This window comes from Rhodococcus sp. YH1, from assembly GCF_009939605.1.
Classification (GTDB): domain Bacteria; phylum Actinomycetota; class Actinomycetes; order Mycobacteriales; family Mycobacteriaceae; genus Rhodococcus; species Rhodococcus aetherivorans.
The window spans coordinates 1-44,140 of sequence record NZ_WVTE01000230.1; the positions used below are offsets into that span (position 1 = coordinate 1).

A 44,140-nucleotide genomic window follows, 5' to 3' on the forward strand; every position below is an offset into this window, starting at 1 on the left:
GAGTGGGCCGGCCCGACCCGAACGTGTCGAGGCTCGTCCGGGCAGCCGACAACAGCCGCGGCGAGCTGAGCAGGTGCAGTCGCAGTTCCGACTCCGCGGCGGCGACCGTGGCCCGCACGAGCTGCAACACCTCCGGCGCGGCGACGCGGAGCCCACCGGTGATGTCGATGGCGCCGAGGATCCGGCCGGTGCTCGGGTCGTGCACCGGCGCGGCCGAGCAGCTCCATTCGTGCACGGTGCGGTTGAAGTGCTCGGCGGCGACGATCTGGACCGAGTGGTCGACAGCGAGAGCGGTGCCGGGCGCGTTGGTGCCCACCCGCTCCTCACTCCAGTCGGCGCCCTCGACGAAGCTCATCGACAGCGCCCGGTCACGGGCGGCGTGATCACCCTCGACCCACAGCAGCCGGCCCTGTTCGTCGCTGATCGCGACGAGCAGCCCGCTGTCGGCGGCGTCCTCCACCAGCAGCTTGCGCACGACGGGGCGGATCAGCGCCATCGGGTGCCCGGCCCGGTACCGCTCGAGGTCCAGTCCCGTGAGCAGGCTCGGCTGTTCGACGGCGTCGGGACTGATGCCGTTCCTGCGGCTGCGCAGCCAGGATTCGCGGACCACCGAGCGCACGGAGGCAGGTACGACCGACGTGTCGGCCGCGTCGAGGAACGAACTGTGCGCCGAGGACGCGCGTTGCGCCAGCTGCGACGGGTCGTCGCCGGGCCGCAGCGCCACCCAGGGGTTGGCCGAGCCGGATCGTTCGTCGGTCATGCGCTGCTGCTCATCTGCCGGTTCCTCCTCCGAACAACTGTAACCCGAGTCACAAGCACGTCCGGGTGCCCACCCGTTCGGCCAGCATCACGGCCGTCGCGTGCGGCCCACGGCTGGGCACCTGCGGGAACACGGACGTGTCCACGACGCTCAGCCCCTCGGCGGCGTGCACCCGGCACCGCTCGTCGACGACGGCCGAGGCGTCGCCGCCCATCCGGCAGCTTCCGGACAGGTGCAGCGACGTCCCGAGGTGCCGCTCGAGCCACGCGTCGCCGGGGTCGAACGCGTCCGGGTCGAGGCCGGTGCGGTCGACGACGTCCGGCATCGCCGCGAGCAGGTGCGCGGCGCGCGCCACCCCCTCGCGCAGGTCGGCACGGTCGGCCGGGTCGTCGAGGTAGCGGTAGTCCAGCAGCGGCGGCCGGAACGAGTCGGCCGGGTCGAGCCGGATCGCGCCGCGGCTGCGGGGCCTCGTGAGCACCACCCCCAGGACCGGGTCGGCGACGCCGCTACCGGGGACGGACGCGGCGAACGGTGCGGTGTAGGGGCGCAGCTCGAGGTTGCCGGCGTGCAGGACGACCTGCAGCACGGGGGCCGGCCCGGGCAGCGCCACGCGGTACCGGTAGGGGACGGCGACCTCCGGATGGTCGGTGTAACCCGTACCCACACCGGGGATCTCGATCCGGGGGGTGATGCCGTGACGGGTGAGCTCGGCGCCGTCGCCGATGCCGGAGAGCATGAGCAGCTGCGGGGAGCCGATCGCACCGGCGGCGAGCACGACGTGGCCGGCACCGACGGTCTCGCCGTCCTCGGTCTCGACGCCGACTGCGCGCGCGCCCGAGAGCACGACCCGTCGCACGCGCGTTCCCGTGCGCACGGTCAGGTTCGGCCGGGCCAGCGCCGGCAACAGGTACGCGTGGGCGGGACCGACGCGCATCCCGTCGCGGATGTTGAGCGGGACGGGGCCCACCCCGTCCGGGCCGGGCGCGTTGAGGTCGTCCACACGGCGATGGCCGGCGGCGAGCGCCGCGTCGTGGAACGCGGCGCTGGCCGGGTGCAGCCGCTCCCGGGGCGTGCGGGCGACGGGCACGGGGCCGGCCGCGCCGTGCCATCGCCGGCTCACTCCGGTCTCCGCGGCGTCCGCCGCGTCGGCATCGGTCTCGGTGGCGCGGAAGTGCGGCACCACCCGATCGAACGACCAGGACGGCGGCCAGGCCTCGAAGTCGTCCGGGCGGGCCCGCACGAAATACGCGCCGTTCACTGCGCCGGAGCCGCCCAGCAACCGGCCGCGGGCGACGACGGAGCGACGACGTCCGGTCAGCCGGGCCGGGTAGGCGCAGGTCCACGGGCTGTCCGGACCGACGGGCAGGACGGTCGCGTCGAGCACCGCGGGCGGGGTGTCGGCGGTCGTGCGGTAGCCGGGGCCGGCCTCGAGCAGCAGGACCGTCCGGTCGGGGTCCTCGCTGAGCCGGGCGGCCAGCACGCAGCCGCAACTGCCGCCGCCGACCACGACCACGTCGGCGTGCACCGGATCGGCCATGGATGCGGGCGCCCCGGCTCAGCCCCGGATGCGGGGCGCGAGCGCCGCCGGATCCCGGGCCTCGACCGCGCCCCACCACAGTCCGGCGCCGTAGGCGATGTCGTCGAGGCGCTTGTAGAACACGTAACGCAGGGGGTCGAGGCCGCCCTCCTCGCGGTGGCCGTACCAGTCCCACAGCCCCTCGGCGACGGCGAAGCCGAGGACCGCGCGACGCACCTTCGGCGAGACCACGGCGGCGACGAGCGTGACCGGCCAGTAGTGCCGGCACAGCGCGGAGGCGACCTGCCACATCCCGCCGACGAACCCCTGCGCGGTGAGCACCGCCGCGATGCGGGTCGGCTGGTCGAGTTCGGTGAACATCCGCCGCAGCCGGAGCATCGTCACCGACAGCGACGCGACCGAACCGACGACGCCGAGGCGGGTGCGGCTCGCGGCGGCCACACACGCGAACAGCATCGACCCCGACATCGACATGGTGGGCACCGAGCCGGGGTGCCGGCTCGCGAGGGGCGCCGCACCCGTGCCGTAGAAGGCCTTGCGGGTGAACCACTTCCGGAATCCGACGCGGTGGTCGTGGGCCACGTGCGCCACCGGTTCGTAGCGCAGCCGCCAGCCGGCCTCCTGCAGCCGCCAGCACAGGTCCACGTCCTCGGCGACGTGCATGGCCTCGTCGAAGCCGCCGGTCGCGGTGAGCACGTCGCGGCGGACGATGATCGCGGCGCTCGGTACGTACGAGACCGGGCTGCCGGACTTGACGGCGGCCTCGCGGCGGCCGAGATCCAGCGACGAGCGCGCGTGTTCGTAGCGCCCCAGGGCGCCCTTGTCGGGCTCGAGCGCGACGACGCGCGGGGCCACCAGGGCCACCGCAGGGTCGGAGAAGTGCCCGAGCATCACCTCGAGCCATCCCTTCCGCGGCACCACGTCCGAGTCGAGGAATGCGACGAACGGCGTTGTGGCGGCGCGCAGTCCGGTGTTGCGTGCCGCGGCCGGACCACGGGATCGCTCGTGCCGCAGCACCCGGACCGACGCCCTGGCCGGGGCGTGCACCGGGACGTCGGAGCCGTCGTCGACGACGATCACCGTCAGTCCCTCGACGGCCGCCAGCAACCGCTCGAGCCCGGCCGTGTTGTTCTTGACGGGAATCACGACGGTGACGTCGGACGTGGCAGGCAGGGCCGTGGGACGGGGGTTTCCGACGCCGGAGTCGAGCAGCCGCCGCGCCACGACGGCGGTCTGCGAGTCGACGACCTTCACGTAGCCGTCGCCGATCATCGCCGCGGCCGCCGGGGCGAGCTTGAGCATGCGGGTGGGCGAGCCGCCGATGAGCACGCGGCCGTCGGAGTAGGCGCGCACCCGCGGGTCGATACGGACGCCGAATCCGTCGGGCAGTCGGGCCGTGCTCGTCAACGGAGTCTTCCTTTCCCATCCGGCTCCCACCGGGTTACCTGTGCCGTTGCTCGATCGACGAGTTCGGCGAACCATCGTGCCCCCTGCGCCGCGCTCGCGGGCGTCGGATCCCCCAGCACGCCGTTCGCGGACACGGCGACGATACCGCCCTCGCGCATCCGTGGCATCAAGTCGGCGAGGGTGCCGGTGTTGCCCATCTCGGCGCGGGCGGTGTCCACCACGCGCGGGTCGAGGTGCAGCAGCAGGCTGGTCTCGGTGACCCCGGCGTGGGCGTCGCCGCCGGGCACGGCGAACGGCAGCCACGCCACGTCGCGGCCCTCGTAGCGCAGCAGGGACACCGCCCTGGTCAGCGGGTGCACGTTGCCGCCGTGCCAGTTGACGAACAGCAGGCGCGCGGCCCACCGGCACACCGAACGACCGTATTCGACGAGGACGGTCTCCATCGCCTCCGCGCCGAGCGAGACGGTGCCGGGGAAGCCCTCGTGCTCGCCGCTGGACCCGTACTCGAGGGCCGGCGCGACGAGCACGCCCGGTAGGGCGGCCGTCAACGCGCGGGCGATGCGGGTGTCGGTGTCGAGCGGCAGGTGCGGCCCGTGCTGCTCGAGCGCGCCGACGGGAACCGCGACCGTGGCCCGGCCCGGTTCGAGGTCGGGCCAGTAGGCGGTGGCGAGTTCGCGGGTCACCGGTCCGATGGTAGGGGTGCACCCTCCGGGTCGCCGTCGGCGGTGGCGAGAGCGCGCTCGACCCGGGCCAGCGCCCCCTGCCAGTGGGCGCGCTGAGCAGCGCGTTCGCCCGGGCCGGCGAGGCGCTCCTGATGGAAGCGGAGCACGGTGCCGCGGGGCGCGGCCGAGACGGCCACCTGCACGGTACTGTCGTGGTTCCAGCCCGCGGGCCGCCAGGTCAGGCGCACCCGGTCCCCCTCGTGGCGGCTGCGCAGCTCCCCCGTGACACCGTCGTCGCTGCGCCACTCGGCACCCGGGGCGCGCGGGACCGTCGCGCCGCGGCCGAGCCACAGCTCGGGTGTGCCGACGAGCAGCCGCCACACCGCGTCGATCGGATGCGGCAGGGTCTTCGACACCCCGATCTGCCATCCGGCGTCCTTCGTCTGTCCGACCGGCATCACTTCTCCTTCTTCCGATGGGCACGAACCTTGTCACGGTTGCCGCACCGCGCCATCGAGCACCAGCGCCGCGTTCCCGCGCGGGAGGTGTCGGCGAAGACGATGGCGCAGTCGTCGGCGGCGCACCGCTTGATGCGCTCGGCGTACGGACCGGTCAGCAGGCCGATCGCGTCGCGGGCCAGCGTCGACAGCACCTGACTGCCGGTGACGGGAGTGACCACGCCGGGCGGGCGCAGCTGCGGGGCGATGTCCGGCCGGGCGGCGGCCGCGTCGAGGGCGGCACCGTCGGCGGCCGCCGGCCCGTCTCCGTCCGCAGACCGGTTCGCGGTGCGCCACAACACCTCGCGTAGTTCCTTGGCGCGGATCAGATCCTCGGCGGTGACGTCGACCGCTGCCGCGGCGACGGTCCGCCCGAGCAGGTGCGTCGCGACCCAGCGCGCGAGGTCGCCCGGGGCGTGCAGCGTCTCCCACCGGGCCCGCTCCCCCTCGCCGCCGGTGTAGAGCAGATCCAGGCACGGCGCTCCGGTGTCGACGACGAACTCGGTGCCCTCGGCGGAGCGCATGTCGATCGGACTCACGTAACCACATTAACCAGTTACACGTCCTTGCGAGGAGTTTCCGTCCGTTCGGCGGTCGGTGCGGACAGAATCGAGACACCGCGAGCGGAAGGCAGGCCGATGAGCAAGCTGCTGTACTCGGCGACGATGTCGGTCGACGGATTCATCGCCGGTCCCGGCGGCGACATGTCGTGGCTGGTGCCGTACCTCGGACCGGATCCGGCGATCGACGACCTCGTCGGCGAGATCGGCGCGCTCCTCGTCGGCAACCGCACCTTCCGCGGCGACGACCCGCACAAGGGCACACCCGCCGAGGGCGAGGCGTTCGGTGGCGGCTGGAGCGGACCGCAGTTCGTGCTCACCCACCACCCTCCGGCCGAGCCGGTCCCGGGCGTGACGTTCGTCGGTGACCTCCACGCGGCCGTGGCCGCGGCCACCACGGCCGCGGGCGGGAAATACGTCAACGTGCTCGGCGCCGACGTCGCCCGGCAGTGCCTCGAGGCCGGCCTGCTCGACGAGATCTTCGTCTGCATCGCGCCGGTCCTGCTCGGCGACGGCGTCCGGCTGTTCGACCGCCCGGGCGGAACCCCGCTCGCGCTGGAACGTCTCGTCGCGACCCGCGGGCCCGTCGCGACCGACATCCGGCTGCGGGTCGTGCGGTGAGGCCGCTATCCACCTTCGACAGGACTCTCGTCGCCGGACGGCGGAGGGAGCCGGATCCCGGCGACGAGGCCGTGATGATCGGAGCCGGGCAGCTCGATCCGTTCGAGGGCGGTCGCCGTGGCGCCCCGCGTGAGGATGTGATCGATCCCGACGAGGGCCGGGTAGCGGCGGTCCGCCGGATACGTCGGCACGAGCCCGCCGCCGACCCGGTCCGCGGCGTGCACGTACCCGTCGTCGAGCAGGTCGCGGAAGCGGGTGTGCGAGTACGTCCCGTTGAAGTCCCCGCTGACCACGACCGGGGCCGTGCCGGACACCGACTCGAGCTCCGCGTCCAGTCGTTCCAGCTCGGCCGCCCACGCCGGAGCGGGTGTCAGGTACGGCGGCGCGGGATGCACCGCGTACAGGATCAGCGGGCGTCCGGGACCGGTGTCCAGAGTCGCGGTCAGGTTCGTCGGCCCGAACCCGTCGAGCTTCCGGCCGGCCGAGACGGGAAACCTGCTGTAGATCCCGGCGCCCGCACCGCCGGTCGGCGTCGGGGCCAGGAAGCGATGCGGTAGCAGGTCGTCGAGCCCCGCGACCTGCAGCGCGGCCACCGCGCCGTCGGTCAGCTCCTGCACGGTGAGGACGTCGATCTGTCGCTCGCGCACCGTCCGGACCAGCGCATCGGAGTCGGCCTGCCCGACCATGAGATTGGCCTGCATCACGCGGATGGTGGGACCGGATGCGGCGTCCGGCCCGTCGCCCGGGACGCCGGGCAGGTACAGCGGTCCCAGGGTCCATGCGCCGGCCGCGACGACGACGCGTGCCGACGCCAGCAGTACCGGTCGCCGGGCGAGCGCGGCGGCGATCGCGCCCGCCACCGTCCCGAGCAGCAGGTACGGACCCAGCGACGCCCATGCGATCACGGCGTTGTTCTCCACGTCCGACGCGAAGGCCATGAGCGCGGTGAGCCCTGACGCCGTCGTGACGACCGCGAAGAGGACGGCGATCCGTCGCGCCGGCGGCGGCCTCACCATCATCACAACCTCGCATGCCGCAACCGCGCCGAGTTGCCGACCCCGATCCGGGACACCCGCCGGCACCGTGACCGGGCAAAGCCGGCGTTCCGCCGGCGATCCTCAGTATCGCGGGCCTCCTTCCGGGGCGGGAGTGTGCAGCGACGTCCGCGCCCCGAACACACCCGCGTCCGTGATTCCGGCGCGCGGGGGGGCCGCGTCGCCGAGGGCCTCATCGGCGGGCTCAGTTGTTCGGACCGAGGCTCGGCTGGTCGTCCGTCGTCGGAGGAACAGTCGGTTCCATGGCCGCCGGAGCGGATGCCGCAGCCTCGGTCAGCGGTACACCGGTGGCAGTGCCGGTGCCCGTACCCGAACCGCGGTGGGCCGCCTTCTTCGCCAGCGCCTCGACCCTGTGCTGCACCTGTGGCACCTTGTCTTTCGCGGTCTGCGTCGCACCGCTCACCTTCTCGTGCACCGCGGGGTTGTGCCAGAGGCCGAGGGACTGATCCCTCATCTTCTCGTAGGTCTGCCGCCCGGCACGGGTACCGAGGACGAAGCCCACGGCCGTCCCGGCGGCGAAGATCACTGCTCGGACCATGATTTCTCTCCCTTGTTGGACGAGTGCCGAGATTCGATTCGGAGGCCGCGACGAATTCCTACGGACCGGCCGCCTCTACCCGGTCGGCACCGCCACCGCCGCGGGTACGGCAACCGACGGCGTGTGTCCCGGCGCAGACCAGCACTACGACCACCGTCCACAGCAGTGATCCGAACACCCATATGCCGACGGTGATCCCGCTGCCCACCCACAGGCCGTCGAGCACGGCGATCGACAACGGCCGCAGCACCAGCGCGTCCTCGTCACCGACAGCTTTCCCCTGCATTCGACCGCTCCTCGCCCTGTCCCCCTGTGAACCGCGAGCCCCCGCCCCTTCTCAGCGCCGTCGCCTCACCCCGCAACCGCGATCGATCCCCCTGTCCCGGGAAGCCGATCCGAGGTAAGCCGGCCACCCCGTTGCCACCCGGAAACTGCTGGGGCAAGACCGAGTTCAAGACCGGAGAGGTGGCGGTACCGATGTCGCCGCACACGTGGATCGGCGGAGGCCGCCCGATTCGTCGATCCACCGCCGTATCGAACTGCTCGTGCGCGAATACAGCAGCACCATCGCAACCCTCCGGTCCCGGTCCCCTGCCAGGAACGGCCTGGCACATAGCCCTGCAACACATCCCGGAGTCGGCGACCGCCCACCCTGTCACCCGTCACAACGATAGAGCAGGCAGCGGGGCTGTCGCAGAGGAACGGAGCCCGCATGTTCTGGGCGGACCCTGGACACGCCGGTAGTCCGCGCGGCAGCACGGGCGGGCCGATGTCGCCGACAATGTCGTTGTCGGGATCGTCGTTGCCGGGATCGCCCGCACCGGCGCGTCCGGGGACACCACGGCGACGACAGGATCGGAGGGCCGGAAGTGGTTGTCACGACACTCGGCCGACGTCGGATCCTCGGCTACCGGGCCGCGGCCCAGGGACTCGACCGGACCTCCGCCGGGCGAGATCGGGTGCTTGCGCTCGGGGTCCAGGACACCCCGTACGGATCGGCCCGCGACGCGCTCGCCGCACGATCGGACGACGCTGCGGCAGAACATGATTCACTCGTCCTCGTATGGTCGTGGCGCGGGGCGCCGCACCTGCATCGGCCCGGGGATCTCGCGTTTCTCGCCGCGGCCCTCTGGCCGGTGAACGACACCGACGCCACGACACGTATCGGGACCGGGCAGATCCGCGAGGGCGCCCAGCGCGGCCTGCGCGCATTCACCGAGGCGGCCGAGGCCATGGGCGCCGCGCTCACCGGCCCGATGACCAAGGGAGAGCTGAGTGCGGCGGTCAGCGCGGCGGTTCCCGCCGACCTCACCTATCACTGCCCCTCGTGCAGAACCCGCCACATCTCCGGTGCGCTGTTCCAGCAGGTCGGCCTCGCGGCGCGCGTGCGGGTCTGCCCACAGGGCCGCAGCACCCACCTCGACGTCCTGCCCGCAGGGATCGGACCCGATGCGGTGCCCGAGCGCGCCGAGAGCACCGCTGCCGCCCTGCACCGATACGCCGACGTGCTGGCGCCGGTCACACCGGCCGGGCTGGCGGCCTTCCTGGGCACCGACATCGCAACGATTCGCGCGGTCCTGCCCGACGATCTGGTTCCGGTGAACGGCCCGGCCGGGAAGGGCCTGGTGCCGGCCTCGGCGGTCGCTGACCTCGACGGGGCCGCCGACGTGCGAGCGACCCGCCTGCTGCCGCCCGGCGATCCGTGGCTGCAGGCCCGGGACAGGGAGTTCCTGGTGCCGGACCGAGCGCGCCGGAAGGCGATCTGGCGCCCGATCGGCAGCCCCGGTGTCGTCCTCGTCGACGGGGAGATACGAGGGATCTGGCGGGCGAGGGCCACGTCACGGGACACGCTCGCGGTGTCGGTCGAGCCGTTCGAGCCGCTGTCCGTGCGGACGCGGGACGAACTCGAGGCCGAGGCGCAGCGACTGGCCCGCGCCCGGGAGCGCACCGGCGCGACCGTGGGGTATGCCGGCTGACGATCCGGCGACCGCGCCCGGACGTGCCACCGGATGTCGGGGTCGCCGTCGACAATGAACCGGTACCCCTGTCGATCCGGCCCCGTCCCGTTCGTCGTCATGTCGTACGGCAACCCTGCCGCACAGGACACTCACCCAACGAGAGGTGCTCACCATGAAGTACATGCTGCTGATCAACGCCGCATCGGCCGACGCGAGCGACCAGTGCAGCGTCGAGGAGTGGATGGTCTACGACAAGCAGATCCAGGAGACCGGAATCGTCGTTGCCTCGGAGTCGCTCGCGGACCTGACCACCGCGACGACCGTGCGGGTCGGCCCCGACGGTGCGCGTGCCGTCACCACCGACGGGCCGTTCGCCGAGACCCGCGAGGTCTTCGGGGGCTTCTACGTCGTCGACGTGCCCGACCTCGACGTCGCGCTGGACTGGGCGGCCCGCTGTCCCGGGGCGCGCGGCGGCGGATCCGTGGTGGTGCGGCCGATCGCCGACTTCGGGCAGTGACCGCGACGGACGGGCCGGGCGCCGGCACCCGGGTCGACGCCGCCGTGGAAGCGGTGTTCCGGGAGGAGCGCGGTCGGCTGCTCGCCGCGCTCGTCCACCGCTTCGGCGACCTCGACCTGGCCGAGGACGTCGCCGCCGAGGCGATCGAGGCGGCGCTGGTGCACTGGCCCGTCCGGGGCGTACCGGCCAAGCCGGGGGCCTGGCTGCTGACGACGGCGCGGCGCAAGGCCGTGGACCGGCTCCGGCGGGATCAGGTGTACGCCGCCCGGCTCGCCGTTCTGCAGGTGGATTCGGAACGGGCCGCCCCCTCCCGCACCCCGGACGCCGGCAGTGAGATGCCCGACGAACGCCTGCAGTTGTTCTTCACCTGTGCCCACCCGGCGCTGCCGGCCGAGGACCGGGTGGCACTGACCCTGCGATGCCTGGCCGGGCTCGAGACACCCGAGGTGGCGCGCGCCTTTCTCGTCCCGACCGCGACGATGGCCCAGCGGATCGTACGGGCGAAGAAGAAGATCCGGCAGGCCCGCATCCCGTTCCGGGTGCCGGATCCGGACGAGTTGCCGGAGCGACTGCCGGGCGTGCTACAGGTGCTCTACTCGGTCTTCACCGAGGGATACGTAGCCAGCTCGGGGCCGGACCTGCAGCGTCTCGACCTCGCCGAGGAGTCGATCCGGCTGGTCCGGATCCTGCGCCGACTGCTGCCCGGCGAGCGGGCGGTGACCGGGCTGCTCGCTTTGATGCTGCTGATCCATGCGCGACGCGCCGCCCGGACCGGCCCGGACGGCGAGATCGTTCTGCTCGCGGATCAGGATCGCGCACGGTGGGACCACGCCCTGATCGCCGAGGGCACCGCCCTCGTGCCCGTGGCGCTGACCGGCGGCCCGCCGGGTCCGTACGGAGTGCAGGCCGCGATCGCGGCGCTGCACGACGAGGCCCCCGACGCCGCATCCACCGACTGGCCGCAGATCGTCGCGCTCTACGACGTCCTGTCCGCCCTGGCACCGTCGCCGGTCGTCGCGGTGAACCGCGCCGTGGCGGTGGCGATGCGCGACGGTCCCGAGGCCGGCCTGGCGCTGCTCGACGCACTCGCCGACGAGCCCCGGCTGCGCGGCTACCACCCGTATTCCACCGCGCGCGGCGAACTGCTGCACCGGCTCGGCCGCGACGACGAGGCCGCCGTCGCCTACCGGCAGGCGCTCGAGCAGGCCGGAACCGAACCCGAACGGGAGCACCTGCGCCGGCGGCTGGACGAGACCGGCCCCTCGTGACCGGGACGAACCCGCGTCCACAAGGTTGGTGCTGCGGCATCGGCCGAGTGGACGGCTCCACAACCACCCCCTCGTCGCGGAAACCTCCCGCTAGCCGTCGAAGCCGCTGCGGGCGGCCCAGCCCGACGCGGCGAACGACTGTCGCAGGGCGGCGCGCAGGTCCGCTTCACCCGCAAGGGCTTTCATCGCGGACCGGTACTCGTGCGGGCATCGGCCGACGAGTGCGGCGAACCCGGCACAGTGGCGCAGGAGCGCGGCGAACAGCGCCTCCTGGGACTGCAGCGGCAGCGGCGGCGCCCCCGGCGGCGCGAGGGCGCCCCACTTCGAGACGTACACGCCGAAGGACGCCGGCCGCTGTCCGCCGTCGATCTCCAGCCGGCACTCGTCCGCGGTCACGGTGCGTCGCGTGTAGTTCGGCTCCGTCGCATCGAGGCACGCGAGCTGGTCTCGGTCGAGCAGCGACGCGAACACCGGGGTGCCGGTCCCCGGCCGCCGGAACGCGGTCGCCGCAACGTAGCCGGGCACGCTGACGTGGGCGCTGTGCCCGACGGCGATGCCCTCGACCGTCGCGCGCAGGAACGGCACGGTGGTGTCGACGTTTCCGGCCGTGAACTTGCGTCGCACGACCGCCGGGCACGCGTTCGAGCCCACCGCGACGACGAGGTGCCGGTCGCCGACGCCGGCGACGCCGGCCCGGCGCAGCGCCTCGTCGAGCGTCGAGTCCTCGCGCCCGTCCAACCGTGCCGCACCGAGGCCGGCTCCCGGCCGGGGACGTGCCCGGTGATAGCCGTCCTCCCGGAGCAGGCCACTGCCCGGCGCGGCCGTCCCGGGATAGAGCCAGGGGGCGGCCGCGAAATCACCACAGTCCGTTCCGGCGGCAGAAGCCACCTTCCCAGTATGGCGCCGCGAACGCGCGGTACCCTCCGGCCGTGCAGATCGAACCGCGTCCCATCGACGACGCCGAGGTGCGGTCCCTGATCGACGAGGTGCAGCTCGAGTACGTCCGTCGCTACGGCGGACCGGACCACACGTCGCTGCATCCGGAGGAGTTCACCCCGCCGCACGGCGTCTTCCTGCTCGCCCGCGGCGGCGGTGCGCCGGCGGGGATCGGTGGCTGGCGGGCCCGCGACTCGGCGCATCCGGGACTGCGCGACGGCGACGCCGAGATCAAGCGCATGTACGTGCGGGAAGGCGCCCGCCGCCGGGGCGTGGCCCGACGGATCCTGGCCGAACTCGAACGCACCGCCGTCGAGGCGGGCCGGCGGCGGATGGTGCTCGAGACCGGCACCGAGCAGCCCGAGGCTCTCGCCATGTATGCCGCCGCCGGATACGAGCCGCTGCCCGAACGGTTCGGCAAGTACGCGTACTCCGCATCGTCGCTGTACTTCTTCAAGGACCTCGCGCTGCCCGGCGACGACGCGCCCCGCGTCCGTCCCGCACTCGCGGCGGAGCTGCCAGTTCTTCAGGACATCGAGCGCGCGGCCGGCCGCGCGTTCGCGGACCTCGGAATGGACGCCGTCGCCGCCGACGCGCCGCCCACGCTCGAGGAGCTGCACGAGTATGTGACCGGCGGGCGCGCCTGGGTGTGCCTCGACGGCCACGACCGCCCGGTGGCATACCTGCTCGCCGATGTCGTCGACGGCACCGCCCACATCGAGCAGGTGTCGGTGCATCCGGACCATGCGCGCCGCGGGCTCGGCCGGGCCCTGATCGACCATCTCGCCGGCTGGGCGCGTGTCCGCGAACTGCCCGCCCTGACGCTGACCACCTTCGCCGACGTCCCGTGGAACGGGCCGTACTACCGGCGGCTCGGCTTCCGGTACCTGCGCGACGACGAACTCGGCCCGGGGCTTCGGCAGATCCGGCGCGACGAGGCCGCCGGGGGTCTCGACCGGTGGCCCCGCGCGGCCATGCGACGCGAACTCTGAAGTTCTGCAAGACGTCTCACGTGCGGCGCGGTACCGCGGCGGCCCAGAATCGCCGCACCAGGTCCGTCGTCTCGGCCGGCGCCTCGAGCGGTACGAGGTACGCGGCGCCGTCGACGACGGCGCAGGACCCGTCGGGTAGCAGCAGGCTCGCCGCGCGTGCCTGCTCGGGCGTCCAGCCCTTGTGATCGCTGCCGGTGACGAACAGGGTCGGGACCGACACCCGTGGGAGCCGCTCGGTGAGGTCGGGCCGGTGCAGCGAGATGGAGACGACGGCGTTGCGCAGCGCGGCCCGGTCCGCGCGGACGAAACAGTCCTCGACGAGTGCGACCGCCTCCGGGTCGCGCTCCCTCGTTGCGGCGGAGAGCAATACGTTCGTCACGCCGGACCGGATGAACCCGGCGGCGCCGAGCGTCCGGTAGGCGGCGAGGAGGAACAGCGTGCGTGCGCGCTCCGGCCGGTTCAGCGCCTGGACGGGCGTCCCCAGCGTCACCAGCGTCCGGCACCTCGACGCCGCGTCGGTCGCGAAGACGATGCCGACGTGGCCGCCCCAGGCATTGCCGACCCAGTCGACGGGTTCGTCGATACCGAGGGCGTCGAGCACGGTGACGGCCGCCGCGGCGCATTCCCCGGTGGTGTAGCGCCGGCCGGGGTCACCGCTCGCCCCGTGCCCGGGACCGGTGACCACGACGAGGCGCCGGTCGACTCCCAGCGCGTCTTCGACTCTGCTCCAGGATCTTTCGTCGACGAACAGGCTGTGCCAGAGCACCGCGGGCCGGCCCTCCCCGTGCACGCGGACGGCGAGTGGACCCACCTCGGTCGAGATCTTCTGCATCCGTGTCATGACCGCCACCACCTCCGGTGCGACTCGGGTTGACACTGTCAATTGCTATGGTCCCGCGGTAGGTTGACACTGTCAATGGGCGGAGCCGCGCACGCCGGGAAGGGCTGGTGGACGGATGACCGACACGCTCGACGAACGGCTGCTCCGAGCCGCGCTCGAACTGCTGAGGGAGCAGCCGGCCGAACGCCTCAGCCTCCGCCGGGTGGCGCAGCAGCTGGACGTGAGCCACCAGGCGCCCTACGTGCACTTCGGGAACAAGCGCCGGTTCCTCGCGGCCGTGGCGGGCACCGGGCTGCAGGGCGCCGCGGCAGAGGCGGCCGCCGCCGTCGAGGCAGCCGGATCCGATCCACGGTGCCGGCTGCACGCGCTCACCGACGCCTACCTGCGGTTCGTCCGGGAGCGCCCGCACGTGCACGACCTGGCCTACGGGCCCACGGTCGACAAGGCCGATCACCCGCGCCTGCAACAGGCGGCCGCCGACTACTGGCGTCTGTTGCGCGGCACCGTGGCGGCCTGCCAGCCCGAGGGTGTGGAGGAGGCCGAGGTGCTGCGGCGGTGCGCTGCCACGTGGGGCACCGTCTACGGCATCGCCCGGCTGACCACCCTGCACCAGATCCCCGCGTCGGTCCCCGGCGACCGCGACGGCCTGTTGCACGAGGCCGTCGACGTGCTCCACCGGGGCTGGCAGGCCGGCGACTCGGCCGGGATCCCGGGACAGGACCCGTCTTCCCCGTCGCCGCCGGGTCGCCGGTGACCGCACCGGTCCGATGCCGCCGTTAGCCGACTTGTTCTATTTCAAATAGAACAATATGCTTGTCCCGTGCTCATCAGACTGGACCCGAACTCGCCGGACCCGTTGTTCGTGCAACTGGCCGCGGCCGTGCGCGGCGCGGTGGCCCGGGGCGAGGTCCGGGCGGGCGAGCGCCTCCCCGGCGCGCGCGACCTCGCCGCATCGCTCGGCCTCAACGTCCACACCGTGTTGCGGGGGTACCAGCAACTGCGCGACGAAGGCCTGGTGGAGCTGCGCCGCGGACGCGGCGCGGTCGTCACCGACCGCGCCGAAACCGGGCATGCCGCTTTGCATTCCGCCGTCGCTCAGGCCGTCGCGCACGCCAAACGCGTCGGCCTGAGCGCCGACGATCTCGTCGACCTGATCAGAACGGAGTACCGATGACAGACGATCCCGGCACCGACCGGCGCCCCACCGGCCGCATCCTCCTCAGCTCCACGGCCGCACCCCTGGCCGTCGCCGCCGCGGGCGCACTCGTGCTCCGGAGCTGGCATGCGCAGCTACCGGATCCGATCGCAACACATTGGAACCTCGACGGCACCGCGGACGGATTCGCCGGCCTCCCGGCGACGATCGCACTGTTGCTCGGGTTCGGTGTCCTGTTCGCCGCCCTCGGTTTCGGTCTCGCCCGGGCCGCCGACACCGACCCTGCCCTCACCCGCGCGGTCGCCGCGACCGTCACGGGGACGGTCGCTTTCGTGACCGCCCTGATCGTGCTGGTCACCGGCTCTCAGCGGGGACTCGCGGACGCCGCCGCAGCCTCGCCGCCGGGGGCGTCTCTCCTGGCAGCACTCGGCATCGGCGTCGCCCTCGGGGCCGTTGCCGCCGCGGCGGTGCCCCGGTGGTCGCGCGGACCTGCCGCTCCCCCGGCCGCCGATGCACCGCGAATTCCCCTCGGCGCAGACGAACTCGTCGCGTGGACCCGATCGGTGGCCACCGGCAACGTCACAACGATCGTGCTCGTCGCGGCGATCGGTATCGTCGCCGCCCTCGGCGTGCTCACACGCCTGTGGATCCTGCTGGGCCTGGCCGTGCTGCTCGCCGTGCTGGTCGCGCTGACCTGCTCGATCCGCGTCACCGTCGACGTCCGCGGGGTCACCGTCGCGGGCCTGTTCGGGTGGCCGCACCTGCACACCCCGCTCGGTGCCATCGCCTCCGCCTCCGTCACCGACGTGGCACCGCTGAAGCACTTCGGGGGCTACGGATACCGCATGGCGGTACTGGGCCCGCTGCGCGGTGCCCGAGGGTTCGTCCTACGCGGCGGCCCCGCGCTGGTGCTGCACCGGCGCGACGGCGCACGCGCCCTGGTCGTGGTCGACGATGCCGCGACCGCCGCCGGCCTCGTCAACGCCCTCGTCGAGACAGGACCGAGGCACCCCCAGTAGATTCCCGTGGAACATCTCACCTGCGGGCGGCGGAGAGTCCGGCACCGTCGATCATCCGCCGGCCACCACGTTGAGCGATCCGAGCTGCACAACACATCAACAACCAACCGGGCGCAATTCCCGGCGCGGGACGGTGCTTCGCACCACCGAACCTCACCGCTGGAGGATTTCGGAGAGCCGCCTGATGCCTTCGGCGATCTGGGCTTCGGTTGCGGCCCCGTAGGAGAAGCGCAGGAACGGTGCGGGTGGTTCGTCCACGAAGAAGTGACTCCCGTCTCCGATGAGTACCCCGGCCGCGTACGCGGCGGTGCAGATCTCGCGGGCATCTGCGCCCTGGGGCAGCCTGGCCCACAGGTGAAGGCCACCGCGCGGGACGCACGGGATGCGGATGCCGGGCGTCGTGGCGTGGATCGCGGAGGCAAGTGCGTCGCGTCGCGTCGCGAGCTCTGCGCGCAGGCGTTTCAGGTGCCGGGGCCACGCATTCGAGGTCAGGAGACCGCAGGCGATTTCCTGCACCAGCGGCGCGACGCAGAGGTCGTCGGCGGTGCGGGAGGCCCGGAGCCGTTCACCTGCCGGGCCGCGCGCGATGACCGCGCCGAGCCTGAGACCTGGGGAGGCAGGCTTCGAAAGGGTGAGGATCGATACGACGTGTCCGTGGGGGTCTTCGGTGAAGAGGGAGGGTGGGGCCTGTCCGTCGATTCCGAGGTGTCTGGCCCAGTCGTCCTCGATGATGAACGCGCCGTGTCGGGCGGCGAGTTCGAGCACCTGCTTCCGGCGCTCTGCACCGAGGACCGCGCCGGTGGGGTTCGCGTAGTTCGGCTGGAGGTAGACCACTCGCGCTCGCGTGCGTTCGAGTTCGTCGGCGAGACGGTCGACCAGGATCCCGTCGGCGTCGGCGGGCACCGACGAGAGGTTCAGGCCCGCGCTCTGCGCAGCGAGAATCGCGCCCGGATAGCTCGGACTCTCGGTGATGACCGCCGACCCCGGCTCGGCGAGTGTGCGCATCGTGAAGACGAGGCCCTGCTGCCCGCCGGAGACCACAAGCACGTCGTTCGGGTCGGCGCGGTATTCGGAGGCGAGGATCCGCCGCAGTTCCGGCGATCCCGCTGGCGGCGTCATCATCCAGGCACGACCGCTCTTCGCCGCACGCGAGCCGATGCGATGCAGTTCCTCGTTCGGCTGTAGTTCGGGGGCGAGGTATCCCCAGGAGAGCGGGATGTGGTCGGGAGTACCGTAGCCGCCCAGGCGAGCGGCCCGGTCGGCGTCCACTCTGGCGCGGCCGAGCGCCTGAGACTGCCAGGAGAAGTCCGGTTCCGGTAGTCGTTCGCGGCCCGCCACGAACGTTCCCCGTCCGGGCTCAGCCCGGACCAGCCCGAATGCGCTCAGTTCCGAGAGAGCTGCCGAGACGGTGGCTGCACTCGCCGCGAACTCTCCGGAGAGTTCGCGGACACCCGGCAGTTTCTCCCCGATATGCATCGTCGCGATCCGCTGGCGGAGGCGTGCCGCGATTTCCGACGCTCTGTTATCATTCGACATGACGATAGTGAATAACGTTACTCAAATTTTCGCAAGATTGTTACGCCATCGAGCGGGCGCGACGTCGGCAGTCTCGGCGGCGCACCGATGAGCCGGGGTTCCTCTGTGCTGCGGGATGTCTCAGTCTCCGCGGTCGTCGCGGGCTTCCTCTCGGCGCTCATCAACTTCGCAGGCCCGTTCCTGATCGTGCTCGAAGCCACTCGCGCAGCGGGTCTGAACGAGGCGCAGACCGCGTCGTGGGTCTGGGCGGTGGCGATCGGCAACGGCGTGTGCAGCATCGCGCTGAGCCTGTTCACCCGTATCCCGGTGATCGTCGCTTGGTCGACGCCCGGAGCGGCGCTGCTGATCGCCTCGCTCGGCGGCTTCTCGTTCACCGAGGCCGTCGGCGCGTTCCTCGTCGCCTCGGTCGCCGCCGCAGTGGTCGGGTACACGGGCTGGTTCGGCCGGCTACTCGCCAGGGTGCCCGGCCCGGTGCTACAGGCTCTGCTCGCCGGGATCCTGCTGCCCTTCGTCGTGACCGCAGCGGGCGCCTTCACGAGCGCGCCGCTGATCGCGGGGAGCATCGTCGTCGCCTTCTTCCTCGGCAAGCGCTTCTTCGACCGATACGCAGTGCTCGCCGGACTCGTCGCCGGGCTCGCGGCGACCGGGGCGACCGGATCCTTCCGCGAGGTCGCGCCGTCGCTCGCGCTCGGCGGCCCTGTGTTCACGATGCCGGCATTCACCCCGGCCGCGCTCGTGAGCATCGCGCTGCCGCTGTTCATTGTCACGATGGCCTCGCAGAACGCACCCGGGCTCGCACTGCTCCACTCGCAGGGGTACGAGCCGAACGACCGCCTGCTCGTCGGTGCCATCTCGACGGTCTCGGCGATCCTCGCGCCCTTCGGCTGCCACGGCATCAACCTCGGCGCGATCACGGCGGCGATCGCGCTCGGCCCCGAGTCGCATCCGGATCGCGCACAGCGTTACATCGCGGGCCTCTCGGGCGGCCTCACCTATCTGCTCGTCGGCTCGTTCGGGGGCGTGCTCGTGGCCGGGTTCCGGGCGATCCCGAGCGAAACGGTTTCGGTTCTTGCTGCCGTCGCCCTGCTGGGCTCTGCCCTCACCGCACTGAAAGGTGCGATGGGCGGCGATACCCGCACCGGGATCGCGGCCCTGACCACGCTCGCGGTCACCATGTCGGGCGTCGTGTTCTTCAGCGTCGGTGCCGCGTTCTGGGGCCTCGTCGCGGGCAGCGCCGCGTACCTCCTGCTGGCCCCACGCCAGCCGGGAACCCGAACAGGCAAGGAAAGAAAGGAGAACGCAGTGATGACGTGACCGAAGCCTGAGCGCGGCGCATCCCGCATCGGATATTCGATCCTCGCGGGCGGAGAACGCTCGGACAGTACCTGGCAGTACCGCTCTGCCGAGACCTTCAACCACCGATAGGAGCCACCCATGGCAACGACCACCATTCCGACGATCCGGCCGCTCGCCCCTGCCGACGAGTGCCGCTGGCGTGTCCTCTTCCGCGAGTACCGCGAGTTCTACAAGCTGCCCGAGTCCGAGGACATCGTCTCCCGCGCATGGGGATGGTTCATGGATCCCCGACACGAATGCAAGGCTCTCGTTGCGGAAGCGGACGGCGAGATCCTCGGGTTTGCACACCATCGCCGGTTCTCCTCGCCCTACACCGGCACCACCGGCCTCTTCCTCGACGACCTGTTCACCGACCCCGCAGCCCGAGGCCGGGGTGTCGGACGTGCACTGATCGGCCGTCTCACCGAGATGGCCACCGCCGAGGGTCGCGCCGTGGTGCAGTGGGTGACCGCCGAAGACAACCACCAAGCCCAGGCGCTCTACAACACCCTCGCCACGCGAACGAGCTGGGTCACCTACGAGGCCGAACCTTCTGCGAAGTGAGCACTGCACCATGAAACCGCTGCCGCCGGAGACCCTCCGAGTGGTAGCACAGGGCGGCGGAAATGCGAGTTGATCCATTCGCCTGTCCTCGACGGTATTGGGGCCGGCTCCGGGCCGGCCCCAATACCGTCCAGCCGTGCCCTGCCTGCGGATCCCCGACCGGTAGATCGCCGACGATGATCAGTGCGTCGACCCGTCTCCGCGACAGACTCGAAAACCGTTGCTGCAGCACCACATCAGGCAATCTGACGGGGTGGCGGATCATCACAAGCAGTGGCGTCCACCAATCCACCTGCCGGTGTTGGTGACCGAGTTGCCGGGTGAACGGCGCGTACCGGCCCGCCCGACCCGCTGAACCGTGCGCAGAGGCTACGGGCCGGCCGGGAAAACCTCGACGAGCGAACCGGGTTCGATGACGACCGGTCCGGCCGCGGTGCGGTGCTCCCGTCGCCCGCCGCGGGCCGGCGGGTCACCAGGCCAGCCCGAGATCGACGGCGGCCAGGCCGGCCCGCGTGCGGTTGTCCACCCCGAGCTTGGCGTAGACGCGCTCGACGTGGTTGCGGGCCGTCTTCTCCGCGATGCACAGCTCGTCGGCGATCTGCCGGTTGGACCGGCCCCGGGCGACGAGCCGCAGCACCTCCACCTCGCGGGCGGTCAGCCCGGCCGGCCATGGCGCGCGCCGCACCCGCCGGTGTCCGGCCGCCGTCAGCACCGCCTCGACCGCCTCGGCGTCGAGGCGCCCGCGGTGGGCCTCCTGCCGCAGGCGGCCCGCCGCGTGTTCGGGGGTGAGCGCACCGCGATGCGGCCGGGGTTCCCCGAAGCGCTGGTACGTCTCCGCCGCGGCGAGGAGACGATCGGCGACACTCAGGTCGCGTCCGCGCACGCCGTTGGGATACCCGGAGCCGTCGAGGCGTTCGCGGTGCGTGGTTGCGACGGCGACGACGTCCTCCATGCCGGTGACGCGGCTGAGGATCCGCCCGGTCAGGTAGGGGTACAGCCGGACCCGCTCCCATTCGGCACCGGTGAGCGGACCGGGCTTCTCCCAGATCCGGTTGGACACCCCCATCCGGCCGAGACCGTGCACGAGCCCGGCCCGGTAGAGCACCTCGACGTCCGTCGCCGGCAGGCCGCGCAGGCGGCCCGCGGCCGCGGTCAGCTCGGCCACCGCCCGCGAATGCCCGAGCAGGCAGGGAACTTTCAGGTCGACGAAGTCTGCCATCGCACGAAGCAGCGTGTCGAGTTCGTCGCCGGCGAGGACGCGCGCACGGTCGGGCGCCCGATCCAGCGCCGCCGCCCACGCGTCCTGCTCGAGCAGACCGTCGGTGAGTTCGCCCGCGGCCTCCTGGAACACCCGCGCCACCCGCGGACAGAACTGGGTCCCGCTGCGCGCCCGCGCGACCTCGACGGCCCGCCCCGGTCCGCCGGCCCGCAGATGGACCTCGGAGACCTCCGCGAGGTGCACGATGTGCATCTCGAGGGGGATGTCGTCGCCGCGCACACCCGCGGGCAGCCCGGCGCCGTCCCACCGTTCGAACGCGTAGGCCAGGGCCGCGCCGACCTGCCGGTCGAGCCCGACCCGGTCGGACAGCGTCCCCGCCGAGGCGCAGTGCGAACCGATCAGCTCGGCCATGCGACGGCGGGCGGTCAGCAGGAACGCGACGACCTCGACCCCGCGACGCGCGCCTTCGAGCCCGCGCCCGACGTGGCTGGTCAGCATCCGCAGGAACGGCAGCCCCCTCATGTCGACCCCGTAGGTATCGGCGCGGAGTGCGATGTCGTCGCCGAACAGCTGCGCCAACTCGTGCGAGTCCGCGTGGCAACCGATCCAGGCGACGAGGTTCGCGTAGTAGACGACGGCCTGCTGCCGTGCGTCCAGGCCCATGCGCTCGGCGATCCGTCCGGCCAGCACGGCGGACCGCAGCATGTGCTCCATCGGCTGCCCCAGGCCCAGGTCGATCGCCAGGGACAGCGCCGCGAGCAGCTCGGCGCGCCGCGGCCCGTCCCGCGGGCCCGGAGACGACTCGCTCCTGCGCTGCACGGCCCCATTGTCCTCCGCCGCCTGAGCCGGGGCGCCCGGCCGGACGGATGCCGAAGATGAGGCATCGGCCCCATGCTTCCGGTCACGACGCGGCGCACGATCGGGAGGACCGTATTCGTACGCCGAGGGAGGACGAGATGAAGACCACACCGCAGGAAGCCGCCGAGGAGCCCCGCGCCCTGCCCCAGGTCGCCGGCGAGCGGTTCACCGGGTATGCCGTGATCGGGGCGCCGTTCGCCAGCGGGCACTGTCTGGCGCTGCGCCGGTTCACCGCCGGGTCGGTGGGCCCCGCCTTCACCGCGGTCTGGCACCGCGACCCGCAGGGCCACTGGACCGTCTACAGCGATGCCGCGCCGGAGCACGGATGCGCCCGCTACCTCGGCGCCGCCCTCACCCGGACGGTGCGCACCGACGTCGCTGCCGAGTGGACCGGCCCGTCCCGGTTGCACATCACGGCGGGCGACGACGTCGTCTGGGACGTGCGGGTGTCCTCGTCGCCGGCCACCACCCTGGCGACCCTGGCCGGCCGGCTGCTGCCGGGTGGGGCGCGGCACAACCCCGCGGTCCTGGCCGCCGTGGCGCGCGTCGCCGGCCCGGTCCTGGGCGCCGGCCGGATCCGGCTCACCGGCGACGTGCCGAACGGACAGTGGTTCCGCGCCGCACCGCGCCGGTTGTGGTCCGCCCGCACCCTCGCCGCGGTGGTGGGCGGCGTCGACCTCGGCGCCGACGGGCCGCTGCCCGAACAGGAGCGGCTCGGCGATTTCCGGATTCCTCAGCGCGCCCTGTTCGCGACCGTCGATGCCTGGTTCGAGCCGTTCGATCCGCGGCGGCACGCGCCGGCGTCCCCGGGCGGTGCGCTCACCTGCTGACCCGTGCCGGCACTTGCGCGTGCGATGATCTTGTGGACCATCGAGGGGGTGCCATTGTCTGAAAGCATCGTGCCGGTGACGGGTAGACGAACCACGCGGGGGGCGTCCGAGGACCCTGTGTACGTTCCGCTGCGCAGCATCTCCGAGGCGGCGGCGACGCTGCAGGAGTCGGTGGCGCGGCAGAACGCCACGGACTACTACGAGGTCCGCGCGGCGATGGATGCGGAGTACTACTGGCGCGCCGTGGTGCAGACCTTTCAGATCGCCGACGAGTCGTTCCTGCACGCCTCGCGCGGCACCCAGGACGGTGCCGACATCTCGGCCCACGTCATGGCCCGCGCCGCGGACTGGGTGGCGAGGACGGAACTGGCCGTGGAGGGCTCCCGGATGTACGGGGCGCTGGTCGCATTCACCCAGGGTGTGGGCGACGGGTACGCGGCGGTGGAGTCGTGGGCCGACGCCACCAAGCGAGCGAGCCGATAGGTCGCTGCGCGGCCGGTGCGTCCTTTGGGTTGCTCCTGCCGCCCAAAGGACGCACCGGGCTACAGCCCCACCGCCGCCCGCTCCCCCTCCACGATCGCGGCGTGTGCCCGTCGCGGCGTGACCGCGTCGCCGATCCGCACGACGTGGAAGGCACTGTCGCGCAGCGCTACCCAAAGATCGTCCACGGGGGCCTGATGGGTGGCCACGACCACCGCGTCCACCGTGCGGGTGTGCGCGACGGCGGTCGGGTGGTGCCACAGCGCGACGTCGAGCCTGCCGCCGGTCTCGGTGACGGCGGTGACGAGCGTGTCGGTGAGCTGCGCGATGCCCTCGGCGTGTGCCCGGCGGGTCCAGTCCTCCATGTCGAGGGTCAGGCCGAGGTCCTGTCCGACGATCATCCCGGCCGTGCAGACCGTGACCGCGGCGCCGCGGCCGGCGAGCAGTGCGGCCACCGACGTCGCCTGGTGGAAGCCGAGGTCGTCGACGACGAGGACGTCGCCCTGCGGGGACACGCGGCCGTCGAGCACGTCGCGGACGTCGACGACGAGCGCGGTGTCGCCGGCCCAGTCCGGGCGCCGCGGGCGCGCCCCGGTGGCGACGACGACCGCGTCCGGTCGGTGCTCCTGCACGAAGGCGGCGTCGACGTGCACGCCGATGCGCACATCGACGCCCGCGCGGCGGCATTCGACCTCGAGGCTGTCCACCATGCCGGCGAGTTCGCCGCGGCCCGGAGCGGTGGCGGCCGTGCGGATCTGACCACCCAGGGCGGGGGTGCGCTCGCACAGGGTGACCCGGTGCCCGCGCTGCGCGGCGGTCGCGGCGGCGCGCAGGCCGGCCGGTCCGCCACCGACGACCAGCACGCGCCGGCCGGGGACCGCCGGATCGGGTAGCAGCTGCGCCTCGCGGCCGGCGCGGGGGTTCTCCACGCAACCGATCCACCGGCCGAGCCCTACCCGGCCGATGCACTCCTGGTTGCAGGCCAGGCACGGACGCACGGCCTCGTCGTCGCCGGCGAGAGCCTTGGCGGCGAAGTCGGGGTCGGCGATCTGGCCGCGGACGACGCCGACGAGGTCGCAGCGCCCCTCGGCGAGGGCCGCCTCGGCCTGGGCGGGGGTGGTGAAGCGTCCGACGCCGACGACCGGCAGCCGCACCCGCCGCCGGATCGCGTCGGGCACGAACAACGCGTAGCCGTGGGGCGTGGCCATGGACGCCTCGATCAGGTGCAGCGTCTCGGTGGCCACGCCGATCGAGGTGTTCAGGTAGTCGACGTGCCCGCTGTCTTCGATCATGGCGGCGACGGCGACGGCGTCGTCGAGGGTGATCCCGCCGTCGGTGCCGTCGTGCCCGCTGAGGCGGACCCCCACGACCAGGTCGGACCCGACCGCCGCGCGCAGTGCCCCGACGACCTCGAGCAGGAACCGCGCCCTGTTCCGGAGCGGTCCGCCGTACCGGTCGGTGCGCAGGTTGGTGCCCGGGGACAGGAACTGCCGCACGATCGACGCCTGCGAGCACTGCAGTTCGACCCCGTCGAATCCGCCGGCACGGCAGTGCTCGGCGACGCGGGCGTACCCCTCGACGAGGTCGCGGATCTCGTGCTCCTCGAGCGCCTTGGGCACCTCCCGGAACAGCGGGTCGGGCACGGCGCTGGGCGCCCACAGCGGCAGGCCGGTGTACATGCCGCAGCCCTGGGCGCCGTTGTGGTTGAGCTGGGCGAAGATTCGCCCGCCGCGGGCGTGCACGGCGTCGGTGATCCGCCGGTACCCGGGCACCACCGCGGGGTCGTACCCGCGGATCAGCTTCTCGTAGGGCCGGTCCGTCGGGTGCACGGTGTGCTCCTCCGAGACGATCAGCCCGGCTCCACCGCCGGCCCGCGCCGCGTAGTACGCGGCGTGCTGCGCGGTGGGCAGCCCGTCCTCGGCGAAGTTGGTCAGGTGCGCGGAGAACACCACCCGGTTGCGCAGCGTGACCGGGCCGAGCCGCAGCGGGGCGGCCAGCCGTGGGTGCGGTCCGGCGGAGCAGGTTTCGCTCACACCTTCGAGTTCCCCTGGTCGAGGGCCATCTGGCTGCCGGTGACGGTCCGGGCGCGGTCGCTCGCGAGATACAGCACGGCCTCGGTGATGTCGTCGACGTCGGCGATCGGCTTCTCGGTGAGGATCGGGGCGAAGCTCGGCAGCCAGTGCGGGTACTTCTCGAACAGCGTCAGCGCGCCCTGGTCGGTGCCCATCGGGGTGTTCACGCCGTACGGGTGGATGGAGTTGACCCGGATGCGGTACTCGCCGAGCTCCTTGGCGGCGCTCTGGGTCAGGCCGACGAGGCCGAACTTCGCGGCGGCGTAGTTGGCCTGGCCGGGCATGGCCTTCAGCCCGGCGACGGAACTCACGACGATGATCGACCCTCCGTTGCCGGCCTCGATCATGGCGGGCGTGGCGGCCTTGAGGGTCTTGAAGACGCCGGTGAGGTTGATGTCGATCAGTTCCTCGAACTGCTCGTCGGGCATCTCCCAGAAGCGGTTCCAGTTGCAGATGCCCGCGTTGGCGACGACGACGTCGAGGCGGCCGAACTGGGCGACGCCGTCGTCGACGACGGACTTCAGGGCGGCGCTGTCGCGCACGTCGGCGATGCGCGCGTGGATCTTCGCCCCCTCGGCCTCGACGAGCTGGACGGTCTCGTGGAAGTCGGCTTCGGTGACCGGGGCGTAGGAGTTGTACTCCGAGACGGGACCGGCGATGTCGACGCCGATGATCGACGCGCCCTCCCGCGCGAACCGGATCGCGTGGTTGCGTCCCTGACCGCGCGCAATGCCGGTGATGAACACGACCTTGCCGTCGAACTCGCCCATTCGTCGATCCTTCCGATCCGTAGCAGTCTGCAACAGGTTACAGTTCGGATCCGAGCGTGTGACCCTCCCGTACCGCCTGGTGGACACTTCGCGGCGCCAGGCAGTCGCCGATCCGTGTCAGCCCGGTGCGGTACAGGGTGTCCTCCGGCAGCCCCGGGGCGCAGTCGACGAGCAGCGCGCCGGCGACGTCGGTGCGCCGTCCGGTCAGCCGGTGCTCGAGTTCGACCGCGTCGGCGCCGACCCGTCGCACCGTGACCCCGAGGTGCCGGGCGACCCCGGCCCGCTGCAGCCGGGTGTTCGCCGCGACCAGGTCGCCCGTTGGCGCGAGCCGCGACCCGGCGATCGGGTCCGTCGTGGCGTACGAGACGGTATAGCCCTGGGCGGCAAGCTGTTCCGCGATGCCCACCGCGACGGGACCCCCGACGGGATCCCACACCACGACCGGCCGCACGGCGATCGGGCCACCGGCCAGCAGGCCGGCTGCGGTGACGTAGTGGCCCTCCTCGGCCGGGTACTCGGGGGGCCGGTCCCGGCTGCCGGTGGCGAGCACGACGGCCTCGCCCGCGGCCACGGCGTCCTCGAGTTCGCCGGCGGTGACGGCACGACGGGTGTCGATCCGCACGCCGAGCGCGCGGCAGCGGGCCTCGAGCCAGTCGACGAGCGCGGAGAGCGTGTCGCGTCCCGTGCCCACCGCCGCGGTGCGCAGCATCCCGCCGACGCGTCCGGCGCGCTCGACGAGGCGGACCCGGTGACCGCGCTCCGCGAGGACCCGGGCGGCCTCGAGCCCGGCCGGACCCCCACCGACCACGAGGACGTCCCGCGCGGCGGCGGCCGGAGGCTGCGGCGCGCGCGTCTCGTGCCCGGCCTCCGCGTTGCCGATGCAGCCGACCCGGGGATTGCGGAAGTCGCGCACCAGGCAGGCCTGGTTGCACAGCACGCACGGCCGGGGCGAGCGGCCCTCGCGCACGGCGGTGACGAGGTCCGGATCGGCGATCTGCGCGCGGGTCATCTCGACGAGGTCGCCCACCCCCTCGGCGAGGGCGCGCTGCGCGGCGGCGGGGTCGACGACGCTGCCCTGCAGGACGACGGGGACGGCGCCCGCCACCGCGTCGCGGACGGCGCGGCACAGTCCGGCGTTGAACCCGGCCGGCGTGTGCGCGTCGGGCCGGTACGCGCCGGGGGCGTAGAGGCCGCCTCGCACGACGGTGAGCAGATCCAGGTCCGGCGCGAGGTCGCGGGCGTGGGCGGCGGCGTGCTCCGGGGTGATGCCGGCCCAGGGCGCCTCCTCGTCGCAGCTCAGGCGCAGCGCCAGGATCCGCCCGGGGCCGAGTTCGGCGCGCACGGCCACGACCACCCGCCGCAACAGCAACGACCGGTCGGCGCCGTAGCGGTCGGTGCGCCGATTGGTCAGGCCCGAGAGGAACTGGCGCAGCAGCGCGGTCGGCCCGGCGTCCAGTTCGATCCCGTCGACATCGGCGGCGACCGCGACCGCGGCGGCGGCGCGGAATCCCTCGATCACCGCATCGATCTCGTCGTCGCCGAGTTCCATGGGCAGTTCCCGGACCGCGGGGTCCGCCACCCGCGACGGGGCCCACAGCGGTGCCTGGGTCCACGCGCTCGAGCCCTGCAGCCCGGCGTGGCCGAGGCCGGCCAGCACCAGGGTGCCGTGCGGCCGGCAGGCGGCGACGACGGCGGCCCATCCGGGACCGCACTCCGCGGCCAGGGGCGCCCGCTCGTAGGGCTGGTCGTGCGGGTGCACGGAGGCGACCTCGGTCACGAGCACCCCCGCGCCACCGCGCGCTCGGCGCTCGTAGTACGCCACGTGTTCGGACGAAAAGGTCCTCCCCACACCGAGATTGGTTTCGTGCGGCCCGAAGAGCACCCTGGCCGGCGCGTGGCGTCCGGCCAGGGTGATCGGTTCGGTGAGGGTGCCCATCGGCAGGTGGACCGCTCAGATTCCGAGGTCCCGCCGGAAGCCCGGCGGGACGACGATGTCGTCGGGGGTCAGCTCGTGGATCGACGTCTTGCCGAGGCCGATGAGCGCGGACCCGATGCCGCCGGCGAAGATGTCGAGGACGTTCTCCACGCCCGCCTGCCCGTTCGCGGCGAGGCCCCACAGGTAGGCGCGGCCGATCATCACGGCCTTGGCGCCGAGGGCGAGGGCCTTGACGACGTCGCTGCCGCGGCGGATGCCGCCGTCGAGCAGCACCTCGATGTCCTTGCCGACCGCCTCGGCGATCGCCGGCAGCGCCCGGATCGGGGCCGGCGTGCCGTCGAGGTTGTTGCCGCCGTGGTTGGACACCGAGATCGCGGTGACGCCCGCGTCGACGGCGCGCTTGGCGTCGTCCACCCGCATGACGCCCTTGAGCATGAACGGCGTGTCGCCCCACTGCTCCCGCAGCCACGCCACGTCCTCCCAGGTGGGCAGCGGGGTGCCCATCCACTCGCCGTAGGCGCCGAAGAACGTCGGGGCACTGCCGCCGGGCGGGGTCAGGTTCGGGGTGGTCAGGTCCGGCACCTTGCCGGTCTTCGCCCAGTCGAGCAGCCAGCTCGGCCGCAGGATGCCCTCGGGGGCGAACCGGAACATGGCCTTGAGGTCCATCTTCTCCGGAATGGCGGGGCTGCCCCAGTCGCGGCCGCTGGAGAACGACCAGTCCAGGGTCATGATCAGGCCCTTCGCGCCGGCGGCGCGGGCCCGCTCCATCCGCTGGACCAGCACGTCGCGGCTGCCCACCCAGTACATCTGGAAGAAGGTCTTGTCGTTGGCCGCGGCGACCTCCTCGATGGACTTGCTCGCGAACGAGCTCAGCCCCATCGCGGTACCGCGGGCCGCGGCGGCACGGGCGACGGCGACCTCGCCGTCCGGATGCACCGCCTGCACGCCGGTCGGGGAGATCACCACCGGCAGGGCGATGTCCTGACCCATCACGTGGGTGCCCATCTCCCGCTTGTCGGACAACCCCGCCACGTGCGGGGCGAAGCCGAGCTCGCCGAATGCCGTCAGGTTGTCCTCGACGGTGATGCCCTTCTCGGAGCCGGCCACGAGGGCGCCGTAGACGGACCTGGGGAGCTTCTTCTTCGCCCGTTGCTGCGCGACCGCAACGGTTTCGAACCATTCCTTGGACATGGATCTGCCTCTCCTACTTGCACGAACGGGGCCGGCTATTGCATTCCGGCGAGCGGGTTTTCGTCGCAGGCCCGCGACGGCGGGCGCACCATCAGCTGCAACGGGACGGGCGCGCGCGGGGTGCGGCGCTCACCGGTGCGCGAGTGGTCGACGCTGGACTTGGGGACGGTGCGGTCGGCGCTGAGCGCGGATTCGCCGTAGCCCTGGACGCATTCGGGATCCGGCCCGTCCATCGGCAGACCGGTGAAGAACTTCGCGGCCATGCAGCCGCCGCGGCACGAATCGTAGAAGGTGCACTTGCTGCAGGCCCCGCCGGTCTGCGGCGACCGGAGTTCGGTGAAAAGCTCGGAGTGCTGCCACACCTGCTGGAAACCGCCGTCGGACAGGATGTTCCCGGCAAGGAACTTGTCGTGGATGGCGAAGGGGCAGGCGTACACGTCGCCCACGGGGTCGATCAGGCACACCACCCGGCCCGCGCCGCACAGGTTCAGCCCCGGCAGCGCACCGGCGCCGTCGCTGCCACCGAAGGCGGACAGGTGGAAGAACGAATCGCCGGTCAGCACACCCTCGCCGTGTGCGACGAGCCAGTTGTAGAGCTGCCGCTGCTGCTCGTGGGTGGGGTGCAGGTCGTCCCACACGTCGACGGCACGGCCGGAGGGACGCAGGCGGGTGATGCGCAGCGTCGCGCCGTACTGGTCGGCCAGGGCCTTGAACTCGTCGAGCTGGTCGACGTTGTGCCGGGTCACGACGACGGAGATCTTCGCGTCGCGGAATCCGGCCTCGGCGAGGTTCTCGAGGGCACGCACGGCCATCGCGAACGAGCCGGGGCCGCGCACGGCGTCGTTGACCTCGGCGGTGGCGCCGTCGAGGGAGATCTGCACGTCGACGTAGTCGGAGGCCGCGAGACGCGCGGCAACCTTCTTGTCGATCTTGACGCCGTTGGTGGAGAACTTCACGCCCACCTGGTGCTCGGTGGCGTAGTCGACCAGCTCCCAGAAGTCCGAGCGCACGGTCGGCTCTCCGCCGCCGATGTTGACGTAGAACACCTGCATACGCTGCAGTTCGTCGATGATCGCCTTGCATTGTTCGGTGGTCAGCTCGCGCGGATCACGCCGGCCGGACGAGGACAGACAGTGCACGCACGACAGGTTGCAGGCGTAGGTCAGCTCCCAGGTCAGGCAGATCGGGGCGTCGAGACCCTTCTCGAACTGGTCGACCAGGCGGCCGACCTTGGGCGGGCCGGAAGCTTCTCGTACTGCGGCGGATTCGAGCACAGAGGTCATGGGCTGCGTCCTCGTCGGTGGGGCGGGCGGGAGGGGGACCGGCGGGGTCTAGGCCGGCACGATCATGTGGGAGTCGGCCAGGGTGGCCAGCGCCCGCAGGTACGGACGTGCAGCCGACTCGTCGATTCCGTGCGCGGCGAGCGCGGCCCGCACGGACGGATGCTGGTGCAGGGATTCGACGATCTCGACGATCGTGGTGTTCTTCAGAAACGAGAGCTTGCGGGTCCCGAAGTGGTAGAGCAACGCCCCGAACGGCTCGGGGCGAAGCGCTACCTGCGGGTGCAGCCTCCACGTCGTATCCGGATCGAACCCTGCCGAGTCGACCTTCTGCGAGTCGAACACTGTGGTGGCGGCGTCGGCGGACACGATCAGTACACGCCGCACATGCCGTCGATGGACACCTCTTCCACGAGGGACTCCTCGACCAGGTCGGACTCGACGACGGTGTTGTCACGATCGGACATCAACTACCTCCTCGGATGGGGACTCCACGAGCGGAGCCCGGCGTCACAGACCCGTTGCGCTGTGACTCGGTTCACCACTGTAATGGCATCGAGTGCACAATGTCACCCATGGAAGGCTCACACCATGCGTAGCCGCCGGAAACCGTCCGCTCGGATAGGTCGCCGCCCCTCCACCACGAGAGAGGGGCTGAGCGCGATCGGGATCGAACTGTTCCGCGCCCGGGGATTCGACGAGACCAGCGTCGACCAGATCGCCGAAGCCGCCGGAATCGCCCGCCGCACCTTCTTCCGGTACTTCCCGTCCAAGAACGCGGTGCCGTGGGGCGACTTCGACGGCCACCTCGAACAGATGCGCGCCCACCTCGACGCGCTGCCGGGCCACGTCCCCCTCGCCGAGGCGCTGACCTCGGCGCTGCTCGACTTCAACACCTTCCCCGAGTCCGAGGCGGCGCTGCACCGCGACCGCATGGACCTGATCCTGCGGGTACCGGCGCTGCAGGCGTACTCGGTGGTGATGTACGAGGGCTGGCGCCGGGTGATCGCCGAGTACGTCGCGCGTCGCGTCGGCGCCGCCGCCGACGACCACTTCCCGCGCACCGTCGGCTATCTCGTGCTCGGCGTGGCGATGGCGGCGTACGAGCAGTGGCTCGCCGACGACTCGCTCGCGCTGCCGGAACTCTTGTCCGCCGGCATGCGCGCCCTCTACAGTGGCCTCGACGCGGCCGTCCCGTCCCTCGACGGTCCCGACGCCTCCCCCTCCTCGAAAAAGGCTGCGCTGCAATGACTGTGCTCGACTCACTCGCCCCCTGCCCGCCCGGCCGGTGGTCCCACGCCCACGTCACCGTCGAGAAGGTGAGCTCGGGCCCGATCGCCCTGCGCCGCGAGGGCGACCGGCTGCACGTGACCCACTCGCTCGGGCCCGACGACCTGAGTGAACGTCTCGTCGCCGGGGTCACCGCGTCGATCGCCGACAGCGACCTCGGACAGGAGGAGTTCGAGTTGACGATGGTCGGGCTGGTGCGCTCCACCCTGCCCGACGCCCTCGACGCGTGGGTCACCTACTACCGCAACTCGCTCACCGAACTGCTGGACGGCACCGCCGGGTTCGCCCCGATCCACGACAAGGCCGCCGAACTCGTCCGCGGCCGCGTGCTGGATCTCGGCTCCTGCTTCGGATTCCTCCCCCTGCGCCTGGCGCGCGCCGGGATCGCCGTGACCGCCACCGACATCCTGCCCGGCACCATGACCCTGCTCGACGCCGTCGCGCCGCGACTGGGCCTCGAGGTGGACACCGTCGTGTGCGACGCGGCCCACGTGCCCGTTCCCGACGACAGCGCCGACACCGTCACCGCGATCCATCTGCTCGAACACGTCGACGCCGCGACCGGTGCGGCCGTCGTCGCGGAGGCGCTGCGCATCGCCCGGGAGCGCGTGGTGATCGCGGTGCCGTTCGAGGACGAGGCCACCGCCTGCCACGGCCACGTGCGCACCTTCGACCTGCCCGCCCTGCGCACACTCGGCGAATCCACGGGTCTCGCGTTCGAGGCGTTCGAGCACCACGGCGGCTGGCTGGTGCTCGACGCGCGCTGATCCCGAGTCGGCCTCCTCCGCAGTGACCGAATGTCACATCGCGGCAGTCGGATCGCCGCGATGTGACATTCGGTCGCCGCCGCCGGCGGTCACTGGACGACGAGGTCGCGGCGGCGCATCGCGCTCACACCCGCCGTCGCGGTCGCCACGGCGACGACCAGCAGCACCAGCAGCGGCAGCGGGCGCATGTCCGCGGCCGGCAGGGCCGGGACGTGGACGAACGGCGACAGGTCCAGCACCGCCTGGGGCAGGTCCAGCAGGGCGCCGAGCTGCCCGATGATCAACCACACGGCGAAGACGCCCCATGCGACGCTCGACGCCCGGCGCGGCGCCACCCCGACGCACAGCACCGCCATCGCGCCGACCAGGAGAACGGCCGGCACGAACGCCAGCGCGGCGGGCAGCAGATTGCCGAGCGGACCGGTGATGTCGCCGATCGTCATTCCGTAGGAGACGGCCAACGCGACGCCCGTGACGACCTGCAGCACAATCACTCCCACCGTCACCACGGCGATGTGCGCGAGCATCCACGGCACCCGCCCGAGGGCCGTCGACAGCACCGGCTCGACCCGGCCGGACGTCTCCTCCCCGTGCATCCGCAGCACCGCCTGCACCGCGTATCCGCTGGCGAACAACGCCATCATCAGGAAGATCATCGCGAAGTACGCGTCGGTGATCGCCTCGGCCCCGCCGCCGAGCTGCTTCATCATGTCGGCGACGGCACCCTCCTCGTCGAGGAAGTTGTCCATCTCGTTCGCGACACTGCCGTAGGTGGCGGCGAGGACCGCAATGCCGAGCGCCCACCACATCAGCGTCGTGCGCTGCACCCGCCACGCGAAGCCCGCGGCGGTGGGCAGCCACGTCGCCGCCCGGTCCGGCCCCGGCCGCGGCTGCACCAACCCGGCTCCGTGATCCCGCCTGCCGGTCAGCACGTACGCGGTCCACGTCGTCGCGGCGGTGAATGCGGCGAACAGCAGCAGGATCCACCACGCGTCCACGTCGTACGGCCGGATCTGCTGCGCCCACCCGATCGGCGACAGCCACGACAGCCACATGCTCGTGACGCTGACCCCGCCCGGGTCGACGGTGCCCGCGCTGTCGCCGACGGCGCGGAGCAGGAACGCGACCCCCAGCGCCGCGCCTGCCAGCCCGTTCGCGGCCCGGGCGCCCTCGGCGACCTGCGCGGTCACGGCCGCGACGGCCGCGAACGCGACACCGGCCGCCCCGGTGGCCGCTCCGAGCGCCAGAGATCCGGACAGCGGCAGTCCGAAACCGAGAGAGACGACCGTGAGCAGCAATGCGAGCGCGACATTCGCCGCGGCGACAACGATCAGGGCGGCGGTGAGCAGGGCCCGCCGACCGACCACATTGGCCCCGACCAGTTCGGCGCGGCCGGTCTCCTCGTTCTGCCGGGTGTGCCGCACCACGGCCATGGTGCTCATCAGGCCCGCCGCCAGCGCCAGGAACAGCAGCGTCTGGGCCGCGACGACCGCTCCGAGGCTGTCGCCGGAGACCAGGCCGTTGGTGGCCAGCACCACCGGGGACACGGCGGAGCTGACGGCGATGAGGTGCAGGTCTTCCTGCGCCGGATAGAGCCCCTTCAGGCTCGACACCGAGATCGCGTAGACGATCGTGATCGCGGCCAGCCACACCGGCAGCTGCACGCGGTCGCGGCGCACCGCCAGGCGTACCAGCCGGCCGGTGCCGACGAAGGCGGCACTCATGCGCCGGCTCCCTCGCCGGCGGCCGGCCGGCCGTGCGCGAGCCGCTCGCCGGGCAGATGGATGTGCTCGCCCGGCAGTTCGTCGCCGTAGTGCCGCAGGAACAGCTCCTCCAGGGTGGGCGGGGTACTGGTGAGCGACGTGATGCCGAAGCCGAGCAGCTCGCGCAGCACCGGGTCCATGTACGCCGTGTCCACCTCGCACCGCACCCGCAATCCGTCCACCTGCAGGTCGTGCACCCCGGGCATCGTGTCCAGCCCGGCCACCGGGCGCACGGTGTCGGCCACCACCGAGGTGCGGGTCAGGTGCCGCAGTTCGGTCAGCGTGCCGGATTCGACCGTGCGGCCCTGCCGGATGATGGTGACCCGGTCGCACAGCGCCTCGACCTCCGCGAGGACGTGGCTCGACAGCAGCACCGAACACCCGTCGGCGACGGCCTCGCGGACGCAGTCCCGGAAGACCTCGTCCTTGAGCGGGTCCAGGCCCGAGGTGGGCTCGTCGAACAGGAACAGCTCCACGTCCGAGGCGAGCGCGGCGACGATCGCGACCTTCTGCCGGTTGCCCTTCGAGTACGTGCGGGCCTTCTTGGTGGGGTCGAGCTCGAAGCGTTCGAGCAGTTCGGCACGGCGGCGTTCGTCGATGCCGCCGCGCAGGCCGGCGAGCAGATCGATCGCCTCGCCACCGGTGAGATTGGGCCACAGATTGACTTCGCCGGGCACGTAGGCGAGCCGCCGGTGCAGGTCCACCGCGTTGCGCCACGGGTCGCCGCCGAGCAGTTCGGCCCGGCCGGAATCCGCGCGCAGCAGCCCGAGCAGGACGCGGATGGTGGTGGATTTCCCGGAGCCGTTCGGGCCGAGGAACCCGTGTACCTCGCCCCGGCGGACCTCGAGGTCGAGGCCGTCGAGAGCGCGGGTGGTTCCGAACGACTTGACGAGCTGTTCCACGGAGATCGCCGCCGACATGCTGCCGAGGCTACGCCCCTACCGGCGTCCGTGTGGCGACGAATCGCGGAGAGGGCGGGGTCGGGTGAACCTTCGCAAATCGGTCGCCTAGGCTTCGCCGGGATCACTGGTTTCGAGGAACGGCACCGGTCGGTGCGCTGGAAAGGTGGGGGACGTGGCCGGACGGCTCGGTCGGGGAATCCGCAATGCGGTGGCGGGCGCGGTGGCGGCGTGCGCCGCGGTCGCCGGTGCCGGAACCGCCGTGGCCACACCCGTCTACCCGGCGCCACCGGCCGACCCGTTCTACCGCGCGGCCGCCGACATCGCCGTCGCCCCCACCGGCGATGCGCTCGAGGTGCGGCGCGTGCCCGCGCCGCCAGGCATCGTCGACGTCGAGGCGTGGCAGGTGCGTTTCCGGTCGACGAATTCGGCCGGTCACCCGATCCCCGCGGTGACGACGGTCCTCGCCCCCGTCGGCAAGGCCCCGGACGGCCCGCTGCTGTCGTTCCAGCACGTCATCAACGCCCTCGGCACGCACTGCGCACCGTCGCAGACGCTGTGGGCGAGCGACCCGAACCTCGCCGTCCGGGAAGCCCCCGCCCTCAACCTCGTTCTCCGGCGGGGCTGGACGGTCGCGATCCCGGACCATCTCGGGCCGAACAGCGCCTACGGCGCGGCGCGCCTCGGCGGGCAGATCACCCTCGACGGCATCCGCGCCGTGCAGCGGGTCCCCGAACTGCAGCTCGCCCACAGCCCTGTCGCGCTGGCCGGCTACTCCGGCGGTGGGATGGCCACCGGGTGGGCCGCGGCGCTGGCCCCGACCTACGCCCCCGAGCTGAACCTGGTAGGTGCGGCGATGGGCGGCGTGCCGATGAACATCCGCAAGATGGCCGAGGCTCTCGGCGAGAACCCGCACCCCGCCTTCGGTCTCGCGTTCGCCGCCGCGCTGGGTCTGGAACGCGAGTATCCCGAACGGATGCGGATCAGCGCCGACCTGACCCCGGCGGGCGTGGAGATGCGTGACGCGCTGGCCAATGCCTGCACCAACGACATCCTCGCGCGCGGCGCCGGGGGCAGCCTGCGGCAGGTGAGCACCAACGCCCGCCTGACCGACGACGCCGACGCGGTCGCCGTCGCGGAGGAGAACAGCCTCGAGCTGTATCCGGGCGTGCCGACCGTGCCGGTGTTCGAATGGCACAGCCCCACCGACGCACTCATCCCGGTGGGCGCCATCGACGCCACGCTCGACCGCTACTGCGCTGCGGGTGCGCCGGTACGCCGTGTCGAGACCCCGAGCCCCGACCACATGTCGGCGGCGGTACTCGGCCTGCCGGACGCGTTCGAGTTCCTCGGCGAGCGGTTCGACGGGGTGGCCGTCACCGGGACCTGCTGAACTACGCACCGGGCTTCCCGCCCCCCGCTCGACGGAACGGTCGGGGCCACCCCCGCGGGCGGGTCAGGCGTCGAAGCGCCGGCGGGATTCGTCGATGTCGCGGAGGTATCGCTGCGTCCAGTCACACATGCCGTCGACCGTCGCACGGAGCGCCCGACCCGGCTCGGTGAGGCAGTACTCGACCCGCGGCGGCACCGTGGGATACACCGTCCGCTCGACCAGGCCGTTGCGCTCCATCATGCGCAGGTTCTGGGTGAGCATCTTGTGGCTGATGCCGTCGATGCCCTTGCGCAACTCGCTGAAGCGCAGGGTGCCGTCACCGATCGTTTCGATGATCAACAGCGCCCACTTGTTGGCGACGTCGGAGAAGATCTCCCGCGCCAGCGAGTCTGCTCGCGTCAGGTCCGCATCTTCTGGCAGGCCGCTGAGCTGCTTGGTCACCATCGAGTTCCCCAGTCACTGAAAAGTGCGTTCTTCCACGTCAAGGAACACTCTCCTATGGTTACCGAGTAACCACAAGTGACCGAGAGAAAGTGGGCAGCATGTCCATCACCCTGGTGAACCCGAACGAACTGCCGAAGATCGACGCCTACCGCCAGGTATCCGTCGCCACCGGCTCGAAGCTGGTCTTCGTCGCCGGGCAGGTCGCCTGGGACGCCGACGGCAACACGATCGGCGCAGGCGACCTCGCCACCCAGGTCGAGCAGAGCTACCTCAACGTCGGAGCCGCCCTGGCCGCGGTCGGTGCCACCTTCGCCGACGTGACGAAGCTGACCGTCTACGTCGTCGACTGGACTCCGGACAAGATGAGTGGGTTCGTCGACGGCGTCGCCCGGGCAGCCGCGAAGCTGGGCGTCACCCCCGTAGCGCCGGGCACGCTGATCGGTGTCGCAGCACTGTCCTCTCCCGAGCACCTGGTCGAGGTCGAAGCCACCGCAGTCCTCGACTGAACCGAGTCACCGCACCCCATGCCGCGTGCTCCCGGCGGGGTTGCCACACCTGGCACCCCTGCCCGTCACTGCCTACATCGTCCAGGAGGCCTCGCCCGTCGTCACCGTTCCCAGCACCCCGCCGATCTTCGGCAGCAGCTGACCACTCGCCCCGACCCGCGGCCTGCATCGATCACCGGTGCAGGCCGCGGACTCGTCCGGCCGGGCACCGCACGCTGCGTCCACGCCCGCCCGCGCTGCCCGTGCGCCGGCACGCCCGGAAGGGACCGGTCAGATGAGCCCGCGCTTGCTGGCGGCGTACACGGCCTCGGCGCGACGGCTCACCCCGAGCTTGCGCATGATGTTGCTCACGTGGAACTTCACGGTGGTGCCCGAAATGAAAAGGCGCTCACCGATCTTCGAGTTCGACAGGCCCGCGGCCAGCAGACGCAGCACCTCGAGCTCGCGATCGGTGAGCTGTTCCTGCGGCGTGGTCTGCCCGTTGAGGGACCGCACCACCGCCGCGGCACTGCGCGAGTCGAAGGCGCTCTCGCCGCGCGACACCGCGCGGATGGCGCGCACGAGTTCGGTGGTGTCGACGTCCTTGACGACGTAGCCGCGCGCCCCGGCGTGCACGGCCCGCACGACCAGCTGCTCATCGAGGAACGTGGTGAGCACCAGCAACCCGAGGCCGGGGCGGGCCGCCGACAGCTGCCCGCACAACGCCAGCCCCTCGTAGTCGGAGCCGGCCGAGAGCTTCAGGTCCATCAGCACGATGTCGGGCCGGACCCGGTCCACCAGCGCGACCGCCTCGGCCTCGTGCGACGCCTCGCCCACCACCGCCAGGTCCGGCTCCCGTTCGAGAATCGAGCGCAGCCCTTGGCGCAGGATCGCGTGGTCGTCGACGAGAACGATGCGGACCGTGCGGTTCACCGTCCCGGGAGGGGTTGCCACGTTCATCGCTGTGCTCCTGTCCGCGCCGCGTGTGCCGACGCCGCACTGTTCCCGTTGTTTCCGGTCGCCTCGTCGGCGCCCCGCTCCGCATCGACGGCCGGTTCGGGCACCGGGATGCGCACCGCCACCCGTACCCCGCCGAGGCGGGCGCGGCGCACCTCGAGAGTGCCGCCGAGCTCGTGTGCGCGGGCCTGCATGTTGGCCAGACCGCGATGCCGGCCGTCCCAGTCGTTGTCCGCGGCCAGGCGCAGCATCAGCCGCATCCGGGCCGGGTCCCCGTTGCCGTCGTCGGCGACCGCCAACAGCACCGAGTCGGGCCGGTAGGTCAGCCGCAGCACCACGCGCCGGGCGTTGGCGTGCACCGCGGCGTTGAACAGCGCCTCCCCCGCAATGCGCAGCAGCGAGTGTTCGGCCTCGCCCGGCAGTTCGACCGGCGTGCCGCCCACCCGGACCGTGATGTCGAGTTCGCCCGGCGTGTGCGCGACGCAGAGCTGCTCGAGCATCTCGGGCAGCGACGTGCGATCCGAGTCGGACGGGTGGTTGAGCGCGTAGATCGCCGACCGCAGCTGCTCGACCGCGCGGCGCGTGAGCTCCTTCGCCAGGTCGAGGCGCTCGCCGCGCTCGGTGTCGGGAATGTCGCTGCGGCACACCTCGATCTGCATGCCGGCGGACAGCACGGCCTGGGTGACGCTGTCGTGCAACTCCCGCGCGATGCGGTGGCGTTCCTCGTCGAGCGCCTGGTGCCGGTGGGCGGCGCCCAGCTGCCGTTGGGTCAGCTCCAACTGCCGGAGCGTGGCCTCGAGTTCGGCGTTACGGGCCTGCAGGTCCGCCGCCGCCCGGTTCGCCTCCTGGTAGGCCTGCTCCGCGCGCTCGAGCAACAACTGGCCACGCTGATAGAGCGCGGAATTCTGCAGCGCCACCGCGGTCTGGCTGGCGAGGATCGACAGCACGGCGTGATCGGTGCCGTCGAGCGTGCGGTGCTCCGGGGTCCACGCGGCGATCGCGCCGGCCACTCCGCCGCCGAGGACGATGGGCACGAACGCGTGATGGGTGTCGACGGCCGCGTCCCGGCCGATCGACCCCGACCGGATGTCCTCGAGGCAGCGCACGACGTCGTCCGGCAGGGGCGGACCTTCGACGTTGTCGACGAGGAACGGGGTGGCGTCGGGGCCGAGGACCAGGCGGCGCGGCCCCGCGTCGGGCAGGGTGCCGTCGGTGAGGGCGAAGACCACCCATCGGGCGCTCAGGTGGGCGCGTGCCGCCTCCGCCACGGCGCAGATCAGGGTCTCGGGGCCCTCGACGGTGCGCACCAGGGCACGCGAGATCAGCTCGAGCGCATGCACGACCCGCTCGAGGCGTTCGGCAGCCCCGCGGTACTGGGGATAGAACGTGGGCTTGCCGGAGCGCAGGCCGGTCAGCCGGGACAGGTCGGGCGCGGTCACCGGGCACCGCCCGCCCCGGTCACAGCGCCGCCCGGAACAGCGCCACCATCTGCTCGTGGGTGGCCTCGCGCGGGTTGGTGGACATGCACGCGTCGCGCAGCGCGCCGGCGGCCAGGCGTTCGAGGTCGGTCGCCTGCACCCCGAGTTCCCGCAGCCCCCGCGGCACCCCGACCTCCCGGGCGAGCCGTTCGACCCGGTCCGCGACGGCGAGTGCCGCTTCGACGGCCGGGCCGCGGTGCTCCTCGAGTCCGAGAGCGGCGGCGATCGCGACGAACGGCTCGGGATCGGACGCGGCGTTGAACCGGATGACGTGCGGGAGCAGCACCCCGTTGATGACGCCGTGCGGCAGGTCGAGCAGGCCCCCGACCTGGTGGCTCATCGCGTGCGCGGCGCCGAGGATCGCGTTGGTGAAAGCCAGGCCGGCCTCGAGGCTGGCCTGCGCCATGATCGACCGGGCCGCCATCTCCTGCGGGTCCTCGATCGTGCGTACCAGCGTGTCGGTGACGAGCCCGACGGCACGCAGGGCGTGGTGGTCGGTGAGCGGGTTGTGGGCGCGGGAGACGAAGGCCTCCACGCCGTGGGTCAGGGCGTCCAGCCCGGTGGCGGCGTTCAGGTCGTCCGGCATGGTGGTGAGCAGCCGCGGGTCGATCACGGTCAGGTCCGGGACCAGCGAACGACCGATGATGGTGATCTTGGTGCCGCGGACGGTGTCGGTGACGACGCAGAACTGGGAGACATCGGCGCCCGTGCCCGAGGTCGACGGCACCACCACCATCGGCGGGATCGGGGCCGCCGCCCGGTCCACGCCCTCGTAGTCGAGGATGCTGCCGCCGTTGGCGGCGAGCACCGCGATGCCCTTGGCGGCGTCGATCACCGAGCCGCCGCCGAGCGCGACGAGCACGTCGCAACCGTGGGCCCGGTACGTCTCGTGCCCGGCCGTGACCTCGTGGTCCTTGGGATTGGGGGTGAGGTCACCCCACACGATCGGGGTGAGGCCCTGCTCGACGAGGTGGCCGCGAAGCTCGTCGGCCCAGCCGGCCTCGATCAGGCCCGGGTCGGTGACCAGCAGGGGCCGGACCGCGCCGAGCCGCACCGCCGCGTGCGCCGCCTCGACCAGTGAACCGATCCCGAACACGATCTCCGGGGCGTGGAACTTGGCCAGCGTCGTCGCGGTGTGCTCCGATGCGACGGCCACTACGCACTCCTGACGATCCCGATTGCTGTGATCCAGCTTACGTGGCTTCGAGCCTAGCCCCTCCACGACGGGGCGGCACCGGGCCGAACGGCAGGTGCGGTACCTGCCCGATCGGGTAGGTACGCCCGAGTGCCCGGGAGCCTCCGGGCGCCGGCCGCGGGGTGAATACGAAGTGAATGCCACCACCGCGTACCACGCCGGAACGGGACATATAGGATGCACGTCGCAGGGGTGGACCGGATACGCAGGAAACGGGCTGCGCACCGGCGGAAACAACCCTGGGAGAGCATCATCGACGGCCGATGGATCGTGTGGTGGCACGAGGTGGACGGCGTCACATGGCACGTCCACGACACCGAGACCGCGGCGCTCGACTCGGCGTACCGGGCGCTCCACTCCGATCGGCGGGTCGGGGATCCGGTCATCGAACGCCCCAACCGCACCCTGGTGCTGGGCAGTGAGTTCGCCGCGTACGTCAGGGCGCGGGAGGACGCGGAGGGCCGCCTGGCGATCCGCGGCACCCACCGGGTCGAGATCCGGTACCCGCTCGGCGTGGACCGGTGGATCTCGCAGGGGTGGACGTCGGAGCGGCTCGCACGGGCGAACTACGACGAGGCCCTCGAGCACTTCCGCCCCGACCGGGTCCGGCTCACGAAGCGCGACCACTGATCCCTCGCCGGCCTACCTGGCGAACTCCACGATCGGCGCGCGGCGCACGCCGGAGATCGAGGCGTGCACGACGGACATCGGCAGGAACGCAAGGACGATCAGCAACATGGCGACCTCGTACGCCACGCTGCTGCGCGGATCCGGATTGCCCTTCAACCGGCCGCGGAGCGCGGTCCATGCGATTCCGTGGGCGTTGCCGACCATGATCGCCCGCACCGCCCCGAGTATCCCCTCGGCGGCGGACTTCCCGTAGACATCCACGAGACGGTGCCACGACTCGGGCGTGGGGTTGCCCCGGGTGTCGGCATAGTGCTGGGCGAACAGGACCGCGGCGACCTCGGAGTCGGGAACGTCGTCGAGGACCCCCGACAGGATGTTCCGGATCTCGGCGCTGCTCATTCCGGCCTCGAGGGCCATCTTCGTGTGGGCGTAGGAGCAGGCGCCGCAGCCGTTCACCTCGGTCACCGCCAGCATGATCCGTTCGACGAACTCGGGGCTCAGCTCGGCGCGCTTCCTGGCACCGATCAGGTGCTTCATCGATCGAACGCCCCGGTAGAAGATCCAGTAGGCCTCACGGATCGAATAGTGCTTCTTCGCGAACTGCATCGTCGTCTTCCTCAACTGTGCCCGGGATTCCGATGTGCCGGAGCACTCTCCCGTAAGCCGGCCGGTCCGCCGGCGGTGGCGTGGGCGGACGGCGCACACACACCCCGGGGGGTATTTACCGGTCCATGGTAACCATCGGCCGTTCCCCCGCCGGAGCGGGGCCGGAGGCGGCCGGCACGGGGCGCGCACTCAACGCAGTGCGTGCCCGAGCTCCGCCGCGCGGGAGAGCAACTGGGCGGCGTCCCGGGCGACGACGACGCGATCGCATTCCGGCGCGTACTCGGGCATCGCGCACGTTGCCTGGGCCCAGTAGCGCTGCGGTTCCGGGGTGACCCAGGCGAGCCGGTGCACGCGACGGCGCAGGTCCGCGAGACGGTCGGCGCGGGAGGGCAGGCCGTTGCAGCGGCCGTCGCCGACGACGAGCACGCTGGTGCGCGAGTCGACGATCCCGGCGTGCTCGGTGAGCAGCTCGTCGAGGACCCGGCCGTAGTCGCTGCTCGCCTCGAGGTCGAGGCCGGGGTGCGCCAGGACCGCGGCGAGGGCGCCGTCACCGGTGCTCGCCAGCAGTTCCCGCGTCACGTCGACGGGCCGGTCGACGAAGGCCAGGACCCGGCAGCGGTGGGCCCGGCCGTGCATGGCCTGGGCCAGGCGCAGCGTGAACGCGGTGATCGGGCGCACCGACAGGGACACGTCGGCCAGGATCAGCAGCCGGACCCGGTCCGGACGCGGGGCGCGGACGATCAGGTGGAACGGTACGCCGTCGGTGCGCATCCCGGCGCGGGCCGTGCGGCGCATGTCGAGGCGGCCGCGGCTGAACTCGCGCGGCACCGGCCGGGCCGGTCCGCGCATCCGCCGCAGCACCTCGTGGCACGCCAGCTCGATCTCGGCTCGGGACGCGACGTCACCGGCGGTGTCGGGGGCGTCGGGTTCGCCGTCCGGCAGCGGGCCGCCGAGTCCGGCCTGGGACAATGCCGCGACGAACGCCTCGACGGCCTCGACGAGCCGGTTCAGCTGCGCCGCGGTGAGCGGTTCGTCGGCCTCGTCGTCGCCGTAGGCACGACGCGGATCGTATGCGTCGAGCCACGCGAGGATGGATTCCGGATCGTCCCAGGACAGCGAGCCGACCACGGCGGCCCCGGGATTCGCGGCCAGCTCGCCGACGGCGGCGGCGCCGGCCCGATCCACGTCGACGGTGTAGGTGACCCCGCGCCGCCCCGAGTCGGCTCCGGTGTCCACGGACAGGGCGGCGTCCGACGACGTCATGGAGACATCGTCGTCGTCCTTGTGCGGATTGAAACCCTTGTCCGCCTCGGGGGTGTCGAAGTGGTCGCCGACCTCCGCGGCACGATCGTTGTATTCGGCGTAGCGGGCGATCTCCGGATCGTCGTCGAGTTCGAGCGCGGTGGGCAGGGCCTCGGCGAACTGCGCCCGGGGCGTGGACTTCTCGCCCGCGGCCCCGGCCGCATCCGTCGCCGCGAACAGCGCGTCGAAGGCCCGGTCGAAGCCGGGCTGCTCGTGCGGGTACTTCGCGCACACCGCACGCAGACAGGCCCGCAGGACGTCGCGGTCGCGGGCCCCGACCAGGCCGAGCACGCGGCGCACCTCGATGGTCTCGGCGGGCGAGGCCGACACCCCGTGCCGGCGCAGCAGGCGCCCGAACACGGCGGCGACCACGTCGAGGGGATACGAGGTGCGCATCGTCGCCAGCGGCGTCACGGGCATCGCGTCACCGCCGCGCGCCGATGCCGACGCCGCCGCGGCCGCCGCCACCGCCGCGCCCCCGGAACACCGCGGTGGTCGTGTTGGCCGGCCGGGACGCGACGGTGGCCCGCTCGGGC

Annotated in this window: 44 protein-coding genes and 2 pseudogenes; 17 read left to right on the top strand and 29 right to left on the bottom strand. The window is 72.2% G+C overall.

Going from position 1 to position 44,140, the window contains the following annotated elements:
• The 6 genes and pseudogenes from AIIKEEIJ_RS20045 to AIIKEEIJ_RS33155 form a co-directional block, all read right to left on the bottom strand.
• Positions 1 to 760 (bottom strand): annotated as a pseudogene (locus tag AIIKEEIJ_RS20045) (transcriptional regulator); the annotation flags it as partial.
• Positions 761 to 809: 49 nt separating this feature from the next.
• Positions 810 to 2,297 (bottom strand): mycofactocin dehydrogenase MftG, encoded by a 1,488-nt coding sequence (mftG, locus tag AIIKEEIJ_RS20050; RefSeq protein ID WP_161996425.1) that lies wholly within the window; start codon positions 2,295 to 2,297, stop codon positions 810 to 812.
• An 18-nt stretch (positions 2,298 to 2,315) separates the two neighbouring features.
• Entirely contained in the window at positions 2,316 to 3,704 is a 1,389-nt protein-coding gene (gene mftF, locus AIIKEEIJ_RS20055) for a mycofactocin biosynthesis glycosyltransferase MftF (protein WP_161996426.1), read from the bottom strand.
• Positions 3,701 to 4,387 carry a mycofactocin biosynthesis peptidyl-dipeptidase MftE gene (gene mftE / locus AIIKEEIJ_RS20060; RefSeq protein ID WP_006930905.1) on the bottom strand — a complete coding sequence of 229 codons (687 nt, stop codon included), beginning with the start codon at positions 4,385 to 4,387 and terminating at the stop codon, positions 3,701 to 3,703. Before mftE ends, mftF begins: the two co-directional genes overlap by 4 nt.
• Entirely contained in the window at positions 4,384 to 4,824 is a 441-nt protein-coding gene (locus tag AIIKEEIJ_RS20065) for an SRPBCC family protein (protein WP_029544963.1), read from the bottom strand. The genes mftE and AIIKEEIJ_RS20065 overlap by 4 nt, the downstream gene beginning before the upstream one ends.
• Entirely contained in the window at positions 4,824 to 5,402 is a 579-nt protein-coding gene (locus AIIKEEIJ_RS33155; protein ID WP_338020991.1) for a CGNR zinc finger domain-containing protein, read from the bottom strand. Before AIIKEEIJ_RS33155 ends, AIIKEEIJ_RS20065 begins: the two co-directional genes overlap by 1 nt.
• Positions 5,403 to 5,501: 99 nt before the next feature.
• Here AIIKEEIJ_RS33155 and AIIKEEIJ_RS20075 point away from each other — a divergent pair, with 99 nt between their 5' ends.
• Positions 5,502 to 6,044, top strand: a complete 543-nt coding sequence (locus AIIKEEIJ_RS20075; protein ID WP_161996427.1) for a dihydrofolate reductase family protein — start codon at positions 5,502 to 5,504, stop codon at positions 6,042 to 6,044.
• Positions 6,045 to 6,049: 5 nt separating this feature from the next.
• Here AIIKEEIJ_RS20075 and AIIKEEIJ_RS20080 read toward each other — a convergent pair whose 3' ends face one another.
• The 3 genes from AIIKEEIJ_RS20080 to AIIKEEIJ_RS20090 all read right to left on the bottom strand — a co-directional run bounded on the left by AIIKEEIJ_RS20080 (position 6,050) and on the right by AIIKEEIJ_RS20090 (position 7,923).
• Entirely contained in the window at positions 6,050 to 7,060 is a 1,011-nt protein-coding gene (locus tag AIIKEEIJ_RS20080; protein ID WP_161996447.1) for an endonuclease/exonuclease/phosphatase family protein, read from the bottom strand.
• A gap of 223 nt (positions 7,061 to 7,283) precedes the next feature.
• Positions 7,284 to 7,637 (bottom strand): YtxH domain-containing protein, encoded by a 354-nt coding sequence (locus tag AIIKEEIJ_RS20085; protein ID WP_006930917.1) that lies wholly within the window; start codon positions 7,635 to 7,637, stop codon positions 7,284 to 7,286.
• 58 nt (positions 7,638 to 7,695) lie between these two features.
• Positions 7,696 to 7,923, bottom strand: a complete 228-nt coding sequence (locus tag AIIKEEIJ_RS20090; protein WP_161996428.1) for a hypothetical protein — start codon at positions 7,921 to 7,923, stop codon at positions 7,696 to 7,698.
• Positions 7,924 to 8,506: 583 nt separating this feature from the next.
• Here AIIKEEIJ_RS20090 and AIIKEEIJ_RS20095 point away from each other — a divergent pair.
• From AIIKEEIJ_RS20095 to AIIKEEIJ_RS20105, 3 genes are all read left to right on the top strand, one after another.
• Positions 8,507 to 9,613 carry a DNA glycosylase AlkZ-like family protein gene (locus AIIKEEIJ_RS20095; protein ID WP_161996429.1) on the top strand — a complete coding sequence of 369 codons (1,107 nt, stop codon included), beginning with the start codon at positions 8,507 to 8,509 and terminating at the stop codon, positions 9,611 to 9,613.
• Positions 9,614 to 9,767: 154 nt separating this feature from the next.
• On the top strand, positions 9,768 to 10,112 hold the full coding sequence (locus AIIKEEIJ_RS20100; protein WP_161996430.1) for a YciI family protein: 345 nt from the start codon (positions 9,768 to 9,770) through the stop codon (positions 10,110 to 10,112).
• Positions 10,109 to 11,380, top strand: a complete 1,272-nt coding sequence (locus AIIKEEIJ_RS20105) for a DUF6596 domain-containing protein (RefSeq protein WP_161996431.1) — start codon at positions 10,109 to 10,111, stop codon at positions 11,378 to 11,380. Before AIIKEEIJ_RS20100 ends, AIIKEEIJ_RS20105 begins: the two co-directional genes overlap by 4 nt.
• A 90-nt stretch (positions 11,381 to 11,470) precedes the next feature.
• Here AIIKEEIJ_RS20105 and AIIKEEIJ_RS20110 read toward each other — a convergent pair whose 3' ends face one another.
• A complete protein-coding gene (locus AIIKEEIJ_RS20110; protein ID WP_161996432.1) occupies positions 11,471 to 12,268 on the bottom strand; it encodes a hypothetical protein in 798 nt (265 codons plus the stop codon).
• Positions 12,269 to 12,309: 41 nt separating this feature from the next.
• Here AIIKEEIJ_RS20110 and AIIKEEIJ_RS20115 point away from each other — a divergent pair, with 41 nt between their 5' ends.
• On the top strand, positions 12,310 to 13,308 hold the full coding sequence (locus AIIKEEIJ_RS20115) for a GNAT family N-acetyltransferase (RefSeq protein WP_161996433.1): 999 nt from the start codon (positions 12,310 to 12,312) through the stop codon (positions 13,306 to 13,308).
• A 16-nt stretch (positions 13,309 to 13,324) separates the two neighbouring features.
• Here AIIKEEIJ_RS20115 and AIIKEEIJ_RS20120 read toward each other — a convergent pair whose 3' ends face one another.
• A complete protein-coding gene (locus AIIKEEIJ_RS20120) occupies positions 13,325 to 14,149 on the bottom strand; it encodes an alpha/beta fold hydrolase (protein ID WP_161996434.1) in 825 nt (274 codons plus the stop codon).
• 115 nt (positions 14,150 to 14,264) lie between these two features.
• Here AIIKEEIJ_RS20120 and AIIKEEIJ_RS20125 point away from each other — a divergent pair, with 115 nt between their 5' ends.
• From AIIKEEIJ_RS20125 to AIIKEEIJ_RS20135, 3 genes are all read left to right on the top strand, one after another.
• On the top strand, positions 14,265 to 14,903 hold the full coding sequence (locus tag AIIKEEIJ_RS20125) for a TetR-like C-terminal domain-containing protein (RefSeq protein ID WP_006930946.1): 639 nt from the start codon (positions 14,265 to 14,267) through the stop codon (positions 14,901 to 14,903).
• A 66-nt stretch (positions 14,904 to 14,969) separates the two neighbouring features.
• Positions 14,970 to 15,323, top strand: coding sequence for a GntR family transcriptional regulator (locus tag AIIKEEIJ_RS20130; RefSeq protein ID WP_006930948.1), 354 nt, complete (start codon positions 14,970 to 14,972; stop codon positions 15,321 to 15,323).
• Positions 15,320 to 16,324, top strand: a complete 1,005-nt coding sequence (locus AIIKEEIJ_RS20135; RefSeq protein WP_161996435.1) for a DUF1648 domain-containing protein — start codon at positions 15,320 to 15,322, stop codon at positions 16,322 to 16,324. The genes AIIKEEIJ_RS20130 and AIIKEEIJ_RS20135 overlap by 4 nt, the downstream gene beginning before the upstream one ends.
• Before the next feature lie 153 nt (positions 16,325 to 16,477).
• Here AIIKEEIJ_RS20135 and AIIKEEIJ_RS20140 read toward each other — a convergent pair whose 3' ends face one another.
• Positions 16,478 to 17,860: an aminotransferase-like domain-containing protein gene (locus tag AIIKEEIJ_RS20140; RefSeq protein ID WP_161996436.1), complete on the bottom strand. Its 1,383-nt coding sequence runs from the start codon at positions 17,858 to 17,860 to the stop codon at positions 16,478 to 16,480.
• Between the two features lie 87 nt (positions 17,861 to 17,947).
• Between AIIKEEIJ_RS20140 and AIIKEEIJ_RS20145 the strand changes: the two genes are divergently transcribed.
• Positions 17,948 to 19,174, top strand: a complete 1,227-nt coding sequence (locus AIIKEEIJ_RS20145) for a benzoate/H(+) symporter BenE family transporter (protein WP_202917311.1) — start codon at positions 17,948 to 17,950, stop codon at positions 19,172 to 19,174.
• A 120-nt stretch (positions 19,175 to 19,294) separates the two neighbouring features.
• Complete coding sequence (locus tag AIIKEEIJ_RS20150; RefSeq protein ID WP_006930966.1) at positions 19,295 to 19,759, top strand: GNAT family N-acetyltransferase; 465 nt, start codon at positions 19,295 to 19,297, stop codon at positions 19,757 to 19,759.
• 469 nt (positions 19,760 to 20,228) lie between these two features.
• Here AIIKEEIJ_RS20150 and AIIKEEIJ_RS20155 read toward each other — a convergent pair whose 3' ends face one another.
• Entirely contained in the window at positions 20,229 to 21,797 is a 1,569-nt protein-coding gene (locus AIIKEEIJ_RS20155) for an HD domain-containing phosphohydrolase (protein WP_161996437.1), read from the bottom strand.
• Between the two features lie 137 nt (positions 21,798 to 21,934).
• Between AIIKEEIJ_RS20155 and AIIKEEIJ_RS20160 the strand changes: the two genes are divergently transcribed.
• Complete coding sequence (locus AIIKEEIJ_RS20160; RefSeq protein WP_161996438.1) at positions 21,935 to 22,666, top strand: hypothetical protein; 732 nt, start codon at positions 21,935 to 21,937, stop codon at positions 22,664 to 22,666.
• Positions 22,667 to 22,783: 117 nt separating this feature from the next.
• Positions 22,784 to 23,149: a hypothetical protein gene (locus AIIKEEIJ_RS20165; RefSeq protein ID WP_161996439.1), complete on the top strand. Its 366-nt coding sequence runs from the start codon at positions 22,784 to 22,786 to the stop codon at positions 23,147 to 23,149.
• A 59-nt stretch (positions 23,150 to 23,208) separates the two neighbouring features.
• Here AIIKEEIJ_RS20165 and AIIKEEIJ_RS20170 read toward each other — a convergent pair whose 3' ends face one another.
• The 7 genes from AIIKEEIJ_RS20170 to mftA are packed head-to-tail and all read right to left on the bottom strand — an operon-like array spanning position 23,209 to position 30,862.
• Entirely contained in the window at positions 23,209 to 25,179 is a 1,971-nt protein-coding gene (locus AIIKEEIJ_RS20170; protein WP_161996440.1) for a mycofactocin system FadH/OYE family oxidoreductase 2, read from the bottom strand.
• A complete protein-coding gene (locus AIIKEEIJ_RS20175) occupies positions 25,176 to 25,988 on the bottom strand; it encodes a mycofactocin-coupled SDR family oxidoreductase (RefSeq protein ID WP_006930974.1) in 813 nt (270 codons plus the stop codon). The genes AIIKEEIJ_RS20170 and AIIKEEIJ_RS20175 overlap by 4 nt, the downstream gene beginning before the upstream one ends.
• Positions 25,989 to 26,025: 37 nt before the next feature.
• Positions 26,026 to 27,924: a mycofactocin system FadH/OYE family oxidoreductase 1 gene (locus AIIKEEIJ_RS20180; RefSeq protein ID WP_161996441.1), complete on the bottom strand. Its 1,899-nt coding sequence runs from the start codon at positions 27,922 to 27,924 to the stop codon at positions 26,026 to 26,028.
• Between the two features lie 15 nt (positions 27,925 to 27,939).
• The gene (mftD, locus tag AIIKEEIJ_RS20185; RefSeq protein ID WP_161996442.1) at positions 27,940 to 29,115 is read right to left on the bottom strand and encodes a pre-mycofactocin synthase MftD; all 1,176 of its coding nucleotides are present in this window, start codon (positions 29,113 to 29,115) and stop codon (positions 27,940 to 27,942) included.
• Between the two features lie 35 nt (positions 29,116 to 29,150).
• Positions 29,151 to 30,398, bottom strand: a complete 1,248-nt coding sequence (gene mftC / locus AIIKEEIJ_RS20190) for a mycofactocin radical SAM maturase (protein WP_006930977.1) — start codon at positions 30,396 to 30,398, stop codon at positions 29,151 to 29,153.
• A gap of 48 nt (positions 30,399 to 30,446) precedes the next feature.
• Complete coding sequence (gene mftB, locus AIIKEEIJ_RS20195; protein ID WP_170914118.1) at positions 30,447 to 30,740, bottom strand: mycofactocin biosynthesis chaperone MftB; 294 nt, start codon at positions 30,738 to 30,740, stop codon at positions 30,447 to 30,449.
• Positions 30,741 to 30,766: 26 nt separating this feature from the next.
• The gene (gene mftA, locus AIIKEEIJ_RS20200) at positions 30,767 to 30,862 is read right to left on the bottom strand and encodes a mycofactocin precursor MftA (RefSeq protein ID WP_065922321.1); all 96 of its coding nucleotides are present in this window, start codon (positions 30,860 to 30,862) and stop codon (positions 30,767 to 30,769) included.
• Between the two features lie 124 nt (positions 30,863 to 30,986).
• On the opposite strand from mftA, the gene mftR reads away from it, so the two are divergent.
• Both mftR and mftM read left to right on the top strand, forming a co-directional pair.
• Positions 30,987 to 31,646, top strand: coding sequence for a mycofactocin system transcriptional regulator (gene mftR, locus AIIKEEIJ_RS20205; protein ID WP_029544997.1), 660 nt, complete (start codon positions 30,987 to 30,989; stop codon positions 31,644 to 31,646).
• Positions 31,643 to 32,452 (top strand): mycofactocin oligosaccharide methyltransferase MftM, encoded by an 810-nt coding sequence (gene mftM, locus AIIKEEIJ_RS20210; RefSeq protein WP_161996443.1) that lies wholly within the window; start codon positions 31,643 to 31,645, stop codon positions 32,450 to 32,452. Before mftR ends, mftM begins: the two co-directional genes overlap by 4 nt.
• Before the next feature lie 89 nt (positions 32,453 to 32,541).
• Here mftM and AIIKEEIJ_RS20215 read toward each other — a convergent pair whose 3' ends face one another.
• Both AIIKEEIJ_RS20215 and AIIKEEIJ_RS20220 read right to left on the bottom strand, forming a co-directional pair.
• Positions 32,542 to 34,176, bottom strand: a complete 1,635-nt coding sequence (locus AIIKEEIJ_RS20215) for an anibiotic ABC transporter (RefSeq protein WP_161996444.1) — start codon at positions 34,174 to 34,176, stop codon at positions 32,542 to 32,544.
• A complete protein-coding gene (locus AIIKEEIJ_RS20220) occupies positions 34,173 to 35,135 on the bottom strand; it encodes an ABC transporter ATP-binding protein (RefSeq protein ID WP_006932880.1) in 963 nt (320 codons plus the stop codon). Before AIIKEEIJ_RS20220 ends, AIIKEEIJ_RS20215 begins: the two co-directional genes overlap by 4 nt.
• A 154-nt stretch (positions 35,136 to 35,289) precedes the next feature.
• Here AIIKEEIJ_RS20220 and AIIKEEIJ_RS20225 point away from each other — a divergent pair, with 154 nt between their 5' ends.
• Positions 35,290 to 36,507 carry a lipase family protein gene (locus AIIKEEIJ_RS20225; protein ID WP_338020992.1) on the top strand — a complete coding sequence of 406 codons (1,218 nt, stop codon included), beginning with the start codon at positions 35,290 to 35,292 and terminating at the stop codon, positions 36,505 to 36,507.
• Between the two features lie 63 nt (positions 36,508 to 36,570).
• Here AIIKEEIJ_RS20225 and AIIKEEIJ_RS20230 read toward each other — a convergent pair whose 3' ends face one another.
• Entirely contained in the window at positions 36,571 to 36,951 is a 381-nt protein-coding gene (locus AIIKEEIJ_RS20230) for a winged helix-turn-helix transcriptional regulator (protein WP_065922316.1), read from the bottom strand.
• 98 nt (positions 36,952 to 37,049) lie between these two features.
• On the opposite strand from AIIKEEIJ_RS20230, the gene AIIKEEIJ_RS20235 reads away from it, so the two are divergent.
• Positions 37,050 to 37,457, top strand: a complete 408-nt coding sequence (locus AIIKEEIJ_RS20235; protein ID WP_029545001.1) for a RidA family protein — start codon at positions 37,050 to 37,052, stop codon at positions 37,455 to 37,457.
• Positions 37,458 to 37,727: 270 nt separating this feature from the next.
• Here AIIKEEIJ_RS20235 and AIIKEEIJ_RS20240 read toward each other — a convergent pair whose 3' ends face one another.
• The 3 genes from AIIKEEIJ_RS20240 to AIIKEEIJ_RS20250 are packed head-to-tail and all read right to left on the bottom strand — an operon-like array spanning position 37,728 to position 41,027.
• Entirely contained in the window at positions 37,728 to 38,396 is a 669-nt protein-coding gene (locus AIIKEEIJ_RS20240) for a MadR family response regulator transcription factor (RefSeq protein ID WP_006932871.1), read from the bottom strand.
• The gene (locus AIIKEEIJ_RS20245) at positions 38,393 to 39,832 is read right to left on the bottom strand and encodes a MadS family sensor histidine kinase (protein ID WP_006932869.1); all 1,440 of its coding nucleotides are present in this window, start codon (positions 39,830 to 39,832) and stop codon (positions 38,393 to 38,395) included. The genes AIIKEEIJ_RS20240 and AIIKEEIJ_RS20245 overlap by 4 nt, the downstream gene beginning before the upstream one ends.
• Before the next feature lie 19 nt (positions 39,833 to 39,851).
• Positions 39,852 to 41,027 (bottom strand): iron-containing alcohol dehydrogenase, encoded by a 1,176-nt coding sequence (locus tag AIIKEEIJ_RS20250; protein WP_006932868.1) that lies wholly within the window; start codon positions 41,025 to 41,027, stop codon positions 39,852 to 39,854.
• A gap of 324 nt (positions 41,028 to 41,351) precedes the next feature.
• Between AIIKEEIJ_RS20250 and AIIKEEIJ_RS20255 the strand changes: the two genes are divergently transcribed.
• Positions 41,352 to 41,696 carry a hypothetical protein gene (locus tag AIIKEEIJ_RS20255; RefSeq protein WP_230304502.1) on the top strand — a complete coding sequence of 115 codons (345 nt, stop codon included), beginning with the start codon at positions 41,352 to 41,354 and terminating at the stop codon, positions 41,694 to 41,696.
• 12 nt (positions 41,697 to 41,708) lie between these two features.
• Here the strand turns inward: AIIKEEIJ_RS20255 and AIIKEEIJ_RS20260 are convergent, their stop codons facing one another.
• The 3 genes and pseudogenes from AIIKEEIJ_RS20260 to AIIKEEIJ_RS33160 form a co-directional block, all read right to left on the bottom strand.
• Positions 41,709 to 42,302, bottom strand: a complete 594-nt coding sequence (locus tag AIIKEEIJ_RS20260) for a carboxymuconolactone decarboxylase family protein (RefSeq protein WP_102799731.1) — start codon at positions 42,300 to 42,302, stop codon at positions 41,709 to 41,711.
• Between the two features lie 189 nt (positions 42,303 to 42,491).
• Positions 42,492 to 44,024: a MadC family VWA domain-containing protein gene (gene madC / locus AIIKEEIJ_RS20265; RefSeq protein WP_029545007.1), complete on the bottom strand. Its 1,533-nt coding sequence runs from the start codon at positions 44,022 to 44,024 to the stop codon at positions 42,492 to 42,494.
• Positions 44,025 to 44,028: 4 nt separating this feature from the next.
• Positions 44,029 to 44,140, bottom strand: a pseudogene (locus tag AIIKEEIJ_RS33160) (MoxR family ATPase); the annotation flags it as partial.

What these genes read in the sequence shown, in the direction of transcription:
- mftG (WP_161996425.1), bottom strand. Translation starts at nt 2,297, where the DNA reads ATGGCCGATCCGGTGCACGCCGACGTGGTCGTGGTCGGCGGCGGCAGT.
- AIIKEEIJ_RS20065 (WP_029544963.1), bottom strand. Translation starts at nt 4,824, where the DNA reads ATGCCGGTCGGACAGACGAAGGACGCCGGATGGCAGATCGGGGTGTCG.
- AIIKEEIJ_RS20075 (WP_161996427.1), top strand. Translation starts at nt 5,502, where the DNA reads ATGAGCAAGCTGCTGTACTCGGCGACGATGTCGGTCGACGGATTCATC.
- AIIKEEIJ_RS20080 (WP_161996447.1), bottom strand. Translation starts at nt 7,060, where the DNA reads ATGGTGAGGCCGCCGCCGGCGCGACGGATCGCCGTCCTCTTCGCGGTC.
- AIIKEEIJ_RS20085 (WP_006930917.1), bottom strand. Translation starts at nt 7,637, where the DNA reads ATGGTCCGAGCAGTGATCTTCGCCGCCGGGACGGCCGTGGGCTTCGTC.
- AIIKEEIJ_RS20090 (WP_161996428.1), bottom strand. Translation starts at nt 7,923, where the DNA reads ATGCAGGGGAAAGCTGTCGGTGACGAGGACGCGCTGGTGCTGCGGCCG.
- AIIKEEIJ_RS20100 (WP_161996430.1), top strand. Translation starts at nt 9,768, where the DNA reads ATGAAGTACATGCTGCTGATCAACGCCGCATCGGCCGACGCGAGCGAC.
- AIIKEEIJ_RS20120 (WP_161996434.1), bottom strand. Translation starts at nt 14,149, where the DNA reads ATGACACGGATGCAGAAGATCTCGACCGAGGTGGGTCCACTCGCCGTC.
- AIIKEEIJ_RS20125 (WP_006930946.1), top strand. Translation starts at nt 14,265, where the DNA reads ATGACCGACACGCTCGACGAACGGCTGCTCCGAGCCGCGCTCGAACTG.
- AIIKEEIJ_RS20135 (WP_161996435.1), top strand. Translation starts at nt 15,320, where the DNA reads ATGACAGACGATCCCGGCACCGACCGGCGCCCCACCGGCCGCATCCTC.
- AIIKEEIJ_RS20140 (WP_161996436.1), bottom strand. Translation starts at nt 17,860, where the DNA reads ATGTCGAATGATAACAGAGCGTCGGAAATCGCGGCACGCCTCCGCCAG.
- AIIKEEIJ_RS20145 (WP_202917311.1), top strand. Translation starts at nt 17,948, where the DNA reads ATGAGCCGGGGTTCCTCTGTGCTGCGGGATGTCTCAGTCTCCGCGGTC.
- AIIKEEIJ_RS20150 (WP_006930966.1), top strand. Translation starts at nt 19,295, where the DNA reads ATGGCAACGACCACCATTCCGACGATCCGGCCGCTCGCCCCTGCCGAC.
- AIIKEEIJ_RS20160 (WP_161996438.1), top strand. Translation starts at nt 21,935, where the DNA reads ATGAAGACCACACCGCAGGAAGCCGCCGAGGAGCCCCGCGCCCTGCCC.
- AIIKEEIJ_RS20175 (WP_006930974.1), bottom strand. Translation starts at nt 25,988, where the DNA reads ATGGGCGAGTTCGACGGCAAGGTCGTGTTCATCACCGGCATTGCGCGC.
- AIIKEEIJ_RS20180 (WP_161996441.1), bottom strand. Translation starts at nt 27,924, where the DNA reads ATGGGCACCCTCACCGAACCGATCACCCTGGCCGGACGCCACGCGCCG.
- mftD (WP_161996442.1), bottom strand. Translation starts at nt 29,115, where the DNA reads ATGTCCAAGGAATGGTTCGAAACCGTTGCGGTCGCGCAGCAACGGGCG.
- mftC (WP_006930977.1), bottom strand. Translation starts at nt 30,398, where the DNA reads ATGACCTCTGTGCTCGAATCCGCCGCAGTACGAGAAGCTTCCGGCCCG.
- mftA (WP_065922321.1), bottom strand. Translation starts at nt 30,862, where the DNA reads ATGTCCGATCGTGACAACACCGTCGTCGAGTCCGACCTGGTCGAGGAG.
- mftR (WP_029544997.1), top strand. Translation starts at nt 30,987, where the DNA reads ATGCGTAGCCGCCGGAAACCGTCCGCTCGGATAGGTCGCCGCCCCTCC.
- mftM (WP_161996443.1), top strand. Translation starts at nt 31,643, where the DNA reads ATGACTGTGCTCGACTCACTCGCCCCCTGCCCGCCCGGCCGGTGGTCC.
- AIIKEEIJ_RS20215 (WP_161996444.1), bottom strand. Translation starts at nt 34,176, where the DNA reads ATGAGTGCCGCCTTCGTCGGCACCGGCCGGCTGGTACGCCTGGCGGTG.
- AIIKEEIJ_RS20220 (WP_006932880.1), bottom strand. Translation starts at nt 35,135, where the DNA reads ATGTCGGCGGCGATCTCCGTGGAACAGCTCGTCAAGTCGTTCGGAACC.
- AIIKEEIJ_RS20230 (WP_065922316.1), bottom strand. Translation starts at nt 36,951, where the DNA reads ATGGTGACCAAGCAGCTCAGCGGCCTGCCAGAAGATGCGGACCTGACG.
- AIIKEEIJ_RS20235 (WP_029545001.1), top strand. Translation starts at nt 37,050, where the DNA reads ATGTCCATCACCCTGGTGAACCCGAACGAACTGCCGAAGATCGACGCC.
- AIIKEEIJ_RS20240 (WP_006932871.1), bottom strand. Translation starts at nt 38,396, where the DNA reads ATGAACGTGGCAACCCCTCCCGGGACGGTGAACCGCACGGTCCGCATC.
- AIIKEEIJ_RS20260 (WP_102799731.1), bottom strand. Translation starts at nt 42,302, where the DNA reads ATGCAGTTCGCGAAGAAGCACTATTCGATCCGTGAGGCCTACTGGATC.
- madC (WP_029545007.1), bottom strand. Translation starts at nt 44,024, where the DNA reads ATGCCCGTGACGCCGCTGGCGACGATGCGCACCTCGTATCCCCTCGAC.